The organism is Pseudoflavonifractor capillosus (genome assembly GCF_016899775.1).
GTDB lineage: Bacteria > Bacillota > Clostridia > Oscillospirales > Oscillospiraceae > Lawsonibacter.
The window spans coordinates 1-56810 of the sequence record NZ_JACJJE010000017.1; the positions used below are offsets into that span (position 1 = coordinate 1).

Sequence of the window (56810 nt, forward strand, 5' to 3'; positions counted from 1 at the left end):
CTGCCTAATTGAGAGGGGCTCCTTGCTTCCCGCACTACATGGCAGCAGTCCGCGCTTGCCGCCAGGTTCCGGAGCCGTTGGAGCGAGATCGTCCGTTTTCCTTTGGCTTCATCCATGCGCAGCAGACCTTGAAAGGCGATCCGCTGGGTATCCGACATCTCTGAAAGCCGTGCCGCCAGGTCGTTTAGCTCCATCAGGCTGAGTGAATTGGCAGACAGATGGGGCTCCAGCTCCTCGCAGTCATAGTAGGCGTCAATCTCCAGAGAGAGGTCGTCACCATTCTGATGCCGCACTTTGTCCAGCGCGTCCAACAGCGCCCAGGGCCGGGCCGGCAGGTCCAACTCGGCATATAAAGTTTCCGCCGTGTCATTCGTCTTTCCCAGGCAGACTTGAAAAATCTTCTCACCCAAACTTCATTCCTCCCATCTGTTCTTCTTTCTGGATTTCTTCCTGCTTGGGCCCGAACCGCTCCTGCTCCGTCTGGATGCTCCAGTTGTCCGAATTCCACAGGTGAACATACAGTTCACCGCCATCGGTCTCGATTTCTCTCTGTTCAAAGCCCTCGCCCCAGCCATCTGACGCCTGGCCGCTGAGGTAGTCCTTCAAAGTGGTCAATTCTGTTTGGGAGAGTTCTCCCACCACCTGGCACTCTACCACGCACCAGAGTTTCCGATTCCGAACTTCCGCTGTAAACTCCGCAGATTTTACCTTATTATTTACGCTGTCCGGTTCGCTGTACCAACGCATAACGCCCCGTTCTTTTTCTTCCGGCATTCTATTCTTGACCAGGGCCCCCAAGACCATATTGGCATACGGAACCAGATCTCTGCTGTCTAGTTCTGTGCTGTCGTAGGACATATCTCCCCATTCATCACGCTCATATAGGTCCGCGGTCATCGGCATATAGAGCTTCAGCAGAGTGGGCTCCGGAGGCTGGACAGTAAACCGGTCCTCTCCGATCACCAGAGCCAGGCTGCAGCCGTTGTCCCAAGTGATTTGGAATTGACCGTCGTCGTCAATGCAGTCCAGGGTCCCCATGGTGCCGGGTGGAATGGGGCGCGGGCCGTTCCCCATCTCGGTGAGCTTAATGCGGCTGCCCTTTGGGTACTGCTCCCGCAGGAAATCCAACCATGCTTGATCTACTTTCATAAACTCATTCCCTCCATCGTAATGGTTTGCCTTTGACTCTGCCTTTGCTGTTCTTCCTCCAGAAAGGCCTCCGGCAGCTTAATTTCATATTTCTCACAAAATTCACACAAGGTGATCGGCTCCTTATAGAGCAGATACTTTCCCCTCGGCGTCCGAAATGGATCAGATGGACGTTTGAGTGAATAGGGGGAAATGATCGCGGCAATATATCCCTGTTCCGGATATTTGTCTACAATCCTTATACTTTTTACGTCTCTGTATAGGTGATAGTAGTGCCATTCCTTTGGAACAATGCTGGGCGGAATCATATCATAAGGCAGATGTATAATAGGTTTTTTAAACATCTCACCCTCCCAGAAAGGACCATTGATCAATTGATAAAACAGAGGATACTGGGTTGTCCCCGCCCACTCCTCGTTCATTTGTTCTGCCAGGCTCATCCATTGACGCACCTGTTCCCTGTTGCCACAGGATTCGGTCAGTTCCCGCATATGGATCCCGATCCCATAAAAGATCTGTTCTTTGGTTTCCGGGGCAATACCGGGGGCATTCCCGGTGCGTTTTGCTTGTTCGACCGCTTCATCAAAAGGCCCCATGTACTGGGTCAGAAATTCGTCCCACGGTATTTCTGTCTCACTGATCGGGTCGTAGCCCTCCCAGATCCAACACATATCGATCAGCAGCTCCCGCAGCGTGCCCACTGTATCATCCTGCCCCTTGGCTGCCAGAGAGGCGGCATAACTTGTAAGTCCAGATATAGTGTTTAACATTCGTTCAGAGTATTCCTGATACCTCAAATCGTTCGTTGTCCAAGAACTGGTTTGCACAGGTCCCTCCATTTTAGAGGTTTGTTTCAGTTCCTGGTGCAGTCTCTCAACTGCACCAGAGATCACGGGGTCATTTTGGAAACTGCTCAGATTGCGGTAATCCTCAAAGAACTGCTGTTCTCCATCCAGAGAACGAACCAGGTCTACCGTGGCAATTTCGTCCTTTGTAACGCCGATCCGTTTCTCCCTGCATTCGCTGTTCTGATAGGCTCGGACAGCCTCATCCAGTGTCAGGTTCTGACAGAGCTGCTCCTCCGGTGTGCCACAGTCAGTCATTACAAACCAGGAATAAGTGTGGGGCTTGCTGAGGTCCGCGGTATCTTCCAGTGCCTGACGTCCGGCCTCGGTCAATCCGTAGTTGCAGACGCGGCGTGGGTTTTCCTCGCCGGTGAAATCCAACAGGATGTCATCTACTGCCTTCCGCACCTGGGGATTATCTGTCAGGGTCTCAAAGCGGACACCAGTCGTGTCCCGATAGGGAAGTTCCTCTCGAATGGTCTGAAGATACTGCTGGGCATCCGTAAATATCTGCTGCTCGTTGCTGGCGTAGGTCACCTGACCCACCGGACAGTTTTTTTGAGCCATTTGTTGGCGCCGCAGGTCATAGCAGTACAGATACCCCTGATATTCAAAAGGACTGGGCGTGCATCGAAGGCAGAAACGATATTGTTCTGTTTCCCAAATATACCCGTAAGTCTGCCCATCCTCTGTGATGGCCCCGCCGTGTTTCTGGCAGTAGTTTTCCATAGAGGACAGACTTTCCAGCGGGCCGTTCTCCTGCATAGCTGCCAAAAACTCCCGCAGGAGCATCTTAAATTCCAGCGTATCGAATTGGTCATCATTGTGGGGATAGCATGTAGACCTTAACGGTAGAAAGCCGTGTCCGAAGTCCAGTCGGAGATGGCCCACTGTGCCTAGAGCCTCATCCTGCTCATCGTTGGAATAGAAAAGGCCCGCCTCCTCAATAGAAGCGGGCCGCAGGGCAAAGGAATATTCCTGATCCATCTTATTTTTCATCTTCGTCACCTCCAGTTCTGTGAACACAACCAATACCACAACTTGCGAGGAAAGTCTACTGCAAATCGTGGAGAAAATTCAGCTCATCTGCATCTCTATCTCTGGCTCTGGGGACTTTTCATTCAATTTTTTCACTCTGGTTCTCATGCAATCTTCCTCGCTGCCCCAGCAGAGAAATCCGTGGGCGGGATAGGGACACCCCTCACAGCGGGAGAACTGCCGGCACACTGGCTTTTGTTCCGGCTCTGGGGCATAGCCGGGTGCAGCCATGGCCCGCACCCGGCGTAGGATGGAGACCGCCTGCATCTGTTCCACTGCGGCAGCATGGGGCAGGCAGTGATACTCACTTTTTCTGATCATGCCTGGGTTCTCCTCTCAAAACGCAAAAAAGAGGCCGTATTCTGCGCTCGGCAAAATACGGCCCCTTGGGGTTCAGCGTTGGATTTATAAATTCATTTGCAGTTCCTGATTCTGTGCTTGCTCCAATCGGCTCTGGAGATCCGGGACGGTGTATTCGATTTTCGTCCTGGCATCCTGGAGTGCTCTCACCTGCTTCTCATCCGGTTCAGGACCTTCCTCAAGCAGAAAGTCCGTGGCCCGGTATAGTTCTGCCAGCTGCTCCGGTGAGAAGAGCTGCGCCCTGGAAATTAGGCCGGACCGGACAGCGAAATCCTGTTTGGCTGCCTGATAATTTCCTTCGTAGTAGTGGCCGTGGCTGATACCCTGCCGGTTATAGTCCCAAATCCATGTGACGAATTGGTATCCCCGACTGTTTTCCCGTTCCCGCCCGGCCAGCACCGCACCGCCGAAGTCTGCCAGCAGGCGGAAGTCCTCGTTCAGTCTACTGACGTGTAGGAGAGGAGCTCTCTGAAGCACCTTCACATATTCATAGACCTCGTCTGCCACCGCAGCTACCCGGTGGTACAGCTCACTGGCCTCCTCACTTTTGCTTCCGGCAGGCAATAAGAAAACATCGCTTGTCGTGGAAACATAAAGGACCGGCTGGCCGTGGAGCAGGACCTCCAGCTTCTGTTTGTCGGCAAGGGAAGTTTCGGTTCCTTCTTCCCGCAGGCGGCGAGACAGCTCCTTGAAATATTCTCGTTCCATATTTGATTGACCTCCTTCTGGGCTGGTGCCCTTTTTGATTGATTAGATAGCAAAAAAGCCCTGGTCTGATGGTTCTGCAAAACCAACAAACCAGGGCCAGTTTTTTTGTGTAACTTTTTTCTCTGGATTGCGCCCTTTTTGAACGTTAAAAAGGGCGCTGAGGAACTGATCCCCAGAATTTTTCGGGAAAACCCTGAAAAGTTTGGGTTCAAACCCACCCGACAGCGGATTACCCCTGAAAATATCTATGAAACAAACCACAGATTTTGAGAAACAAAAAAAGCCGCTACCCCTTGATACTCTAGGCGTTCGGCCTAAAATATCTAGATTGTAGCGACTTTATGGAGGTGCCACCCAGATTTGAACTGGGGAGTGGAGCTTTTGCAGAGCTCTGCCTTACCACTTGGCTATGGCACCGAATGGAGCAAAGCTGCTCCAAAAAATGGAGCGAGTGACGAGGCTCGAACTCGCTACCTCCACCTTGGCAAGGTGGCGCTCTACCAGATGAGCTACACTCGCATGTTGCCTGGAAGGGGGGTGCCCTTCCAGGGCTTTGTTTGGTTGGTGCCTCCGGTCGGAATCGAACCAACGACACGAGGATTTTCAGTCCTCTGCTCTACCAACTGAGCTACAGAGGCAAATCTTTCTTTTTGAAAGACTGCAAGCAGGAAAACCAATCTAAAGTTTTCTTTGCTTACTTTCTTTTTCAAAAGAAAGTAAGTGGCGACTCGGAAGGGGCCTTTGCCTCATCCTTCGGATGGCGCATCAGGCAACTCCAGTCAGGAGAAATAAGTGGCGACTCGGAAGGGACTTGAACCCTCGACCTCCGGCGTGACAGGCCGGCGTTCTAACCAACTGAACTACCGAGCCAGGTAGTTAGGGGGTGGTGGGAACAACAGGGCTCGAACCTGTGACCCCATGCTTGTAAGGCATGTGCTCTACCAGCTGAGCTATGCTCCCTTGTCCGTGGCTTTCAGTGGGGCGCCGCTCTCGCGACGGCTTAGTTAGTATACTAAATCTTCGGCCGCTTGTCAACAGGAAAATCAAATTTTTTTGGAATTATTTTTTTGGAAGTTTTTACCGGAAAAAACCGGCCTTCTTCCTCCAGAAAAAGGAACTCCAGAATGAATTTCACTTGACTGGTTTTTGAAAGAGTGACATAATGAAACGGAACCAAACGGCCATCCGGTCCGGATGACAGCAGGCTCCCCCTCTGGCAGGCAGCCGGGCAAGGTGTGGTTGGATTAGGAGGTACAAGCATATGGAGAACAAGGTAAAGCGGATCGGTGTTCTGACCAGCGGCGGCGACGCCCCGGGCATGAACGCCGCAGTACGCGCGGTGGTCCGCACCGCACTGACCCAGGGGATCGAGTGCGTGGGCATCCGCCGGGGCTGGAACGGTCTGATCAACAGTGATTTCGTCCGGATGGACTCCGCCAGCGTCAGCCATATCATTGACAAGGGCGGCACCATCCTCTATACGGCCCGGAGCAAAGAGTTTATGACCGAGGAGGGCCGCGACCAGGCCCTGGCCACCTGTAAGCTGCTGGGGCTGGACGGAATCGTCGCCATCGGCGGCGACGGCACCTTCCGGGGCGCCCTGGCTCTCTCCCGACAGGCCGCCGCAGCCGGTTCCTCCCTGAGCGTGGTGGGCATCCCCGCCACCATTGACAACGACATCGGCTGCTCCCACTACACCATTGGCTTTGACACCGCCTGCAACACCGCCATCGAGTGCATCGACAAGCTGCGTGACACCATGCAGTCCCACGAGCGCTGCTCCGTGGTAGAGGTCATGGGCCGCCACGCCGGCTACCTGGCCCTGTATGTGGGCATCGCCGTAGGCGCCACCGCTGTGCTCATCCCCGAGCGTGAGGTGGACTTTGAGAACGACGTGGTTGAGAAGATCCGCCGGGCCCGGCTGGCGGGCACCACCCACTATATGGTAGTGGTGGCCGAGGGCGCGGGCAGCGCCATCGACATTGGCAAGCGCATCCACGCCGAGGTGGGCATCGATCCCCGTGTCACCGTGCTGGGCCACATCCAGCGCGGCGGCTCCCCCACCGCCCGGGACCGGGAGACCGCCAGCCGCATGGGCTATGAGGCGGTCCTGTCTCTGGTGGAGGACCGGGGCAACCGGATCATCGCCATCCGGGACGGCCACACGCTGGATCTGGACATGGAGGAGGCCCTGGCCATGACCAAGACCTTCCAGATGGACCGCTACCAGGTGCTGGAGGCCCTGACCAACAACGGAGGTCCCCGCATCCTGTGAGACTCCGCCCGCTGGTCCCAGCCCTCTGAACCGCCGCTGTGCGCTATTCTGAACAAGGAGGCCGATCCCATGATCCCGTTTCTGCGAGAACCTACCCGGGTGTACGCCCTGGACGGCAGCGGCCGTCTGGTGGCGGAGATCACCTTTCCGGAGACCGCTCCGGGTGTGTATACCATCGACCACACCTTTGTAGACAGCTCCCTGCGGGGACAGGGCGTGGCAGACCGGCTGGTGCGCGCCGCACTGGAACAGATCCAGGCCAACGGCGGGACTGCCGCCGCCACCTGTTCCTACGCAGCCGCCTGGCTGGACAAGCACCCCCAGTAATTCTAAGATGGCCGCCCCGGAAGGGGCGGCCATCTTTTATTTGCTTCCGATGATGGCAAAAAGATGGCAGGCACTTTCGTGCCTGCCATCTTTTTATGTTCACTGCTTGCTCTTGATGTACGCGTCGATGGACTTGGCGGCGGACTTGCCCGCCCCCATGGCCAGGATAACGGTGGCCGCTCCGGTGGCGGCGTCGCCGCCGGCAAACACGCCGGGCAGGTTGGTGTGTCCGCCCTCGTCGGCGGCCACACATCCCTTCCGGGTCTTCTCCAGGCCCTCGGTGCCCTTGGTGCTCATGGGGTTGGGGGAGGTGCCCAGGGCCATGATCACCGCGTCCACCTCGAACTGGAACTCGCTGCCCTCCACAGGGACGGGACGGCGGCGGCCGGAGGCGTCGGGCTCGCCCAGCTCCATGCGGATGCAGGTCATGGACTGGACATGCCCCTTCTCGTCCCCCTCAATGGACACGGGGTTGGTGAGCAGGTCGAAGATAATGCCCTCCTCCTTGGCGTGGTGGACCTCCTCCGCCCGGGCGGGGAGCTCGGCCTCGGAGCGGCGGTAGACGATGTGGACCTCGGCCCCCAGGCGCTTGGCGCACCGGGCGGCGTCCATGGCCACGTTGCCGCCGCCCACCACGGCCACCTTCTGGTTGTGGAGGATGGGGGTGGGGCTCCCCTCCTTATAGGCCTTCATCAGGTTGATGCGGGTGAGGTATTCGTTGGCGGAGTAGACGCCCACCAGTCCCTCGCCGGGGATCTTCATAAACATGGGCAGGCCGGCGCCGGAGGCGATGAACACCGCCTCATAGCCCCGCTCAAAGAGCTCGGGGATGGTCAGGATCTTGCCGATGACCATGTTCAGCTCGATGTCCACTCCCATCTTCTCCAGGTTGGCCACCTCCCGGGCCACGATGGCCTTGGGGAGACGGAACTCGGGGATGCCGTAGGTGAGCACGCCGCCGGCGGTGTGGAAGGCCTCGAACACGGTGACGTCATAGCCCATGCGGGCCAACTCCCCGGCGCAGGTGAGGCCGGCGGGGCCGGAGCCGATGATGGCCACTTTATGGCCGTTCTTGGGGGCGGTGGCCACGTTGGCGATCCCCTGCTCGGCGGCCCAGTCGGCCACAAAGCGCTCCACCCGGCCGATGGCCACGGGCTCGCCCTTCACGCCCCGGACGCACTTGCCTTCGCACTGGTTCTCCTGGGGGCACACCCGGCCGGAGATGGCGGGCAGGGCGTTGGCGTTGGACAAAATCTCATAGGCGGCGGCGATGTCCCCCTCAGCCACCTTGGCCAGGAAGTCGGGGATGGGGATGCCCACCGGGCAGCCGCTGACGCAGGCAGGGTTCTTGCAGTGGATGCACCGCTGGGCCTCGTTCATAGCCTGCTCCAGGGTGTAGCCCTGGGCCACCTCCAGGAAGTTGTGATTGCGGACCTGAGGGTCCTGCTCGGGCATGGGGGTCTTATTCATCTGCATATTAGCCATTGAGGGCACCTCCTCCCAGACGGCAGAGGTGGTCCTCTCTCGCCTTGGTCTCAAAATCTCTGTACGTAGCGTTCCGGGCGATCACCTCGTCGAAGTCCACCTGGTGGCCGTCGAAATCGGGGCCGTCCACGCAGGCGAACTTCACCTCGCCGCCCACGGTGAGGCGGCAGCCGCCGCACATGCCGGTGCCGTCGATCATAATGGGGTTCATGCTCACGGTGGTGGGGATCTCGTACTGCTTGGTCAGCTTGCAGGCAAACTTCATCATCATCAGGGGACCGATGGCGAACACGTGGTCGAACTTCACCCCGCTCTGGATGAGTTCCTCCAGCTTGCCGGTGACGAAGCCGTGATAGCCGTAGGTGCCGTCGTCGGTGCAGATGTGCAGGTCGGTGCAGGCCTGCCCCATCTCCTCCTCCAGGATCACGATATCCTTGGTCTTAAAGCCGCCGATCAGGTCCACCTGATTGCCGGCCTCGTGCAGGGCCTTGGCCACCGGCAGGGCGATGGCGCAGCCCAGGCCGCCGCCCAGGACGGCTACACGGCCGTAGCCCTCCACATGGGTGGGCTCCCCCAGAGGGCCCACAAAGTCGTGAAGACAATCCCCCTCCTGAAGCTGGTCCAGAGCCATGGTGGTGGCCCCCACCTTCTGGAAGATGACGGTGATGGTCCCGTTTTCCGTGTCGGCGCTGGAGATGGTCAGCGGAATGCGCTCTCCATCCGCGTCCACCCGCAGAATGATAAACTGACCCGCCTTGGCCTTGGCGGCCACCAGCGGCGCATGGACGGAGATCTGGCTGATCTCCGGCGTCAGCACCTTCTTGTGCACAATTTGATACTGCTGTTTCACGCTTTCTCCTCCTTATAAGTCCAATCAGACATCCCACAGGGCCCGGAATATCGGTTTCCAGCCTCCTGCGGTCCCCCTCCGTCCTTCTCGCTATATCGAAGCGCGGCAGGCCGCGCAGGGATAACTATTTGAAAAATCTTCTCCGGCGGTATCCGCCGTACCGCCCGCTGCGCTTCCGGCGCACCAGGGCCCGCACCAGCAGCACCACCACCGCGATCAGCACCGCCGCCAGCAGCAGGACACCGATGGTGAGCAGGCTGGGGCTCTTGATGAGCTCGATGGGGTTCCAGCTGCTGCTCACGTCTTTACGCCCGTCGGGCCAGGCGTAGGATGTGGGGATGCCGCCGCTCCCAAAGCTCTGGAGATAGGCCGCCAGGGCGTACCACTCCTTCAGTTCGTGCCCGGAGGAATCGTACAGGATATAGTCCTCCAGGTTGGTCACCGGCTGGCCGTTCTCATCCTTCGGCACAATGGAGAGCAGTCCGAAGGAGCGATCCCGCACTGTACTGAGCATCTGGCCGCAGTATAGACTGGTCACCACCCGGTACAGCTTTCCGCTCTCCGGAGACTGCCCCGTCTGGGAAAGGGACGCCTCCGTCACCTTATTAAAAAACATCCGGTGGGTGTTGAAGGAGTAGTCCACCCCGGACAGGTAGAGCTGGGCCTCCGGCATCAGGGTGGACACGGTGGCGTCAACCTCCAGCACCGCCCGCAGCTCCTTGCCCGTGAGGTAGCAGGAGATCAGCGGAGACCCGGCGGTCCCGTCGGCCCCGGCCCCCACATTCAGCACATCAAAGACCTGGGCCGTGGTGACATTTCCCCGGGGCAGCGGAGCCCGCAGCACCCCGTCCGCCGTGAGGGCGATCAGGGGCTCTCCCTCCGGCAGCCCGGCAATGGTCCGGGCCGCCCAGGCAAAGGAGTCCGCCGTCAGCTCTCCCAAGCCGTTTCCATCCTGAACCCCCGCCTGGGGCAGTGGGAGGAAAAAGTCGCTCCGGGTCAGCACCTGGTCATAGGAGAGGCCATAGGAGCCCAGATAGCCGATGTCCACCTGCTCCTTCCAGTCCCGGGCCAGAGCGGAAATCTCCGGGTCCTCCCCCGCCGTCCCGTCAATGGGGATCAGGCGGTACTCCTCCAGGGTCTTCTCCCCCGCCCCATTCCAGGACAGGGTGATGCTCCCCAGGTTTTCACAGTTGGACCCGGCAGAGACAATGTAGGTGTCCCCCACCACAATGGGTTCCGGCAGGGTGGTGTGGGTATGTCCCGAAACGATCAGGTCGATCTCCGGCACCGCCCGGGCCAGGTCCTCATCCTCCGAGGCGGAGGTCTGGCTGGTGCCGCTGTGGGACAGGCAGATGATAAACTCCGCCCCCTGCTCCTCCAGCCGGCTCACACAGCGCTGGGCCGCCTGGGCCGGGTCCTCCAGCACAAAGCTGGAAGTGGGCGCGCTGGCGTGGGCGTCCTGACCCATCAGCCCAAAAATGCCGTAGGTCACGCCCCCCCGCTCTAAAAGCAGGTACTCCTGCACCCCATATGCGGCCATGGCGCGCTGGAGGTCCAGGCGGTTCGGGTCGTCCTCCGCCGGGCGGTAGTTGGCCATGACCAGGGCGGGCAGGGCGCCGCCCCCTCTCCCCGCGGCGGTGAGCATCTCGCCGAAGCCCAGCGGTCCGTTGTCAAACTCATGGTTGCCCGCTGTCACCGCGTCATAGCCCATGGCCCCCAGGGTAACCAGCTCCGGGGCGCGGGTGGTGGACAGGGTCTGGACCAGGGAGCCGGAGGAGAAGTCCCCGGCGTCCACCGTCAGGGCGTCCGGATGCTCTGCCCGCTCCTCCGTCAGGGCGGCGGCCAGACGGGCAAAACCGCCCCGCTCCTCTCCGCCCTCCTGGACCCTTGGGAAAAAGCAGGAGTGGAGATCATGGGTAAAGAGCACCGTGGCTTCCCCGGCCGACTGTCCTTCCGCCGCCCAAATATTCAGCGGCAGCAGGCCCAACAAAAGTACGGCCGTCAGCAGAATCCTGAAAAAATGGTCTCTGTATCTCATGCCGCCCCTCCTTGCTCCGACGGTTCTTTGGTTCCAGGGTTTATTTTGCCACAAATCCTGCAAATGCGCAAGAGGCGATTGCCGGACGGACCAAAATACTTTCAAAATACCGGCGCGGGAGGCGGTTTTCTCCGCCCCCCGCGCCCAAAATTCACAGCTCCTTGCGGATCTGCCGCAGAGCGTTTTTCTCCAGGCGGGACACCTGGGCCTGGGAGATGCCGATCTCCTCCGACACCTCCATCTGGGTCTTGCTCTGGTAGAAGCGCATGGCCAGGATCTTCTGCTCCCGCTCCGTCAGGTGGGAGACCGCCTCTCTCAAAGCGATATGCTCCAGCCACATCTCGTCGGTGTTCTTGCTGTCCTTCACCTGGTCCATGACACACACCGTGTCCCCGCTGTCGGAGTAGATGGGCTCATACAGAGAGACCGGGTCCAAGATGGCGTCCAGGGCGAACACCACGTCCTCCCGCTTGATGCCCAGGATCTGGGCGATCTCCTCCACCGTAGGTTCCTTTTGATGCTTAGCCATATAGGCCTCTTTGGCCTGGAGCACCTTATAGGCGGTGTCCCGCATGGCCCGGGACACCCGGATGGTGCTGTTGTCCCGCAGGTAGCGGCGGATCTCCCCCACGATCATGGGGACCCCGTAGGTGGAGAAGCGCACGTCCAGGTCGGTGTTGAAGTTGTCAATGGCTTTGATAAGGCCGATGCATCCCACCTGAAACAGGTCGTCCACATTCTCTCCCCGGTTGGAAAACTTGTGGATCACCGACAGCACCAGGCGCAGATTTCCCTGGATCAGCTCCTCCCGGGCCTGCTTGTCCCCCGCCTTTGAGCGGCGGAGCAGCTCCTGGGTCTCCTCATTTTTCAGCACCTTCAGCTTCGCGGTGTTCACGCCGCACAGCTCCACCTTGTTCTGCATGACAAAAACCTCCCGCCCAGGTGATACCGATAGTTTCAGTATCTCCTGGGCGGGTGGTTTCATACTGTTCCAAGGCTTGCAATATTTTTTAACGTCAGACGGACTTCGATTGCTTTTTCACAGCGGCTGCAAGAACGGCGCTTTCCCGGCGTCCCGACGGCCGGCGTTATGCTTTACACAGTCAATGCAGCTCCTTTTCTTTGTTCCCTAATCAGACGTGAATGCCATAGAGCAGGATGAACAGCAGCGCAAAGGCCATCCCCAGGCCGGTGAGAATCAGCCCGAACGCCAAAGACTGCACAAAGCCTCCTCCCCGGCGGGGGGCGTCCTCATAGCGGGCAAAGTGCTCGTCGTCCGCCGCCTGCTCCACCGAGGGCTGGGGGGCGTAGCGGCCGCCGGTCAGCCTCCGGACCGCCCCCTCCCAGCACTCCCTCCCGTCCTGGTGAATCCGTCCGATCCACCGGGGCAGGGCCTGGAACAGCAGCCGGGGCAGCAGCCGGTCCACCAGAGTGGCCAGCACCACCGCCGTCTTGGCCAGCAGGTCCAGAAGCGGGCGGTACAGCCCGTACTCCAGATTCAGTCCCGGCGGGATGGGGTCGAAATAGCGTTTTTTCCAGACCAGCAGCAGCCGCACCACCAGCACATAGACGATGATGCCGATGGCCAGGGAGATCCCCGCCCCCTCCAGATTCACCGGGGAGAAGTAGTCCACCGGGTGGTCCGGGGCGTGGCCGTGGAGAAAGCCGCGGGTCATGGCGGCAACCGCGTCCATGGTCACGTTGGGCTCCGATCCCAGACGGACCATCACCAGCAGGTAGCAGGCGACAGCGCCCAGGGAGGCGGGGGCGATATAGTGCTCCCCCCTCCGCCACCACTTTCTATCCAGCACCTCCTGGGGCAGGGGGCTCTTCTCCACGAACAGACAGACAAACAGCTTGAGCATATAGGCCAGGGTCAGTCCGCCGCTGAACAGGAACAGCCCCTCCAGGGCGGAGAACAGCAGATCGTACTCCCCCGCCAGGGGGATGTACTCCACAATGCTCTCGTGGAGGAGGGTCTTGCTCACATAGCCGTTGAGGGCGGGCACTCCCGCCAGACTGAGCATGGGCAGCCCCATGAGCAGGGCCAGCATGGGCTTTCCCCGGCCATAGCCCCGGATCTCGTTGAGATCAAAGGAGTGGGTGGACAGGTGGATGATCCCCGCCAGGGGAAAGAGCACCATTTTAATGAGGGAGTGGTTCAGAATGTGCAGGATGGTTCCGTCCACCGCCAGGGCATTGTGCTCCCCCAGCAGGCACATCATGGCCGTCCCCACCAGAATAAAGCCGATTTGGGAGATGGAGGAGCAGGCCAAGGTGCGCTTCAGGTCGACGGAGCACACCGCCAGCACCGCCCCCAGCACCATGGTCACCGCCCCAATGGCGGCCAGCAGCAGCCCCCAGGCTCCGTCGTACAGGAAGATGGTGGTGGACAGCACCAGAATGCCGTATACTCCCGTCTTGATGATGATGCCGGAGAGCACCGCCGAGGCTGGGGCGGGGGCCGCCGGGTGGGCGGTGGGCAGCCAGATGTGCAGGGGGAAGGCCCCCGCCTTGGCCCCGAACCCCACCAGCACCAGCAGGGAGCCCGCCCACAGCAGCGTCCGGTCCTCCACCGCCGCCGCGGCCGCCCCCATCTGGTCCAGGTCCAGGGTGCCCAGCTGTCCGTAGAGGAGAAACAACCCGGCCAGCGCTGCCAAACCGCCGATCACCGCCACCGCCAGATAGGTCTCCCCCGCCTTCAGGGCCTGGTACTCCTCGGTCTGAATCACCAGGACAAAGGAGGTGAAGGACATGACCTCAAAAAATACAAAGGCGGTGAACAGGTCCGCCGACAGAAACACCCCCATGGTGGCCCCCAGGGTGAGCATCCAGAAGAAGTAGAATCGGTTCCGCTTGCGGACATGGACCATATACTCCCGGCAGAACACCGAGGCGGCCAGCCACCCCGCCGCCGTGAGCATGGCCATCAGGGTGTGAAAGCTCCCCGCCTGAAAGCGGATGCCCAGGGCGCAGAAGCCCTCCACCGACACCGAGGCCTGAGACAGTTCCGGATTGGTCCAGATAGACAGGACCAGCAGCAGCTCCATAGCTGTGGCCGACAGGACAAACATATCCCGGGCCTTCTCCTGCCAGCGGCCCAGCAGAAAGGCGAACAGGCCGGCCAGCATGGGGAAAAACACAGGGAACAGCAGAAATCGGGTCACTCTCTCCCCTCCTTTCCGGTTGATTTTCGCTTATACGCCCAACAGCAGAGAAACGGTGCGCTCCAGAACGCCCGCCCCCAGCCCCAGGACCACCGACCCCACAGACAGCACGGTCAGGGGGACGGTCATCCGCCAGCCGGGGTCCTGCCGGGCCCGCTTGGGCACCCGGACGGTGAGCTGCCGGTTCTGCCGGGGGAAGAAGGCCAGCAAAACGATCTCCATGAGGTACAGGGCGGTGAGCAGGGCGGACACGATGAGGGCCGCCGCCCCCAGATAGCCGATCCACTCCCCCATACCCACCGCCGCCGTGGCCAGCAGCCACTTGCTGGCAAAGCCCGCCAGGGGCGGCACCCCCATGAGTCCCAGGGAGGCTGTGGCAAAGGTGCCGAACACCACCGGCATGAGCACGCCGCAGCCCTCCACGTCGGGCACAAAGTCCCGGTGGAGCTTGTAGTGGACCGCGCCCACCCCGAAGAACAGGGTGATCTTCAGCACCGCGTGGACCACCATGTGAACCATGCCGGCAATGAGCCCCGCCGTGGTGAGGGTGGCGATCCCCAGGAGGATGTAGGACAGGTTGCTGACGGTGGACCAGGCCAGACGGCGCTTCAGGTGTTTGGTGCGCAGGGCCTTGGAGGAGGCGTAGACGATGGTGAACATGGCCACCCCCATGGCCAGACACTGGCACCAGCTTCCCCGGAGCAGGTCGGGGCCGAAGCCGTACCAGGTGATCCGGGCCACCGCGAACACCCCCGCCTTCACCACCGCCACCGCGTGGAGCAGGGCGGTCACCGGAGTGGGGGCCACCGAGGCCCGCAGCAGCCACTTGTGGCCAGGGAACACCGCCGCCTTGACGCCGAAGCCGAAGAAGCCCAGAATATAGGCCAGCCGCAAGGTATTTTCCTTGCTGGCCGTCACCGTCACGCTGCCTCCAAACTGGAAGAACCAGGCCCCGTGTTCGATCATCAGCACCATGGCAATGAAGCCCAGGGCGGCCCCGCACATGGAGTAGGTCAGATACACCCGCCCGGCATACCGGGCCTTGCCGTCCATGTGGTGCATCACCAGTGGCAGGGTGGCCAGGGTGAGCAGCTCATAAAAGAGGTACATAGTCAGCACGTTGGCGGAGAAGGCGATGCCCAGGGTCACACCAAAGCTGATGAGGTAAAAGACAAAGAAGCGGTTCTCGCTCCCCTCCCGGCTCATGTACTCCACCGCGTACAGGCTGGCCAGGGGCCACAGCACCGACACCAGGGCGGCAAAGATACAGGACAGGCCGTCCACCTGGAAGGCGATGGTCAGCTTCTCCCCCATGGACAGGAGCACCAGAGGTTCCTCCCCCCGGAGGGTGAACACCGCCGCCAGGGCGCACACCGCCGTCAGGCAGGCAGACCCCACCACAAAATTCTGCCGGGCCGTCCGGTCCTTGGGCCGCCAAGCGGCCAGGGCTCCCCCCGCCAGCATGGGCAGGGCGATGGCCAACAGCATCCACATGGGCTGATTTCCTCCTCTCCGGTGGATTTTTATTGGGCAGACCGCTGGTCAACCCTGGAACATGGGGCCCACGATCCCCTCCATCAGCGGGTCCAGCACCCCGGGGAACATCCCCAACAGCACCACCGCCGCCGTCAGCAGACACAGGGTGATCCACATGAGCCAGGTGTTCTGCTGGCGGACCACCGACTGCTGGTCAAAGTCTTTTCCCGGGAAAAATGCCCGGACCACGATGGGCAGCAGGTACCCCGCCGTCAGCAGGGCGGATACCATCAGCACGCCGATGCCCCAGAAGGCCATGGGACCGGTCTCCGCCGCCAGGGCCCCCTCCGCCAAAAACCACTTGCTCACAAAGCCGCCGGTGGGCGGGATGCCCACCAGGGACAGGGAGGCCAGGGTGAAGCACCACATGGTGATGCTGTACGGGCCGCCGATGCCCCGCAGCTGGGACACCTGGGTCAGGTGGGTCTGATAGATGATGGCGCCGGTGGCCATGAACAGGGCGTTCTTGGCGATGGCGTGGAACACCGCCTGATAGATGGCCCCCTCCAGGGCCAGGGGATGGAAGAGCATCAGCCCGAAGATCACATAGGACACCTGGCTCACCGTGGAGTAGGCCAGCCGTTTTTTCAGGGTATCCTCCCGCAGGGCCAGGGAGGAGCCCATGAACACCGTAATGAGGGAGAGCACCAGCACGGCGGTCTGGGCCCAGGAGCCGTCCAGGAAGGACCAGCCGAACAGGTAGTACACCACCCGGATCAGGGCCAGCACCCCCATCTTGGTGATGAGGCCGGACAGCACCGCCGAGGCGGGAGCGGGTGCCACCGGGTGGGCGATGGGCAGCCAGGCGTGGAGGGGGAACATCCCCGCCTTACATCCAAAGCCGATAGCCATGACAAAAAACACCGCCAGCAGCAGCTCCCGGTCCTCCCCCGCCCGGAGGGCGTCCAGCACCCCCCCGGGGGTAAACAGGTCGGTGGTGCAGTAGCCCTGGAGGACAAACAGCCCCAGCAAACCCAGCCCGGCTCCGGCCACCGAGAAGCCCAGATATCGGTAGGCCGCGTCCAGGGCCTTCCGGGTGCCGATGTGGAGCACCAGGGGGACGGAGAGCAGGGTCATCATCTCATAAAATAAGTACAGGGTGACCAGATTGCCCGCGAAGCACACCCCCATCATGGCCCCCAGGGTCATCAGGTAGAAGCCGAAGAATCGCTCCCGGTGGCCCTCGTGGTTCATGTACTCAAAGGCGAACACCGCCACCGCCAGCCAGACGGCGCAGATGAGCAGGGAGAACAGCCGCCCCAGGGCGTCCGCCTGGAGCACCAGGCGCACGCCCCCCGCCAGCGTCAGAATCTGGGCGGGCTCCGCTGCCCGCGCCCCCAGGACAGCCACCAGCGCCAGCTGGACAGCCAGGAGGAGAAAGATGACCCGGCGGCGGGTCTTTAACGTATGGATGCCCAGCACCCCCAGCCCGCCTAACAGCGGGAACAGGATGGGCAGCAGCAGCCAGCTTCCCGGCATCTTCTCACCTCCTCACAGTGCAATTTGCCGTTACGTTCAAAACAGGGCGATTCCCTGCTGGAGCAGCTCCCAGACCGGGCCGAAGGCGGTCCCCAGGAACACGTTGCCCGCCAGCAGGACCACCAGGGTCCCCTTCCCCGGCTTGTCGCTCCAGTCCCACACCAGGGGCTGCTCCTCCCCCGCCCGCTTCCGGCCCCAGATGGCCAGGATGGCGGGGATGTAGTACATGGCGTTGAGCACGGAGCTGGCCGCCAGCCCGAACAGGGCGGGGAAGGTCTGCCAGTCGGCCTCCAGGGCGGCCCCGGCGATGCAGTATTTGGCGGAAAAGCCCGCCAGCAGGGGCAGGCCGCACAGGGAGAGCCCTCCCACGGTAAAGGCCAGCCCCCCCAGAGGGGCCAGCCGGGCCGCACCCCGCAGCTCCCCCCAGTAGTGGCCGCCGGAGGCCCGGATCATCTCCCCAGCCCCCAGGAAAATCATGGACTTGGTCATGGCGTGGGCCAGAATCTGATAGCAGGCGGCGATCAGCCCCTCCGTGCTCCCCAGCCCTAAGGCCAGGAAGATGTAGGAGATCTGGGCGGAGGAGGAGTAGGCGATCATCCGCTTGACCTCCTCCTGCCGCAGGGCAGCCACCGAGGCGAACAGCATTCCCGCCAGTCCCAACAAAAACAGCAGGTCGTCCATGCAGATGCTCACCAGCAGGGCCGGGCTGAACACCCGCAGGACCAGCTTTAAAATAATCACCAGATAGCCCTTGAGCACCAGGCCGGACAGAATGGCGCTGGAGGCGGTGAAGGTGCTGGCGTGGGCGTCAGGCAGCCAGGCGTGGAAGGGGAACTGGGCGCTCTTGATGGACAGGCCCAGGGTCATCAGCAGAGCGGAGACCACCAGAGGGATGAAGTAGGTCCGGCTCTCCGCCAGGGCGGCCACCGCACCCTCCAGGCTGTCAAAGAGCAGGTGCCCGGTGATGCTGTACAAGATAGAGATTCCCAGCAGAATAAGTCCGGACCCCAGACAGCTGAACATCAGGTACCGGATGGCTGAGAGGATGGAGCGGCCGCTCTCCCGGGCGGCCACGGCGATGCAGGCGGTCACCGCCGCGATCTCTACAAAGACGTAGGCGGTAAACAGATCGTCGGTGTACACCATGGCCAGCAGCGCCCCGTACAGCAGCTGCATGAGCAGGCAGTACCACCCCAGCTGGTCGGAGCGCAGAGACTCCTTCAATTCCTGGGCCCCACCGGTGAGGGAGAGCACCATCACCAGGCTGAAGGTCAGGGCCAGCGCCGCCTCCAGGGGGCCGGCCCGGAGCATATTTCCCCATGGGGCGGGAAAGTGGCCCATCTGAAAGGTGAAGCTCTCCCCGGCCAGGCTCAGCTCCGCCAGAAGATAGGCCGAAGCCGCCGCCGCGGCCAGCTGCACCCCCCGGACCAGATCCAGGGCGCGGCTCCCGCTGCGGAGCAGGGGGACCAGGATGGCGCTGACCATGGCCAGAAGAATGCTGAGAAACGGGATATTATAGGACAAGGACAACGGCTTTTCCCCCCTCTCCTTGCAACAGGTCTCAGTGACCGCTCTTTTCCTCGCCCTCCCGGGCCAGCATGAGGATCACGTCCAGATTCAAACTGTGGTACTTCCGGTACAGGCGGTGGGTGAGGGCCAGAAACAGGGCCGTGGTGCTCACCGCCACCACGATGCCCGTGAGCACCAGCCCGCCGGGCACCGGGTTAATGTAGGCCTCCGCCGCCGATCCCGGCTCCACCATGGGGGCCTTCCCCCCGTCCACATAGCCCATGGCCGCCAGGAACAGGAAGACCGCCGTATCCATCAGGTTCATGCCGATAATCTTTTTGATGAGATTGGGGTGCAGGAACAGGGTGACGAAGCCGATGCTGAACAGCACCACCGCCGCCACGTAGTACCGCTGCTGCAGCAGCGTCTCTATCATTCCGTCTCCTCCTCTCCCGACAAAAACAGGGTATAAAAGGTGTACATGGTACAGGCTACGATGATCCCCACGCAGATGTTCAGGGGCAGGATCAACCCGCCGCTGAGCAGCTCCCCCGGCGTCCCCTTGGGTACGTCCCAGCCCACATGGTTACCCCCGGTGAAGAAGGAGTACCCCTTCATCACCCCATAGGCCAGCAGGCAGACCGCCGTCAGAACCGTGGTCCGGCGGCTGGGCAGCAGCTGCTCCATCCGCTCCTCCCCCAGCACCAGGGAGGCCAGGATCAATCCGGCCCCCAGCACCGCGCCCCCGGAGAAGCCTCCCCCGGGGCTCAGGTGTCCGTTGAGCACCACATAGATTCCAAAGAGGAGGATCACCGGCAGCAGGGACCGCCCCAGCAGGCTGGTGAGCTGGTCGGGCCCCCGGAAGGTGCGCAGATGCCGTCTGGGGCTGTTCAGCAGCAGAATGGTGCTGGAGGCCGCGGCAAAGAGCACCGCCGACTCCCCGAAGGTGTCGAAGGCCCGGTAGTCCAGAATCATTCCGGTGACCGCGTTCACCGCCCCGGTCTCCTCCGCCCCCCGCTCCAGGTAGCGCTCCGACACCTCATTGAGGGCGGGGGCGGACGGGTCGCCGAAGGCGGGCAGCTCCAGGGCCACCACCAGAAAGACCGCCGCCAGCACCAGCGTCACCGCCGCGCTGAGGGCCCAGTACAGTTTGATCTGCTTTTTCAGCCGGCCGGGGCGGTGTCTGAGGGGCTCCTGCCCCGTCAGATCCGGCGGGACCGGGTCCGGGCTGTGGGGCGCCGGGGCGGTGTCCGGGATCAGCCCCTTGGCCCTCCGTTCCTTCCAGCGCATGAGGCGGTAGGCCCCGAAGTCCATCTCCCCGTGGGCATCCATGTACTCCAGATACTCCTGGAACTCCTGCCGGGCCGGGTCCTCGGGCCCCTCGGGGCCGTCGGCCTCCTCCCCGCCGGCCCAGCGGAGAAAGCGCTCATACAAGCTCTCTCTGGTGGGATCAGTCTTCATCCCGCTCCATCCCCTTCAATCCGTTGATCTTCCGCAGGGTGAGGAAAAACAGCAGGGTGGTCACCCCGGCCCCCACCGCCGCCTCGGTCACCGCCAGGTCGGGGGACTCCAGCAGAAACCACAATAGGGACATCACCGCCGAATAGGCCATAAAAATGATCACCGACGACACCAGCCGCCTGCACAGGATGGCGGCGACGGCGCAGAAGATCAAAAAGGCCAGCAGCAGCACCTCCAGCAAAACCGTCACAGCTCCTGTTCCCCCTCTCCCGGCAGCTGGTCCGGGTCCAGCTCCAGCCCGGTCAGCACCTCCATGCGGGCAATCAGGTGGGCGGCCACCGGGTTTACCGTCCACAAAATCACCGCCGCCAGAATCAGCTTGGCGGAGTGGACCGTGAACCCGCACAGCACCAGCAGTCCCGCCGTAATCAGAAACAGCCCCAGGGTGTCGGCCAGGGCGCTGGCCTGGAGCAGGTCCAGGGTCCGCCGGAAGCGGAACAGCCCCACGGCGGCGATCACCACCACCAGCACGCCCAGCGACAGCAGAAGCACTCCAATTCCTGTCCGCAGCGTCACGACTTCTTCCCCCTTCTCCTCTCCCGGTGGCGGCGCACCGAGATGCGGCTGAGCACCGCCACCGCCAGCAGATTCAGCAGTCCGTACAGGATGGCCACGTCCACCAGATAGGACGCGCCCAGCACATAGGACAGGATGCACACCATCAGTACCACCACGGTGCAGATCAAATTGAGGGCCGCCAGCCGGTCGGTGTATCGGGGGCCCCGCACCGCCCGGATCAGGCAGAGAAGCATCACCGCCGTGAGGATGCACAGCAGCACAATCAGCACGTCCCGCAGGACCGGCGTACATTCCGCCATCTCACTTCTCCTCCCAACGGCGCAGTTTTTGGACGAAGCCGCACTCCGACAGCCCCGCGGCAAATTCCTGATCCATGGCATAGACGCACAGCCGCCCGTTTTTCAGAGAGACCGTGATGGTTCCCGGGGTCAGGGTGATGGAGTTGGCCAGCAGCATCTGATGCCCCGGCTCCCCCAGGCCGGACTGGAACCAGGTGAGCTTGGGCGCCCCCTTCCGCCGTTTTGGGAAGAGAATCCGGCCTATCACCTGGAGGTTGGCCCGCAGAATTTCCCAGGCCAGATAGAGGATATAAAAAACCGCCCTGGAGAAGCGGTCGATCCGGCCTGCTCCACCCAAGGGCGGCAGCTGTAATAGACGGTAGGATGCCCAGGACAAGACAGCCGAAACTACCATTCCGGCCGCAACCACCTGCAGATTCAGGCTCCCGTTGAGTACAATCCAAACCAAAAACAGCAACACAAACAAGGGCCTCGCTCCTCCTCCAGGGGGCTCCGCGCATCAGAGTCCAGAGACGCGGGCCTTTTCTTAACGAAATTATTATATCAGGCGCATTTGTAGAATGCAAGTGAAATGCAATTTTTTCATCCCAATGATTCTTTTTCTGACTGACAAAAATATTTTGTGGAGGCGCTCTCCGGCCCAATGAAAAGCGGACCGCGCCCCCTGCTTTGAGCGGCGCGGTCCGTGTTTATGATTATGTCTGTTTCTGCTGCTCCGCCTGGCGCAGCAGCTCCTCGGCGCTCTCCAGCAGGGAGGGCGTGATGGAGGCCCCTCCGATGAGGCGGGCCAGCTCCTCCCGCCGCTGGGAGCGGTCCAGCCGCTCCAGCCGGGTGTAGGTGCGCCCCTCCCGCTCCCCCTTCTGGACGGAGAAGTGGGTGTCCGCCATGGCGGCGATCTGGGGCAGGTGGGTGACGCACAGCACCTGCTTGCCCCGGGCCACCTGGGCCATCTTCTCGGCCACCTTCTGGGCGGCCCGGCCGGACACGCCGGTGTCCACCTCGTCAAAGACCAGGGTGCCGATCTGGTCCCCCTCGGCCAGCACATTTTTCAGGGCCAGCATGATCCGGGCCAGCTCGCCGCCGGAGGCCACCTTCTGGATGGGCTTCAGGGCCTCCCCCAGGTTGGCGGACATGAGGAACTGCACCTCGTCCAGGCCGGTCTCGTCCATCCCGGCCTCGCCTCCCTTGGGGGTGAACTCCGTCTGGAACTGGACCTTGGGCATGTCCAGCTGGCGCAGCTCCTCCTGGACCCGCGCCTGGAGGGCCCCGGCGGCCTCCCGCCGGGCCTGGGACAGGACCTCGCCCCGGCGCGCGGCCTCCTTTTGGGCCTTCTTTAAATCCTTCTCCAGCCGGGCCAGGGTGTCGTCGGCGTACTGGATCTGGTCCAGCTCCTTCCGGCACCGGTCCAGATAGGAGAGCATGTCCTCCACTGTGGGGCCGTACTTCTTCCGCAGGCGGTAGAGCAGGTCCAGCCGCTCCTCCACCTGATCCAGCTCCCCGGGGGAGAAGTCGAAGGAGCGGCTCAGATCCCGCAGGGTGTCCGCCGCGTCGTCGGCGGCGCACCGCAGGGCGGTGAGCTTTTCGGACAGCTCAGAGAGCTCCGGGCTGATGGAGGACACCCCCTGGACCTCCCCCTCCGCCTGGGCAATGAGGGAGCAGGCCCCGTCCCGGTCCTCGTCCCCGGACAGGGCAAACTCCGCACTCTGGACCGCCTCCATGAGCCTGCCCGCGCTGCGCAGCAGGGTCCGCCGGGCGGAGAGCTCCTCGTCCTCCCCGGCCTTCAGCTGTGCCCGCTCCAGCTCCTGAATCTGATAGTTCAGGGTGTCCACCCGGCGGGAGCGCTCCGCCTCGTCCATCTGGAGCTTGTCCATCTCCCGGCGGATGCCGTGCCACTTGCGGTAGGCCTCCTGGTAGGACTCCAGCAGCGGCTGGCACCCGCCGAACTGGTCCAGATAGCCCAGGTGACTGGCCGGGTCCAGAAGCTGCTGGCCGTCATGCTGGCCGTGGATGTTCAGCAGCTGCCGCCCCAGCTCCCGCAGCTGGGCCACCGTCACCAGCTTTCCGTCGATGCGGCACACGTTCCGGCCGTCCCCCTGGAGCTCCCGCTGGAGGAGCAGCTCCTCCTCCCCGGTGGGGAAGCCGTTCTCCTCCAGCCAGGGCAGGGGGGGCACCTGGGTGAACACCGCCGTCACCAGGGCGGACTTGGCCCCGGTGCGGATGAGTTCCCGGCTGGTGCGCTCCCCCAGCACTGCGCCGATGGAGTCGATGACGATGGATTTGCCCGCCCCCGTCTCGCCGGTGAGCACGTTGAAGCCCGGCTCGAACCGGATGTCCGCCGACTGAATGAGGGCGATATTTTCAATGTGAAGCAGGGAAAGCAAAGCTGTACTCCTCCTCTCTCCCGGTCACTTCAGAAGCTTGTGGACCTCCTGGTTGAAGCGCTCCGCCGCGTCGTTGTCCCGCATGATGAGGATGCCCGTGTCGTCTCCGGCCAGGCTGCCCACCATGCCGGGGATCTCCATGCTGTCCAGGGCGGAGCAGGCCGCCGAGGCCAGTCCGGGCATGGTCCGCACCACCACGATGTTCTGGGCCCGGTCCACCGAGGTGACGCCCTCCTTGAAGATGTTCCGCAGCCGGGCGTCCGAGTCGGCCAGCCCCTTCCGCTCAGAGGAGGCGTAGCGGTAGCCGCCGCCGGAGAGCTCCTTCACCAGCCGCAGCTCCTTAATGTCCCGGGAAATGGTGGCCTGGGTGGCGGAAAAGCCCCGGGCCTTCAGCTCGTCCAGCAGCTGCTCCTGGGTCTCCACATCCACCGCCTGAATGATGTTTAAGATCTCCGCTTGACGCGCGCGCTTCATGGGGTGTATCCTCCTAACTTCTGGTTGATGATCTCATAAAAGCTCCGGCCGGACAGCTGCACCAGCTGGGTCTTGTACTGGGACCGGGTGATCTCTACCCGCTCACCGCCTGTCAAGCGGATCGCCTTGCCGCCATCCACCGACAGATACAGGTGCTTCCGGTTCCCTCGGGGCAGCTGCACCACCACCCGGCGGTTCGGTTCCAGCACCAGAGCCCGGGCGGCCAGCTGGTGGGCGCACACCGGCGTGACGATCAGACACTGGGAGGAGGGCTCCACAATGGGCCCCCCCGCCGACATGGAGTAGGCGGTGGAGCCGGTGGGGGTGGCCACGATCACCCCATCCCCCATGATCCGCTGGACCAGGGTCTGGTCGGCCCAGACCTCCACCTCGGCCACCCGGGCCATGGACCCCTTGGAGAACACCGCGTCGTTGAGGGCCAGGTCCTGGCTCACCGGCCGCCCGCCCCGGAACACCCGCACGTCCAGCATCATCCGCTCCTCGGTGACGAAGTGCCCCTGAGCCAGGGGGACCAGCAGGGAGAGCTCAGTGCGCTCCAGCTCGGCCATAAAGCCCACGCTGCCCATGTTCACCCCCAGGATGGGCACCCCGTGGAGGGTGGCGTCCCGGGCGGCGTGGAGGATGGTCCCGTCCCCGCCGAAGCAAACCAACAGGTCAGCCCGGGGCAGCTCCTCCTCCAGCTGGTGGAGGGAGAGGTTCCGGGGCAGGTCCAGCCGGTCCCCCTTTTTGGGAACGAAGGGGAGGCACAGCACTGTCTCCGCCCCCGCCTTCCGCAAAATCCGGTCGGCCTCCAGGGCGGTGCGCAGGCCCTTGTCCCGGTATGGATTGGAGCTTAAAATGATCCTCATGCCCTGTCCCCCTTGTCCAGCTCGTGGGAGGCCTCCACCAGCGCCTTCAGGTCGCCGCCGTAGGCCGGCCCCGGCTGGGTGGACAGGTAGCCCAGGTACTCAATATTGCCCTCCGGCCCGCGGATAGGGGAAAAGGTAATATCCTTTACAGTAAATCCACCGTGGGCGGCGTGTTCCAGGAAGTGCTCCAACACCTCCAGGTGGACCGACGCATCCCGGACCACGCCCTTCTTGCCCACCTTGTCCTTTCCGGCCTCGAACTGGGGCTTGATGAGACAGACCCCCTCGCCCCCTTCCCTCATCAGGGGGCGCACCGCCGGGAAGATCAGGTTCAGGGAGATGAAGGACACGTCCACCGAAAAGAAGTCCAGGGGCTCCGGGATCTGCTCCCGGGTGAGGTAGCGGGCGTTGGTGCGCTCCATGCACACCACCTTGGGGTGGGTGCGCAGGCGGTAGTCCAGCTGGTTGTAGCCCACATCCACCGCATACACCTTCTCCGCCCCGTTCTGGAGCATACAGTCGGTGAAGCCGCCGGTGGAGGCCCCGATGTCGGCGCACACCGCCCCCTCCAGCCGGATGGGCCACAGCTCCATGGCCTTCTCCAGCTTCAGGCCCCCCCGGCTCACATAGGCCAGGGTCTTGCCCCGGACCTCAATGGCCGCGTCCTCCGCCACAGGGGCGCCCGCCTTGTCCACCTTCTGTCCGTTCACATAGACCTGTCCCGCCATAATGACGGCCTGGGCCTTCTGGCGGCTCTCCGCGAGCCCCCGCTCCACCATGGCCACATCCAGCCTCTTTTTACTGCTCACGGCCCAGCACCTCCATGGCCCGGCGGAACAGGCTGTCCCGGTCCAGGCCCAAACTTTTTTTCAGCAGATCCACCGCCCCGTGGGTCACATAGCCCCGTCCGCAGCTGACCAGAGCGGTCCGGGCCTGGACGCCCGCCGCCTCCAGAGCGGCCAGCGTCCGCACGCCCACACTCCCCTGTTCCACGCACTCCTCGGCCACCAGGAGATGGCCGGTCCTGCGGACAGACTTCAAAACAGCAGATGTGTCAAGGGGGGTAATGACATTCCACTTGACGACTTCGGCCTGGATTCCCGCCTGGGCCAGCCGGTCGGCCGCCCCCAGCAGTTCGTTGATCTCCGTGCCGTAGCCCGCCAGCGTAATGTCGGTTCCGGCACGGAGGACCACCACCGGCTCCGGCCCCGAGTCCTCCCGGAACTCCCCCTGGCCGCCCCGGGGGTAGCGCACCGCCACAGGCCCGGAGACCTGGCACACCGCCTCCTCCAGCATCCGGTCCAGCTCCGCGAAGCTGGCCGGGGCGTAGACGGTGATGCCAGGGATACTGTCCAGATAGGCCACGTCGAACACCCCGTGATGGGTCTCTCCGTCCTCCCCCACCAGACCGGCCCGGTCCACCGCCAGCACCACATGGAGGCGGTCGATGGCCATGTCGTGGAGGAGCATGTCGTAGCTGCGCTGCAAAAAGGTGGAGTACACCGCAAAGACGGGCACCGCCCCCTGCTTGGCCATGCCGGCGGCCATAGAGACGGCGCAGCCCTCGGCGATCCCCACATCGAAGAACCGCCCGGGATAGGCCTGAGCGAAGCTGTCCAGTCCGGTCCCCCCCACCATGGCCGCAGTGAGGGCGCAGATGCGGGGATCATTCCGGGCCAGCCGCACCATGGTCCGGCCAAAGACGCTGGAGAAGTTCTCCCCAGATGCTTTTTTCGGCTTCCCTGTCTCGGGATGGAAGGGGGACACGCCATGGAAGGCGTCCGGGTTTCGCTCCGCAGGCGCAAAGTCCTTTCCCTTTACAGTTCTTACATGGAGCAGAACCGGTTCCTTCAGACTGACGGCGTAGCGGAGAATTTTGGTCAAATAGGCCACGTCGTGACCGTCCACCGGCCCCAGGTAGGTGAAGCCCATGTTTTCAAACATGCTGCAGGGCAGAATACTCTGCTTCAGGGCCTTCTTTACGCTGTGGGTCACCCGGTAGAGCTTCCGCCCCAGCCAGAAGGAGCCCATCACCTTCCGGTAGCCCTGCTTGAAGCTCAGGTACTGGGGCTTGAGCCGCTGGCTGGCCAGATGCTGGGCCACCGCCCCCACGTTCTGGGCGATGGACATGCCGTTGTCATTGAGGATGACCAGCAGCTGCCCCCGGTACTGTCCCCCGTTGGACAGGCCCTCATAGGCCAGGCCGCCGGTGAGGGCCCCGTCCCCGATGAGGGCGGCCACGGTGTTGTCCTCCCCCATCACATCCCGGGCCTGGGCCATTCCCAGGGCCACCGCCACCGAGTTGGAGGCGTGTCCGGCAATAAAGGCGTCATGGATGCTCTCGCTGGGCTTCGGGAATCCGGCGATTCCTCCGAACTGCCGCAGAGTGGTCATCTGCTCCCGCCGCCCGGTGAGCATTTTGTGGAGGTAGCACTGGTGGCCCACATCGAATACCAGCCGGTCACGGCTGGTGTCCAGCACCCGGTGCAGGGCCACCGTCAGCTCCACCGCCCCCAGGTTGGAGGCCAGATGTCCCCCTGTCTGGGATACGTCCCGGATCAACTCCTCCCGAAGCGTCCGGCACAGCTCCGCCGCCTCCTGGTCACTGACCGCCCCCAAAATGGGACTGCGTTTTGTTTTCTCCAACTGTTCCTGCAAGAAAATCCCTCACATCTCTAAAGGCTCCCGGTCCCCCAGCCGGTTCACCAGATCATCGGCCCAACCAGTCCAATGGCGGTGCCCAGCAGGGCCCCCATAATCACCTGAGGCAGGGTGTGCCCCAGGTGCTCATTGAGCTTCTTCCCCTGAAATTCCTCCGGGAGGTCAGCCCAGTGCTCCCGGACATAGTTGAGCACCTTGGCCTGCTCTCCCGCCGCCCTTCGCACATTGCAGGCGTCGTACATCACCACCAGGGCCACCGCCGCAGACAGGGAAAACAGAGGGTCCCGCCAGCCGCAGATCTGGCCGATAGAGGCGGTGGCCGCACAGATGAAGGCGGAGTGGGAGGAGGGCATGTTGCCGCTTCCCACCATACGCTTCAGGTCCAGACTGCGGTTGACCACCAGATTGATCAGGGTCTTCAGCAGCTGAGCGATGAACCAGGCAAAAATAGCCAGATCCAAGGTCAGATTTCCTGTTAAAAAGCCGGCGTGATCCATTGTGTCCTCCCTTCGGCGCGCTGTCTCATTTTCTTCGCTGGGCCAGGCTCTGTGCCAGCTGGATCAGAAACTCCGGCTGGTCAAACCCTTCCAAAGCCGCCTCCGCCTGATCGGTGAGCCTGTGCACCAAAGCATGGCTCTCCTCCAGGCCCAGAGCGGTGACAAAGGTGCTCTTTTCGTTGACCCGGTCCGAACCTGTGGGCTTTCCCAGCTCCTCCGCCGTCCCCGTCACATCCAGAATGTCGTCCTGGATCTGAAAGGCCCGGCCCAGGCACTGGGCATAGGTCCGCACCGCTGCCCGCTGTTCCGCCGTTCCGCCGGCGGCGATGCAGCCCAGCTCCGCCGCTGCGGAGATGAGCGCTCCGGTTTTCAGGCTCTGGAGGCGCTCCAGCTCCTTTCGGGTGAGGGCTCGGCCCTCTCCGGCCATGTCCAGGGCCTGCCCCCCTACCATGCCCTCGGGTCCCGCCTCCTTGGCCAGGCAGGCGACCGCCTCCACCACCCGCTCCGCCGGGAGCTTGGCCCCGGCCAGGGTCTGGAAGGCGGCGGTGAGCAGTCCATCCCCCGCCAGGATGGCGGTGGCCTCTCCGTAAACTTTATGGTTGGTGGGCCGCCCCCGGCGCAGGTCGTCATCGTCCATAGCGGGCAGGTCGTCATGAATCAGGGAGTAGGTGTGGACCATCTCCACTCCGCAGGCAAAGTCCAGGGCGGCCTCCGGGTCTCCGCCGCACAGGCGGCAGCACTCCAGGGTGAGCACCGGCCGAATGCGCTTCCCTCCCGCCAGGAGGGAGTACTCCATGGCCTCAGTCAAATCGGCATACCGGGCGCTGTCCTGAAACCGGGCGTGGAGGGCGGCCTCTACCCTGCTCTGATCCTGCTTCAGCTGTGTCTCAAACTGTTCCCAGTCCATCGGTCACTCCTCCCCCTGGAAGGGCTGTTCCTGGGGCTGGCCGTCGGGGCCGGCGGTGAGCAGCTTCACCTTCTGCTCCGCCTCGTCCAGCTGGGCCGAGCAGGTCCGCAGGATGGCAGCCCCCTCCTCAAAGAGGGCCATGGCCTGCTCCAGGGGGGCGTCGCCCCGCTCCAGCAGGCCAACGATCTCCTCCAGGCGGGCCATGGACTGTTCAAAGGTCAGTTTCTTCTTGGTGGGCATGGGGGCCACATCCTTTCTTGGGTTCTTCTCGTTTCTGAGGGGGATTTCGCCGCCTGCGGGCGGCGACCTACTTTGCCCATGGCGGCAAAGTAGGCAAAACGCCACCGGTGACGGCTCCGATGAGCACTTCGTGCTCATAGTCGCCTTTCCCCGGACCCCATTACGGGGGACGCGTACCTGCTGGCTTTTACAGCATTTCCGGCGCGCAAAATCTGAGCGGCTGGTCTGAATTCCCGCCGGGCCACTGGGCCCTGGGTTTGTAAAAATTAGAACTGGTGTGGTTTAAGAACTGCGCCTGACTCTGTCGAGCCAACGCTTCAGGTCTGTTTCCCGCCGTAGGGGCGGGTAAGGGGCGCGGCCTCGCTCATGCTGCTGTTTCGTTCTTTCCGTAAAGGCGGCACACCTAGGCCGTCCTACGGTCTGTTCACCCCTTGCTGGTCTCCCCTTCTGTTCCCTCTACCCGGCAGGTCAGACTTCCGTCGGAGAGGCGCAGGGAAAACCTCTCCCCACTCTGAACGCTCCGGACGGAGGAGATCACCCCTCCATCCTCCTTCTGGGCGATGGAGTACCCCCGCCCCAGCACTTTCAGAGGGCTCATGGCGTCCAGGGCGGCGGCCAGGCGGGCAAACCGCTCCTGCTTCCCGGAGAGACACTTCTCCAGCCCCCGGCGTAAATCCTTGTCCAGGGCGGCAGAGCGGACTCTCAGCTGGAACAAACGGCTGACCATGCTGCTCCCCAGGCGCTGGGACAGATGGTCCAGTACAAGGCTCTTATCTTGAAAATAAACCTGGGGCTCGGTCATCACCCGGCTCTGGGCCAGACGCTCCAGTCCTTGCCGCTCCCGCAGGAGCCGGTGGCGCACCGCCTGCTCCAGCCGCTGACCCGCCCCCAGCAGTGAGGCGTACACCTCGTTCTGGTCGGGCACCGCCAGTTCGGCGGCATTGGAGGGAGTGGCCGCCCGCAAATCGGCGGCAAAGTCGGCGATGGTCACATCGGGCTCGTGGCCCACGGCGGAGATCACGGGGATGTCAGAGTCATAAATGGCCCGGGCCACGATCTCCTCGTTGAAGGCCCACAGGTCCTCCATAGAGCCGCCCCCGCGGCCAGTGATAATCAGGTCGGCCGCCTGGTGGAGGTTGGCCCAGCCGATGGCGGCGGCGATCTCCTCCGCCGCCCCCTCCCCCTGGACCCGCACCGGGAGGACATAGACCTGGGCCATGGGCCACCGGGCCCCTAAAATTCGGAGCATGTCCCGCACCGCCGCTCCGGCGGGGGAGGTCACCAGGGCGATCCGTCCCGGTATTCTGGGAATGGGCTTCTTGTGGGCCGGGTCGAAAATCCCCTCCTGGAGCAGGCGGGCCTTCAGCTGTTCAAAGGCCACCGCCAGGTCCCCCGCCCCCTCCGGAGTCAGGCGGACGCAGTAGAGCTGGTACTGCCCATCCCGGGGAAAGACGGTCACCCGCCCGGCGGCGATGACCTGCATGCCGTTCTGGGGCTGAAAACGCAGGGAGGCCGCGTCGCTGCGGAACATGACGCACCGCAGGGCCCCCTCCCCGTCCTTCAGGGTAAAGTAGTGGTGGCCCGAGGGGTAGCGCTTGTAGTTGGACAGCTCCCCCCGCACCAAAAGGCCGGACAGCAGCCTGTCCCGGTCCATAAAACTCTTGATATACTGCCCCACCTGACTGGGGGTGAGGATGGTCTGCCCGCCTCTTGCGTTCACAGCCTCTTCCCCCTCTCCAGGGCCCGCCAGGTGAGGACGGCCGTCCCCATGGCGTTGTCGGTGGAGAACTGGGGCTGGGCAAACAGGGCTCCGCAGTTCTGCCGCAATAGCTCCTTCAGCCGTCCGTTGGAGGCCACCCCCCCGGAGCACAGCACCGGCAGGCCGGGGTACGCCTCCATGGCGGCCTTGGTACAGGCCTGGACCACCCGGCAGACGGTCTCCTGGGCAAACCAGGCGATCTCCGCCGGTTCTTCCCCTCTCTGGACCATCTGCCTCACCTTGTTCTCCATGCCGGACAGGGAAAAGGTGAGACCGTTTACCTTCACCTTATAATATTCCCGCTTTTGCGCCTGGCGGCTGAGCTTCTCCACTCCTTTCCCTGCGGGGAAGGGCAGGCCCAGCAGCACACCAGTGCGGTCGATGAGCTGCCCGGCGGAGATATCGCTGGTCCCCCCCAGGATCTCCGCCCGGACGGCCACCCCGTCCTCCTCCGGCTCCACCCGGAGCAGCTCGGTGGTGCCCCCGGACAGGTGCCAGGCCAGGAAGGGCCGGTCCAGCAGGTCCAGCCGGCCGGCGGACCAGGCCGCCGCCGCCAAATGCCCCTGCTGATGGGAGAAGGCGTAAAAGGGCACCCCCAGCACCTGGGAGAGCACCTGGCCCTGGGAGGCTCCCGCCAGGAAGCAGGGCATATAGGAGCCCTCCACCGCCCGGGGGCGGGTGCTGGCCCCCACGGCCTGGACGGTCCCCAGGCCCCCCTCTCCCAGCAGCGCTTCCACCACCTCCGGCAGGTGCTTCACATGCTGAAAGAGGGCGTCGCTCTGGCGCAGGCCCAGCTCCCCCGGGCGCACCTCCAGCAGCCGTCCCTGGTTTCGCCCCCCCTCCCCGTCAAACACGGCGGCGGAGGTGGTGTAGTTGCTGGTGTCCAGCCCCAATACCGGCATGGGTCAGGCCTCCCCGCCGGGGGCTTCCTCCCCGCCGTTCTCCGGCTCCGCCTGCTCCCTAGCGGACTCGTCCGGCAGCTCGTTGCGAACAAAGGTGCCCAAAATCCCGTTGACGAAAGAGGCCACCTCCTGGGGCTCGTACTGCTTGGTCAGCTCCACGGCGGCGTCAATGGCCGAGGCGTTGGGCACATCGGGCATATACAGCACCTCATACATGGCGGTGCGCAGGATGGCTCGGGCCATGCGTGGAATCCGGCTCAGGGACCAGCCCACCGCATAGCGGCTGATGTAGGCGTCCAACTCCTCTCCGTGGGCGTAGACCCCCTCCACCAGGGCCCGGATGTATTCCCGCTGCTTTTCATTGGGGTACTGGGCGTACAGGGGGGATTCCTGCCCCAGGGTCTCAAAGCGCTCCCGGCTGAGCTCACTTTTCAGCACCTCTTCCGCGCTTCTGGCCCCAAACTCCAGCCCAAATACCAGATGTACCGCGATCTCGCGGGCATTGTTTCTTGTCATGTTTTTTCCTCCGTCCACCGGATCCTGTGGTAGTCTTGTCTCTGTCATTATACAGCCTGCGCGGTAAATCCGCAAGCCTCGGCCGGCTTCCGCTCCGGCCTCTCGCCCAGCGCCCGCGGGAAATTCCCCCCGGCACCGCAGATTCAGCAGAGATTATTATATACATGAATATACAAAAAAGAAACCCCTAAAATCCACAGTCCGTGAATTTTAGGAGTTTCTCTCTTCGTACCTTATGCCGTCGGAACGGCTCTCGGTCAGGCGTAGAACCGGTGTCCGCCAATGACGGCCACACAGGTCCGATTTCGGGAGGCCCAGCTGTTGGTTGCGGAATCAAAGTAGAGGGCATTTTTTACTTCCTCCACCACGCCGCCGTCCAAAACCAGCTTGGCCGCGATCACACTCTCAGCGTTGGGGGTGCTGCGGGCGATGTGGCCGCTCCAGTAGGTGGTAAACTGGTTCTTCTGTGCCAGGACCCCCTCAATAGTGCCGGGGAAAGAGGGATGCTTCACACGGTTCATGACCACGTTGCCCACCGCCATTTTTCCCTCCAGGGGCTGGTTCCCGCTCTCGGTATAGATGACCCGGGAGAGCCAGAACAGGTCGTCGGCGTTGTAATACTGATCCCCGGACTTGGCCGCGCCGCTCCCGCGGGTCACCGCGGTCACGCCGGTGGTGCCGTTCCAGGTCAAAGACCCGTCAAAGGCTTTCACCAGGGCGGAGAGGGGAACCATGATCTTGCCGTTCTCGATCTGGATCCCCTCCGGGGTGTAGAAGTACCGGCCGTTGACAGTGAGATACAGGTCCCCCGCCTTTGCAGTCAGGACCAGCTTGTCATTGTGCACCGTCGCCGTGCGGGTACCGGCGTCCCACTTGCTCTGGACCGTAGAGTCCAGACACTTGGACATGGGAACCAACGCCACATAAGTCGTATCGCCGCGATAAGTCTTTGCCACATCGGCAGTGACCGGCTGACCGTCCACCGTCAGGGTGGGGTCCACTTCCTCCACCTGGGACAACACACTCTCCCCAGATACGGCGGCCACAGGCTCGGCCTGTTCCTCCGTCTCCACCTGGGTGGCTGCTGTCTGTACGGCCTCGGAACCGCTCTCGTCTACCAGAGCAACGGAGTCCTCCTCCACACCAGCTCCCATGAGCAGGAGCACAGCAAAGGAGCTGATCAGCAGCGAACACAGCTTTCGTGTCATTGTCTTCACTCCTATGGTTACAAAATTATGTCAACAAAAGTGACAGCAAAAGCAACTGTTTGTTACTTTTGTTACCACATTGTAACTAATTCGCCCGGGCAATACAAGGGCAATTTTCACTATACTTTCTGTGAATTTCTTGTGTATTTTTTCTGACATGTATGAAAATATCCTGTTTATCTCCAAAACTATAACTTTTTCGTGAAGTTTTTGCCATTAAAACTGTACAAAGCATTTTTGCCCCAGAGGCCTCTCCTCCCGTCCTCCCGCTGCGGGAAAAACCGCGCCCTGTGACGAAAAGTTTTTCTTGCATTACCTTGGCATTTATGCTATATTAGATAGGCAATCGACGTGCAGGTGTAGTTCAATGGCAGAATGTCAGCTTCCCAAGCTGAACACGAGGGTTCGATTCCCTTCACCTGCTCCAAAAAGAAAGACATGATCTTTGATCATGTCTTTCTTTTTGGGTTCCAGCCGCCAAAGGCGGCTTCCACCCTTTGATTTAAAATGCTCGGCGGAAATGAATTCCGCCTGCGCCGAGGTTTTGCCTGCGGCAAAACGCTCGTACGGCGCAAAAGCGCCGCCGGCCAGAAGGCCGGTTGGGTGATCTTCAAGATAGCCGATTGAAAATTTGAAATATCTATATTGTGGCACCTTGTCACAAAAAAGGACACGACGTAAGTCGTGTCCTTTTTTGTGGGTTCCGCCGCCCAGATGTTCTTTCATTTTTCTCCGTTTGGTTCTGGTCAGCCCGCGTTTTTCTCTGCCTCCAGTTTCAACTGGAGGCGCTGACGGATATAGTCCGGCACAGCTTCCACCGGAATTTCCAGCGCGGCGGCCAGTTCGCCATGTAGCAGGGACTCGGCACGCCTCTGATAGTCCTGGTCCACCTTGCTGGGCTTTTTCCCTGACCGGCTTTTGTGCTGATTTTTGGTATAAACCAGCTTGATCAGCTGGACCAGATCCTCACAGCGGTGGGTCTCTAAAAATCCCCGGTACTGCTGCGCCAGAGCCCGATAATCCCGGTTGTCCACCTGGGCCTGCTGGATCTCCGGCAGGCGGTCGATCAACTCCTCCGCCGCCTCCCGGCTCAAGATCGGCCTCATAAACACCTGCGTGTCCACCGGAACATAGATGGTCTCCCGGCAATTCATAGGGGACAGGGTATAATATTCCCGCTTCGCCTTCGGATCAAAGGGGGGCGGCCCGATCTGCTCCACACGGCACACCCCAGTCTCGCTGTACACAATCAGATCTCCCACCGAAAACACGGCGCTTTCCCTCCTCCTCAAAATAAAAAAGCGGTTCTGACAACGTGACGAACGTGATCAGAACCGCGCGCTGTGATTTTATTTTAGCACATTTTTAGACGGAATGTAAGGAAAAAATCAAAATCCACCTCTCAGGCCACCTGTTCCAGCTCCTCCAGGGCCTCCCGCTCGCTGTCCGCCGAGAAGCAGAACCGGCCTGCCCAGTCAAAAACCTCTACATGTCCTCTTACCCAAACAATGCTGTAATCCATACGATTCTGCTCCTTTCCTCCTTGGGATGGTACAAGAATATCACAGTTCAAGTCCTATAAATCGGACTATTCATATTGTGTAAAACCTTTGCAGGCCTTCTGAATATAAGGAGAGCGGAGCCCGGCCGGGCTCCGCTCCAGGCTGTCGAAAAAGTCTAGAAACTTTTTCGACAGCCTGAAAAATGCCGTTACTTTTGCACCGCACAGCGGCGCAAAAGTCCTCGCTTCGCTTGCCGGAATCCTTGCACAGCAAGGATTCCGAGGCATTTGATCCCATTCGAGGCGGGCGGCTGCCCCCTCGAACTCCCCCGCCCAACTTGAGCGGATTCATCTCAACAGAGGTTTTTGGCAAGTAGAGAGCGGAGCCCGGCCGGGCTCCGCTCTCTGCATCTGTTGCTTTGTTTTGGTCCCTCACTGGCCGGGCTCAGGCCACAGTCTGGCAGAAGTTGGCCAGCACCTGGGCCACCTGGGCGCGGGTCGCGGTCCCGGCGGGAGTCAGCAGATTGTCCCCGGTGCCGGACATCAGCTTGGCGCTTACCGCCCAGGCCATGGCCTCCACCGCCCAGTCGGAGATCTTCTCCACGTCCTGGAAGCCCTCCAGAGGCTCGCCGTCCACCTGCACATCATAGCTCTTGTGCTGGGCGTAGCGGTACAGGATCAGGGCCATCTGCTCCCGGGTCAGGGCATCGTTGGGGGCGAAGCGGTCCCCGCCCACACCGGACACCAGGCCGTTCTCCGCGGCCCAGGCCACGGCGGCAGCGTACCAGTCGCCCTCCTCCACGTCGGAGAAGTCCTCCCCGCCGGATACCTGGGGCTTGCCCTCCATGGCGTACAGGGTCTGGGCCAGCATGGCGCGGGTCAGCGTGGTGCCGGGCTCAAAGCGGCCCTCCTCCACACCGGACATGATGCCCTGCTCATAGACATACTGCACGGCGGCATAGAACCAGTCGCTCTCGGCCACATCTTGGAAGATGGTCCCAAAGACCGCGGAGACCGTCACAGGGCTCTCCGGCATGGTAAAGGTGTAGGTCCCGTCCTCCTCCCGGGTGAGTTTTACCACCTGGTCCTGGCCGTCCCGGACCTCTAGCTTCTCCAGCCGGTACCCCTTCTCGGGGGTGACGGTGAGGGTGACCACTTTGCCGGACTGGACCTGGGTGCGGTCGGCGGATAGACTGCCGTTCTCGCCGGCCTCCAGGGTGACGGCGTGGCGGACAGGGGCGGGGGCGGACGCGCTGCCGCTGTCCTCGTCATAGGTCAGGTCTACCCGGTCAGAGCCGCCGATGGAGGCCCGAACCTGTTCCATAATTTCCTCCATGTCCTCGGTGCTGCCCAAGGTCCCGATCTGCTCTAAAGTTTCCGGGCTGATATACAGCAGATTGGTCTCCGGGCTGGCCTCCACGTTGTTCAAGGTCAGACTGGGCAGCTTGCTGTCCGCCTGGTAGGTGATGCTGGCCCCGGCCCCCTCCTGAGGCTTCAAGGCGCTGTTCTCCAGGGTGACGGAGGCGCCGTTCACCAGAATGGCGGCCGTCTGACCGCCCTGGACGGTGACGCCCTCTAAGCGGGCGTTCTCCGCCCCGGAGAAGGTCAGCACATGCTGGGCCTTGCCCCCGTCGGCAAAACAGGCGTTCCGGATGGCGCTGTCCGCCCCGTCCACCGCCAGCAGGCTGTCAATCTCCGCCTCTCCGGCGTAGGACACCGTGTGGCCCTGGCCGTTCAGGGTGACGCCGGCGGGCAGGGTCAGCACCGTGCCGGAGGCCTGGGACTCCGCCTGCTCGCCGGAGTCGACGGCTACGTCCTTCAATAGGGTGACGGTCTTGTCCCCCTCGGACAGCCCGGCGGCCTCCAGGGCCTGGGCCAGCGTCTCATAGGAGGCGCCGTCTACCTGGGCCTCCACTCCCAGGTTGTCCTGGTCCAGGTAGATGTGGTCCTTGCCGGAGGCGTACTCGGTCCAGATGTACAGGGACTGGCTCTCATTGGCCTGAATGGTTCCCTTTCCGCTGTCGCTCCACAGGGTGGGCCGCTCCTTGGTCTCGCTCTCGTTCACCAGAGCGGCCTGAGTCAGATCCAGCTGGGCCTCCCGGCACACCTCAATGCCGCCGAACTCATTGTTCGACACGTCAATGGTGCCGCTCAAGGTCACGGAGCCGCCGCTGACCTGAATTCCGGCGTTGGCCTGCTCCACGGTGACGTTCTGGAGCTGGGCCCCCTGGGCCTCGTAGAGCTTGATGCCGAACTCGCCGTTGTCCCAGCCCTCGGTGTTGGTGTTGGGGCCCTCAATCGTCAGGTCCCGCAGAGTGGCGCCGGCGGTCACCAGAATCCCGGCGTTGTTGGGGAACACATCCTCCCCCTCCCCTTTAGTAATGGTATAGCCGTTTCCGTCCAGAACGATCTCTTTTTCAATGACAAGCTGGCTGGTGAGCGTCACACTCCCGGACAGCTCCACGGTGCCGCCGGCCTGGGCCTGTTCCAGAGCGGCAATCAGGTCCTCCTCCGTCATGGAAGCCCCCTGGGCGTAAGACGTCATAGGCACCTGCGCGGCCATCAGAGACAGAGCCATCGCGGCAGAAAGGATTCTCTTGTTCATTCGAATACACTCCTTGTTACAGTGGCTTCCCACACTTGGACAGGTATTTTTTCTTTACACCTCTTGTACTGCAAAGTCTTGTTTAACCTATTTCCAAGGTGGGCAATACGGATTTTAGCCCATCCTCCCTCCTTTCGTCAACCGGGAGTGGCTGGAAGTTTCCCTTTCTGACCCTGGCAGTTTTTCCTTTCGGAAAATTTTTTCAAATTTTTTTGAAAAACCCGTTGACAACCTGTCCAACTTCTGCTAGAATAACACCCGTCGCCGCGAGTGTAGCTCATCTGGTAGAGCGCCACCTTGCCAAGGTGGAGGTAGCGAGTTCGAGCCTCGTCACTCGCTCCAAAAAGAAAGGACTTCCTATCGGAAGTCCTTTCTTTTTGGGTTTCAGCCGCCAAAGGCGGCTTTCACCCATTGGATTAAAATGCTCGGCGGAAGTGAATTCCGCCTGCGCCGAGGTTTTGCCTGCGGCAAAACGCTCGTACGGCGCAAAGGCGCCGCCGGCCAGAAGGCCGGTGGGGTGGTTTCCCCTATACCTTTTTGATATTTCAAAACATCGATTTTAACCGCCCCTTCTGGATTTGAATGCTCGGAGCGGCGGAGCCGCCCCTGCGCCGTCAGCCGCCTGGTTCAGAGAAAACCCACAGAAATATAAGGAGGCCTCTGTTATGACCCAAGTTGTCGCCGCCCTGATCTGGTCGGGAAACAAGTTTATGATCTGCCAGCGTCCGGCCCACAAGGCCCGGGGCCTGCTGTGGGAGTTTGTGGGCGGCAAGGTGGAGCCCGGCGAGACCAAGGAGGCCGCCCTCATCCGGGAGTGCCGGGAGGAGCTGGCCGTCACGGTGTCTGTGGGCGGCGTCTTTCTGGAGGTCACCCACTCCTACCCCGATCTCACCATCCACCTGACTCTGTTCCACGCCTCTATCGCGGAGGGCACGCCCCAGAAGCTGGAGCACAACGACATCCGCTGGATCACCGTGGACGAGATCCCCCAGTACGAGTTCTGTCCGGCGGACCAGGTCATCCTGGCCAAGCTGATGGAGTTGGGAGGACAGCGCTGATACGGCCTTCTTCGGAGTTCCATGCGCTTTTTCGGCAGATTATCCCCCAAGGATAAAAAAGGGCCGCATCCGGGAGGAGGCCGCGCAAGCGGCCCGCCATCTCACCGGATGCGGCCCAACATATTTGGAGCTTTTGAACGGGTCCCCTGCCGGCGGGGAGTGTTTTACAGGCGCGGCCCAGTTCTGCTCAAACTGCGCTTAAAAAAACCGAATCCGTCCCCCGGTCTGATCGGGGATCAGGTCCATCCGGTGCAGGATAGGGAGCAGAGCCTGAAACAAGATGTACAGCGCCGCCGCCTTGGGGAGAATGGTAATCAGGTTCTTGGCCAGGCTGGGGATGAACCAGCCCAGGTATCCCCCGCCCCGGACCATGGTGCTCCACACCGAGCCCATGGCCGCATTCACCAGCAGATTGACCACCGCGTTGGCCAGCACCAGGTTCACCACGGTGATCCGCCGGCGGAAGAAGAACAGGGCGTACACCAGCACTCCCGCCATGGTAGACAGGGTGTAGCCGGGGAAAAAGTCCCCGGTGGGCTGGAGCACAAACCCCAGAATATCCTCCACAAAGCCAAAGACCAGCCCCAGCACCGGCCCGCACACCAGGGCGCACACCGACCGGGCCAGGAAGCCCCAGGTGAGCTTGGTGTGCCAGATGGGGATGCCGGGGATCAGGGACAGGGCCCTGGTCACCGCAATCATCAGCGCCGCGAAGACCAGCAGCTTGAGGCACTTCATGGCCAGATTGGCCTCGTGCCAATAGGTGGGGGAACAGGGTGTTCGGTACAGGTTCATAGGCATTCGGATTTGCCGCATGATAAAAAAACCTCCTTCTGTGTTCGGCAGCCCGTTTTGCGGGAATGCCGCACAGAAGGAGGGAACTTTATCTCCGCTCGGCCCATGCGGCAGCGGGATGCGGACCACCCACTGCCGCGTTTTGGAAACGCTGTTCGTCCGGCGGACAACTCCCCGTCCCGCCGGCACTGAAGGTCCGGCCCATTCCAGGCCGGGACCAGCACGTGTGGCCCTACTCTGCCAACGGGCAGTATACTCTACTTTTCTGAAAAAAGCAAGGAAATTCTGGAGTACCCTCCCCCGCCGCCTCCCTCCCTTGTATTTCTCTGCCAAATATGCTATGATGGCATAACCGTTTTCCACTCCAATTTCATGCTATAACGAGGATCAATATGGATTATTTTCATCTAAACGCCAGCCGGGAGGAGCTGCTGAACATGAGCTCCCTGGGGCTGGCCCATCTGGGGGACGGGGTGTTTGAGCTGATGGTCCGCGCCTGGCTGTGCCTCCACGGGAAAGTCAAGGTAAAGGACCTGCACCGGGCCACTGTCCGCTATGTGGCCGCCCCCGCCCAGGCCGCCGCCATGGAGCGGCTGCTCCCCCTCCTCACCGACGAGGAGGCCGACGTGTACCGCCGGGGCCGGAACACCGCCCCCCACTCGGTGCCCCGGGCGGCCACCCGGGCCCAGTACCAGTCGGCCACCGGCCTGGAGGCTCTGTTCGGCTGGCTCTACCTCCAGGGCCGCACCGACCGCCTCAATGAGCTCTTTGAAGCCATTATGGATACCCCCGCCTAAACCATTCTGCATTTCTGCATTCTGCACTCTGCATTTCTATTGAGGTGATCCCATGCCGTTAGACGCCCTCTGCCTGTCCGGTCTGGTCCACGAGCTGGACCAGACGGTCACCGGCGGAAAAATTGATAAGATCTATCAGCCCGGCCGGGACGAGATCCTGCTGGCGGTGCGCACCCCCGCCCACGGGAACGTGCGCCTGCTGCTGTCAGCCAACCCCAACCACCCCCGGCCCCAGCTCACCCAGATCTCCCGGGAGAACCCGGACACGCCCCCTATGTTCTGCATGCTGCTGCGCAAGCACCTGTCCGGTGCCCGGCTGCTGGCGGTGGAACAGCCCCCGCTGGAGCGGGTGGTGATGTTCACCCTAGAGGCCCTCAACGAGCTGGGGGACCGGGTGGAGCGCAGGCTGGTGCTGGAGGCCATTGGCCGCCGGTCCAACCTGATCCTGCTGGACGAGTCCGGCCGTATCCTGGACTGCATGCGCCGGGTGGAGTCCAGCCTGGGGACCGGAAACGCCAATCAGCGCTCCCTGCTGCCCGGCATGTTCTACCACCTTCCCCCCGCCCAGGAGAAGCTGGACCCCGCCGCCCAGAGCCGGGAGGAGCTGGAGCGCCTGCTCTCCGACGCCCCGGAGGAGGCCCAGGCGGACAAGTGGCTGCTGGACACCTTCAGCGGCCTGTCCCCCCTGGTGTGCCGGGAGCTGGCCTTCCAGGCGGGGGGCGCCACCGACGTGCGCCTGAACGTGCTGGGCCCTGCCGGCCGGGCGCGGCTCCTGGACAGCCTGGAGGCCCTTCTGTCCCAGGTCCGGGAGTACCACCTCTCCCCCACCCTGCTCAGCCGGGACGGGGCCCCCTGGGACTTCACCTTCTTCCCGGTGGCCCAGTACGGCCCCCTGGTGGAGTGCACCCCCTTTTCCTCCTTTTCGGAGCTGCTGGACCGGTTCTATGAGCAGCGGGAGCACCTGGAGCGGGTGAAGCAGCGGGGGCAGGACCTGATCCGCTCGGTGACCACCGCAAGGGACCGCACCGCCCGCAAGATCGCCCACCAGGAGCAGGAGCTCGCCGCCACCCAGGACCGGGAGCGGCTGCGGGAGCTGGGGGACATCCTTACCTCCAACCTCTACCAGATGGAGCGGGGGATGGCCAGGCTTCGCACCGTGGACTTCTACGACCCGGAGGAAAAAGAGGTGGACATCCAGCTGGACCCCCTCCTCACCCCCCAGCAGAACGCCGCCAAGTATTATAAGGAGTACAACAAGGCCAAGACCGCCGAGGTGATGCTCACCCAGCAGCTGGAGAAAAACCGCCGGGAACTGGACTACCTCAACAGCGTCCTGGACACCATTCCCCTGGCCGAGGGGGAGAAGGATCTGGGGGAGATCCGCCAGGAGCTCACCGACACCGGCTATCTCCGCCGCCCCTCCAAGGCCAAGGGCCGGGAAAAGCGGGTGGTCTCCAAACCCATGGAGTTCCGCTCCTCCTCCGGCCTGCGCATCTCGGTGGGCAAGAACAACACCCAGAACGACCTGCTCACCTGTAAACAGGCCTTCAAGAGCGACATCTGGTTTCACACCCAGAAGATCCACGGCTCCCACGTGATCCTGTGGACCGAGGGACGAGAACCCGACCTGCAGAGCGTCCAGGAGGCCGCCTGTCTGGCCGCCTGGTTCTCCCAGGCCCGGGACAGCAGCAAGGTGCCGGTGGACTACACCCCGGTGAAGTATGTAAAAAAGCCCGGCGGGGCCCGGCCGGGTATGGTGATCTACACCACCTATGAGACCGCCTGGGTCACTCCGGACGGGGAGCTGGCCAAGCGGCTCCGGGTCTGCTGAACAATCTCACATTTTTCCATTTTGAAGCTGTGGGAGCATCCGAAAACTGGATGTTTCCACAGCTTTTTCCACAGAAAAGAATTTTATGCATGAAAATTTCCCCGATAATTCTCAGAGATTCGACGGGGTATGACGAAAAAACCGTCTCCCTCCCTCGAAACTAGGCGAAATGTGAGATATTTTTTCGACCAGTTTTTCTTCCTCTTTCCACAGGCACACTATATAATGTGGTCATGTGTTATAAAGGAGAGGAGAAAACGCTACATGATGGAAATTAAAATTGCATCCCGTACCTGCCCGGACGAGCTGGGCCGCTCCCGAACCTTTCACTATTCCCTTACGGTGGACACCGTGGAGTCGGGAGCTTTTTCCTGCGAAAACTACGGCGTAAAGATCTCCGAAGATGACGGGGACACCGCTGCCGTCCCTGGAATCACCACCAGCGCTCTTCGGATCGACGAGCTGATGACCCTTCTGGTGGAGCACGGCGTGGGTCCCGCCTCTCTGCGGGATGTGGTGGACGACTGGCTGTAATGTTTCTCTGGCCGCTTGGTTTTTCCCGCATGTGCCGGTCTCTCAGTTTTTCAGGCTGTCGAAAATGTCCTTGAACTTTTTCGACAGCCTGAAAAATGCCGTTACTTTTGTGCCGCACAGCGGCGCAAAAGTCCTCGCTCCGCTCGCCGGGAGCCTTGCACAGCAGGGCCCCCGAGGCATTCAATCCCATTCGAGGCGGGCGGCTGCCCCCTCGAGCTCCCCCGCCCAAACCCAGACAGATTTTATCCCACAGAGCCTTTTCAGCAAGCTGAAAAAAGCTGACCCATCCCAACGGGACGGGTCAGCTTTTTTATTCTTTCTCTTATCTCAGCGCGGTTCAGGACGATACTCAGCCCAGAACCACCAGCAGATCATCGGTGTTGACGGTGGCTCCAGTGGCCACAGCGATGGACTTGACCGTGCCGTCCACAGGGGCAGACACCTCGATCTCCATCTTCATGGCCTCCAGCACGATGAGCACGTCGCCCGCCTTCACGGACTGGCCCACAGAGCACTCCACCTTGAAGATGCTGCCGGGCATGGGGCTGTTCACCGCAGTCTCACCGGCGGCGGGAGCCGCAGCCGCAGGAGCGGGAGCGGGCGCAGCGGCGGGAGCCGGCGCGGGGGCGGGAGCAGCCGGGGCCGCAGCGGGCGCGGGTGCAGGGGCGGGAGCCGGTGCGGGGGCCGCGACGGGAGCGGCCACAGGAGCGGCAGCCACGGGGGCGGCGGGGCCGTCCGCCTTAGCCACAGAGACCTGGAAGGGCTTGCCGTCAATGGTCACGGTGAAGGAGCCGGTCAGGTCCTCACGCTTGCCCATCTTCAGGTAGGCAGGCTGATAAGAGGCGGCGAACTGGGGAATGGGACGGCTGGTGTAGCCGGGCACCGCGGGGGCGGGCACCTCGGTGTAGTACACGTGGCCCTGCCAGGCGGGGATGGGAGCCATATCCTCCAGCTTGGGGGCGGGAGCAGCTTCCTTCTTGGGCTCCGCCTTCTTGGCCTCCTCCTTGGGCGGGAAGCCGGCCTCGCGGTCCTTGAAGAAGGCCATGGCCACCTGGGGGAAGGCGATGTAGCTCAGCACGTCCTCGTCGCTCTTGGCGGTGGCGCCCAGCTCCTTCTTGGTCTTCTCAAACTCGGGCTCCAGGGAGTCGGCATAGCGGCCCTTCACCACGGGGGTGTCGCCCAGGATCTTCTTCTGAATGTCGGGGTCGATGGGGGCGGGAGTACGGCCGTACTCGCCGCGGCAGTAGGCTTTGATCTCCTTGCCCACCACCTTGTAGCGCTCGCCGGCCAGCACATTCTGCACGGCCTGAGAGCCCACCATCTGGCTGGTGGGGGTGACCAGAGGAGGATAGCCCAGGTCGGCGCGGACCTTGGGGGTCTCGGCCAGGGCATCGTCCAGCTTGTCCATGGCGTTCATCATCTTCAGCTGGGAGATCAGGTTGGACAGCATGCCGCCGGGGATCTGATAGTTCAGGCACTGGGTGTCGGTGGACATGGAGATGGGGTCCAGGGTGCCGTCGGCTAGGAAGTCGGCCCGGACGCCCTTGAAGAAGTCGGCCATCTCCACCAGCACCTTGTCGTCCAGATCCACCTGGTAGCCCAGCTGGCGCAGGGCGTAGGCCAGGGTCTCGGTGGCGGGCTGGGAGGTGCCGCCGGAGAAGGGGGAGATGGCGGTGTCGATCACGTCGGCGCCGGCCTCCACCGCCTTCAGGTCAGTCATGAAGGCCAGACCGGTGGTGCAGTGGGTGTGGATGACCAGAGGCAGCTCGGGCACCGCGTCCTTGATGGCGGAGACCAGATCATAGGCGTCCTTGGGCCCCATGATGCCGGCCATATCCTTGATGCAGATGGACTGCACGCCCATGCTCTTCAGGTCCTTGACCATCTGGACGTTCTTCTCCAGGGTGTGGACCGGGCTGGTGGTGAAGCAGATGGTGCCGGAGGCGTGGGCGCCCTGCTTGTTGGCCTCGTCAATGGCCACCTCCAGATTGCGCACATCGTTGAGGGCGTCAAAAATCCGGATGATGTCGATGCCGTTCTTCACGGAGTACTCCACAAACTTGCGCACCACGTCGTCGGGATAGTGCTTATAGCCCAGGATGTTCTGGCCGCGGAGCAGCATCTGCAGCTTGGTGTTGGGCATCTTGGCGCGGATCTTGCGCAGCCGCTCCCAGGGGTCCTCCCGCAGATAGCGCAGGCATACGTCAAAGGTGGCGCCGCCCCACACCTCGGCGGAGTAGAAGCCGGCCTTATCCATGGTCTCCAGGATGGGCTCAAACTTGCTGTAGGGGAGGCGGGTTGCGATCAGCGACTGGTTCGCGTCGCGCAGCACCGTCTCCGTAAACTGTACCTTTCTCATGTTGAATCGACCTCCAAATACTCTTTGGTATTCTCAATTCGGATCTGCCTTCTCACTCAGCATTCCGCTCTGTGGCGCCGGCCCCAAGCTCGCCGGAAAACTCACTGGTATCTATTTTAGTATATCTTCCGCCGCAACGCAACCCCTTAAGTGGAAAACCTTACAATTTTCCCGGGGCAAAATAGAAAAACACCGCGGTCAGCCGGGAAGAAAGCTGCCGCGGTGTCTATATGTCCAGAACTGCAGTGCCGGGACTGTTCGTCACCGCTCGCTGCATGTATGGTCCTCCATGTAGCCGTAGTAGGACTCCTCGCCGAAGATCAGATCGTCGATGTCCCGGTCCTCCCGAACACGGCTCCAGATATTGTTGGGCTCACGCTTCACCATTGTCATGCTTCTCACCTCCTCCTTTCTGTCTTTTGGGTATAAAAATACCACCGCCGCCTACCGCAAACGATGGAACAAAGTTTTGAGTTCGTATGAGCCTGTGGGAATTCACTCTTACGCACACACCAATGCTCCAGCACGTCCGCTCTGGTCCTTCTGGGCCGCCTGCTTCTCCATCTGCTGAGCCATTGGTCTTCACTCCATTCTCTCGTGGTAGCGTTTTTCGCCCGCACGCCGGGGCGCGTCCATTTCCTGTTTGGACATTCGTTATTGTAAACCCAAACCTGTCATTTTGTCAAGCGCTTTTTCGAAATTTTGCAAAACATTTTTCTTATTCCTGCAAAACGCCACATCTTGCGCTCAAAAAGGCGGGGACCAGGCATCTAAAAATACGCCTGGTCCTTCCGCATCCGTCATCAGGTTTTTTTTGTGGCGGAACCCTCCAGCAGCTGGAGCAGCAGTTCCTCGTTTCTCAGCGCCGCCTGGGCCAGGGCCTGGGACTTGTCCCGGAGGCGGGAGAGAACCACGTCGTAGTCCGCCATCAGGCGGTCGGCGCAGGCAATGGCCTCCCGGGCGTCAAAGCGCTCCACATGGCCGGCGGAGGGCAGCTCCAGTTCCTGGAGGTAGCTCTCCACCTTGGGGTCGTACACCAGCCCCAGGCAGGGCACCGCCATCCGGGCAGCAAAAATCAGGGTGTGCAGGCGCATGGCCACACACAGCCGGGCCTGTCCCAGCACCGCCATCAGCTCCTGAGGGGTGCAGGACTCCTCCAACAGATAGGAGGGCTCCTCCATGGCCTGGCGCACCTGCTGGGTGGCAGCCCGGTCGTGGCCGGGCTGCATCATCAGAAACAGAATCTCCATGCCGTAGGCCCGGCGCAGGTGGTCGCACAGGGCGGCCAGTTGCCGGGGAAACTCCCCCGTCCCCGGCCAGTCCCGCACGGAAACCGCCGCGAAGGGGACCCCCTGGAGCAGCCGGGCTGTCTCCAGCAGCTCCTGTCCCCGCTTCTCTGGGGCGGGAGGCAGATTGAACACCGGGTCCGCCGTCACATACAGGTCGGAGCGGCCCACCCCCATATCCTGGAGTTCTTTGGCAGAACTGCGGTCCCGGAGGGTGACCAGAGCCGCCCGCTCCACCGCCTTTTTCACCCGGCGGCGGTTGGCCGGCTTGCTCACCGGACCGATGCCGTTGGCGTAGAGCATCACCGGCTTGTGGAACCGCTCCGCCAGCCGGATGATGGACAGATAGTACAGAAGGGACCGGGTGGAGGTCCGGTCCTGCAGGAGGCTCCCCCCTCCGGACAGGAGCGCGTCACACCGGCGCAGGGCCCGCAGAACCTTCCACACCTGGAACCGTGGCACCGCATCCAGGCCGTACAGCCGCTCGGTCAGCGCCGGGTCGTTGGACAGGACGGTGATGGAGATATCCTCGCTGGCGGCCACAATTCCCTCCTGAATGGACTGGAGGATGGCGTCGTCTCCCGCGTTGGAGAAGCCGTAGTAGCCGCTCATCACCACATTATAGCGGCGCCGGCGCACCTGGTCGTACACCTTCAGGCAGTCCCCCGCCATCCGGCGCACCGAGTAGAAATCAAAGATCACCTGGCGGCCGTACTCCCCCAGCTCCGCCTTCTTCTCCGGCGGGAGGGCCAGGGCGGCCAGCACATCCTCCCGCAGCCGCTCCGGGGTGGACATGGGCAGACCCCGGCAGCAGAAATTGCCCGCCTGGGCCTCCTCCAGCTTGTCCGGGCCGAAGAGCCCCTGATAGCCCTCATTGCCCGCCACAATGACCGGCTTGGCCGCCGACATGGCCTCCAGGGCGGACCGGGACACCCCCACAAACAGGTCCCCCGCCGCCACAATCTCGTTGATGTCGGTGCGGGGGCCGGTCATCACCACGCAGGTGCGGCCCAGGTCGGCGTTCACCTGGTCGGCCTGGGCCTTGATCTCGTCAAAGACATTGCCCCCGCCGGTGATGATGAGCTGGATGCCGGGCACAGCCCGGTCCAGATCCTTGGCAATCTGCACCAGCTGGCGGGCCACCAGGGCCCGGTCCTCGTCCATCCGGCTCACATAGGAGATCACCGGCTTTTGGGGATCCAGACCCAGCTCGGCCATCACCCTGTCCCGGGATATCTCCGGGGAGAACTTGTTGGTGTCGATGCCGTTGACGGTGACGGTGATGTGCTCCTCCGGCACCCCGTACTCCCGCATCAGATAGGCCTTGATATCTTCGGACACAGCCACCGTCCGCTGCCCCCAGTTGGTGAGGTAGCGGAGCATCCCCCGGGTCTCAAAGACCCAGTGGGCGGTGGTGACAAATGGGAAATGCATGGTGGCGTGAAGCGTGCCGCACAGAAAGGCGGGGATGCGGGCGTGGGCGTGGACCACATCCGGCTTCTCCTTTTGGATGATCTCCTTGAGGAGCTTCCGGGAGCGGCGCATATACCTTACGTTCCGCCGGTGCATGGGGACCGAGTAGTGGCGGATGCCCGCCGCCTTGATCTCGGGCACGTACACTCCCCCGTTGGAGGCGATGGCCACGTCATGGCCCTCCGCTTTCAGCTCCTTGGCCAGCTCCACGATGTGGGTCTCCGCTCCGCCGATATCCAGGCCCATGGTGGCCATTAAAATCTTCACGGATGCTTCCCCCTCACTGGGCCGAATCCGCTCCCTGGACCTGGATGTCCGTCACCATCCCCAGGAAGTAGGCGTACTTGGTGTTGAAGTTCCGGTGGGAGTTGACGCCCAGGTCGTAGATCCGGTTCAGGGCCACCGAGCCGTCCGAACCGATCAGAGCGTCCCCCTCAATGGTCAGCAGGATATCATAGTATCCCTCCGCCGGCACATAGGCCACGGTGCCGTCGTCCAGCTCCCCCTGCTCCGTACCGGAGCTGACCTCAATGTCTACAATCGTTCCCAGGGAGCCGCCGGTGCTGCGCTCCTTGTCGAACAACTCATCCCCGATCTGAATGGCGGAGAGCATGTACTCCGGCTGGTTGTTCAGCTTCATCTGATAAACTACCTTGGTGGTGGTCACGCTGGTACCCGTCTGGGGCATCTGAGTCTTTACATAGATGGCCAGAGCCAGTACGGCCACCACCAGAATTACGATCACATCAATAATGCTGATCTTGCCGAACAGGCGGCCGTCACGATCCAGAATTTTCATCCTTCCGCCTCCCTCACAATCTCCGTCACCGGGCCGCTGCCCATGTAGCCGGGCCCGCGGACATAGGTGGTCTGTCCCACCCGGAAATCATAGCCCCCGTCCAGCAGGAGGGCCTCTCCGCTGTCGGTACAGGTGCTCTCCACGGTGACATATACATCCTCAAAGCCCTCCAGCACCGCGTCCACATAGGTGCGGGACTCCTGATCCAGCACCTGAACCACGGCGGGCTCCGCCCGCACGGACACCACGCTGCCCATCTGATAGTTTTTCACCGTGTCTACCAGGGGGTCGCCGGGCTGGATCAGCTCGCTGCTCCCCTCAGTCATACTTTGAAACATTATGGTGTACTGCACCGTCTGGGAGGTGGAGGCCGTCTCCCCTCCCCCGGACCGAAGGCCAAACCAGGCCACCGCTGCGCCCACCGCCAGAACCACCACCAGTATGATGGCATCGAACAGGTTCAGGCGCAGGCGGAATTTATGGTTATTTTGTTCCATGGGGCACTCCTTTCAGCACGTCAAGATATACTTGCTCCACATTTTTGGCAAAAATTTCTCCGGTAAACCGGCTCTGGAAAATCTCTCTAGCCCGGCAGCCCATCTGTTTCCGCTCTTCCGGGTGGTCCATCAGGCGGGCTATGCACCCGGCCAGAGCCTCGCTGTCCCGGCTGGGAAAGATCAGGCCGTTGTCCCCATCTTTCACCAGCCACGGATTTCCTCCGTAGTCGCTGACGATGGAGGGCAGCGCCAGACTCATGCCCTCCAGAAGGGCCATGCTGGTGGCCTCAGTACCATAGGAGGCGTTAAGCTGCACGTCCAGAATTGACAGCAGTCCAGCCACATCCGACCGGAACCCCAGCAGGGTCATCTCGTCCTCCACCCCCTGCTCCACCACGATCTCCCGCAGCCGCGCCTCAAAAGCGCCGGTGCCGGCCACCAGGATTCGGAACTTCCGACCCTGACTCTTTAAAATGTGGGCGGCCTGGGCCAGGTAGACGTGGCCCTTATACTCCTCCACCCGGGCTAGGATACCCAAAGTGAAGGTGTCCTCTCCCAGCCCCAGCGAGGCGCGCAGGGCGGCCTGTTCCTCCGGGGAAGTGGGTTTCAGGGGAGCCACTCCATTCATTACAATGGTAATCTTTTTGGGTGAAATTCCCCCATCCGTCAAATTCTCTGCCGTAGCGGGGCTGACGGCGATGATTCGGTCGGCGTAGTGCTCGTTGACCAGCTTGTTCACCCACCGGCCTGGGGGATAGCGCAGCTTGGCGGGCACTGGGAACGCGGAGTGGCGGCTGTACACCACCGGCACATGGCACCTCCGGGCCGCGATGCGCCCGGAGAGGGCCCCATGGGTGTGGACCAGGTCCGGTTTCTCCCGGCGGATGAGCTCCTCCAACACCCGCACGTCGGCACGACTGTAGGAGCGGTCGGCAATTCCGTCCACCTGGAACACCTTGGCCCCCGCCTCCTCCAAGGGGGGCACCAGCAAACTGCCCCGAGGCACAGCCACCCAAGTCTCAAACCGGCTGCGGTCTGTATAGCGGAGATAATTGAGAATGACCCGCCCGGCTCCGCCGATGTTTGTATCGCTGATGATGTTCATTACTCGGATCACATGTTCCGCCCCCTCTCCGGCAGCTGGCCGCGCCGGGCCAGCAGGCCGCCCAGGGCGATGAACACCCAGAACAGGAACATGACCCGGTAATTATAAAAGGAGTAGTCCGTCATGGCCTGGACCAGAAAACCCGCCATGCCGGCGGCGACCGCCGTCTGGTGGAAGCGGCTGAAGGAGTCCCTCTCCCGGCAGAAGGCGGAACACACGTCCCGGAAGAAGTGGAACAGCAGCAGCACGAAAATCACCAGGGCAATGACCCCCGCGTCACACATGATCTGCAAAAACAGGTTGTGGGAGTGGGGCGCGGTGATGCCGCTGTAACTGTACCGGGGATAGACCAGGTTGAAGGCCGCGTCCCCGGGCCCGATGCCGCACAGCCAGTAGTCCTTCAGCATGGCCAGGGTGCCCATCCAGATATACACCCGGTAGGAGGTGGACTGGTCCTCCAGGTTTCCAATGCTGGTAAAACGGGTGATGACCGAATCAGGCATGACAAAATACAAAGCCACCAGCAGCAGCGGGGCAAGCAGCAGAATCCGGGGCTGTAAAAACAGCACAAAGACAAATCCCGCAAACAGCAGTCCCAGCCAGGCCCCCCGGGACATCGTAAGCAGCATGCAGACGCACATAATGCCGCAGCAGCAAAAGTAAAAGACCCGCTTGCCCCAGCTCTTGGCAGACAGCAGTCCGGCCCCGCCCAGAGGAATGGCCAGGATCAGGTATTGCCCCAGCATGTTGGGGTTCTCCAAGGTAGAGGGTACCCGGAAAACATCGCCGAACATATCGCTGTCCACCCAGGCCTCCGACTGGTAGCCCCAGCCGAACAGATACTGGCACACCCCGTACAGGGCCACCGCCGTACCGGCAATTACCATGAGCATCAGCAGATTGTCCAGCTGCCGCTGGGTGGTGATGGAGTTCTCCAGCACCAGGGCAAATAGGATGAAGGCCACCGTCAGGCACCCGCCCAGCAGGCTGCCCGAACGGGTGACAGAGAACCAGGTCCCCACCAGATAGATGGCCGCGTACATCCAGATATAGCGGTTATAGGGGGTGTAGAACAGCTCCAGCTCCCGCCGCTCCATCACCAGAAGCAGCAGGGAGAAGCAGCTCACCAGCATCAGCCCCAGCACCGCCATAGTGGGCAGGATAGGGGCCAGCACCGCCGCCGCTCCCGCCCAGATCCAGCACTTCTGAAATACGCTCCCCGCGAACAGCTTCCGCAGGTGAAGGACCTCATAGATTTCGCTCAATCCCCGGTGGAGCCGCCGCCAAAGGCGGGTGAAGATGCTGCTCTCCGACTCCGCCCGCTCCAGGCGGAGGGGCGGGTGGATGAACCACTGGATGATCCCACTCCCCTGCCACTGCCGTCCAAACCACAGGCACAGGGCGAAAAGCGCCCGGTACAGGACGCTCGCTTTCACGATCCGCTGCATTCGTTCCATCGCTCAACCTCGTTTTCTCAGTTTGTTCCAAATACCTCTGGCCAGCTCCATCTCCTCCAGCCGCATCAGACCGGCCAGCAGAAAGTAGACCGCCGCACCCAGAACGGCGCAGAGGCCCAGCAGGACCACCTCGCCCAGCTTGCCCTCGGGCAGCAGGGACTCCAGCCAGGTCCGGGCCAGCCACACCGCCGCGGACATGCCCACAGCGGCCAGGAGCATCTTCCCAAAATCCCCCAAAAAGGCCCGGGACAGCACCCCCTCCCCCCGCAGCTCCAGGGGAACCAGCAGAAGAATGGCGTACAGGGTGGAGGACACCGTGGAGGAGATGGCCAGTCCCGCCACCCCCAGGGGCTCGGTGAGCACCATGCACAGCCCCAGGTTGGCTAAAATGGAAATAGCTCCGGCCACCAGGGGGGTGCGGCCATCCTGCCTGGCAAAGTAGGACCGGCTCAGAATATTCTGAAGGGCGTAGCCCACCATCCCCAGAGAGACCCAAACCAGGGCCTGGGAGGTGATAGACACGGAAAATTCGTCAAACTCCCCGCCTCCGTACAGGAAGGACACCAGGGGCCGGGCCAGGAGCATCAGGCCCGCCGCCATGGGGAGGACAAAAAACAAGCTCCCATGGACCGTCTGACGCAGGGTGTCCCGGAAGGCCGCCTCCTGGTGCTGGGCGGTGAGCCGGGACAGCTTGGGAAAGATCACGTTGGTGATGGACAGGATGAACACCCCGGCGATCACCAGGTACAAATTGGTGGAGTACTCCATGGCGGACACCCCCGCCCCGTCGTACAGGTGGGAGCCGAACCGGGAGTTGATGGTCAGGTTGATGGGCTGCACCCAAGTGGACACCATCACCGGCCCCATCAGGGCGAAGGCCCGGCGCATCCCGTCGGTGCGGAAGGAGAAGTTGGGGTGGTACCGGAAGCCGATCTGTTTTAAGGAAGGCACCTGTACCAGGGCCTGGAGCAGCCAGCCCGCCAGATAGGCGGCGGCCAGGCCGTATACCCCGTAATTCTCGTCCAGAAAGTAGAAGTAGCCGATGATGACCAGGTTGGACACCGTGCTGATCAGGGCGGGGATGTTGAACCGGTCCATGGCCTGCAGAATCCCCACAAAGGAGAAGGCCACTCCGGTAAAGAGCACCGTGGGGAACATCACCCGGGTGAGGGAGGCCGCCAGGGCGGCGGTCTGGGCGTCATAGCCGTCGGCAAACAGAGTCACCAGGGGCTCCGCAAAGAGAATGCCCAGCCCCGTCAAAAGGGCGGTGAGCAGGGTCATGACAGACAAAAAGTTGCCTCCAAACCGGAAGGCCTCCTGCTTTCCCTTCTGAGTCAGGTACTCGCTGAACACGGGGATGAAGCAGGCCGCAATGGCCGAGGCAAACACCACATCAAAAAAGACTCTCGGAATCCGGCTGGCCACATAAAAGGCCTTAGCCTCCATCCCGGCGGTGCCGTAGTGGACCGCCATGAGATGATCCCGATACAACCCCAGCACCTTTCCTATCAAAGTAATGACCATCACGATACTGATGGTCCGAGTGGCATGATCGTTTTCTTTTGCCAAACTGTTCGCTCCTCTCCCGCTCCGGTCTGGATTGAGCCGCGCTTTATTGTACACCAACCCCCTCCCTTTTTCAACCATTCTCCGCCAGATTCACGGCTTGTTCATACTTTTCCCATCTCCTTCGCCGGGCCGGAGTTTTTTCCACCTCCCCTCACATTGATTTTATGTAAATTCCCTGCTATAATGAAGGCGATTGTATCCCGCCCCGGCGGCGCGGTCCGCCGGAGCACGCCCGAATTCTATCTCAAGTTACAAGGAGTGTATCATGAATCGTTCCACCATTCCGAACCTGCCCAAGCGCGTTCTGGCTCTGGTGCTGGCGGCGGCTCTGCTGACTCCCTCCGCCTTCGCCTCCGCCGGGACTGCACAGATCAACACTGCCCAGACCCTGGCCGACGGTCTGGTCTACCGAAACACCGTCTCCAACCACTCCAGCGCCGGACGGATGGAGAGCTTCGCCCTGGAGTTGGAGCCCGACAGCGAGGTCTATCCCATTATGATCCAGGCCGCCGGCACCGTCTATGGGGCGGCCACCATCAACCGGGCCATCCGCACGGCGGAGGAGCTGGGCTATACCGTAGTGGGCGGCATCAACAGCGATTTTTTCACCCTGGGAAGCGGCGTTCCCAACGGAATCTCTATTGAAGACGGCGTCTACAAATCCAGCCCCGAGGAGGAGCACGCCATCTCCATGGTGGACGGCGAGCTGCGCCTGTCCGCCTCCCCCCAGGTGGAAATCACAGTCACCAACGAGCGCACCGGCGAGTCGGTCTCTCTCACCCACTTCAACAAGTGGCGCAGCTCCTCCGGTGGGCTCTACCTGTTCAATGAGGACTTCTCCACCGTCTCCACCCACACCGAATCCGCCGGAGGGCGGATGATCCGCATGGTGGTCTCGGATGAGGATCAGGACACTCCTCTCACCGTCAACAGCACCCTCACCCTGGAGGTGACCGACGTCTTTGAGACCGAGGACGCCCAGCCCATCGGGGAGGACAACTACATACTCACCGCCGCCTATGAGTCCGGCTACTGGGAACTGTTCAACAGCTATCAGGCAGGAGACGAGGTCACGCTGACCACCACCTGCTCTGACGCCAACCTGTCTCAGGCCCAGTGGGCCGGCGGCTGCGGCGACATCATTGTCTCCAACGGCTCCATCACCAACAGCGCCACCTGGAACTACGCCTCGGGCCGGGCTCCCCGCACCGCGGTGGGCGTTCAGGAGGACGGCACCATGATCTTCTACACCGCAGACGGCCGGCAGTCCGGCTACTCCGGCGGCCTGACCGAGATGGACCTGGCTGAAGAACTCCAGCGCCAGGGCTGCGTCTGGGCGGTCAATCTGGATGGAGGCGGCTCCACCACCTTTGCCCTCCGCGTCCCCGGCTCCAGCGGCCTCACCGTGGTCAACTCCCCCTCGGAGGGGAGCCTGCGCTCCTGCGCCGCCTTTATTCTGCTGGTCACTGACTCGGATACCGCCGACGGCGAGGCGGAGCGTCTGGCCCTGAAGGAGGACGGCCTGGTGGTGCTGGCCGGCTCCTCCGTCACTTTGGGCGACGTGGCCGCCCTGGACGGAAGCGCCTCCACGGTCTCCAGCCGGGTGTCCGACGCGGTCTTTACCTCGGAGGACGGACTGGGCTCCTTCAACGGCGGCGTCTACACCGCGGGGACCCGGGCCGGTACGGACACCATCTCCATCGACTCTCCCTCCCTGGGCATCTCCGGCACCGCCCAGATCCACGTGGTCACCGCCCTGTCCGACCTGACGGTCACCCGGGCGGGGAGCAGCTCCGCCGTGTCCTCCCTGTCTCTGGAGCCCGGTGAGACGGTCTCCCTGGCCGCCACAGGCACCTATTGGTCCCGCAGCGCCCTGCGCACTGGCTCCGCCGGCGTGACCTGGGCCGTCACCGGGAACGTGGGCACCATCACCCAGAACGGCGTGTTCACCGCCTCCAGCGGCGGCACCAGCGGAACCATCACTGCCACCGCCGGCGGCGTCACCAAGACTATCTCGGTGAGCCTGAACAACGTCCACACCGACGTCCCCGCCGACCACTGGGCCTATACAGCGGTGGAGTACTGCTATGACAACGGCATCGTCAGCGGCATCTCCGCCACTGAGTTCGGCACCAACTACTCCATCTCCCGCAAGGACTTCGTCCTGATGCTCTACGGGGCCCTGGACCGTCCCGCCGTGTCCGGCTCCTCCGGCTTCTCCGACGTGGCGGACGACGCCTACTACGCCGACGCCGTCACCTGGGCCAGCTCCAATGGCCTGGTGTCCGGCGTGTCTGAGGGCCGCTTCGCCCCCGACGACCTGGTCACCCGGGAGCAGGCCGCCACCATCCTCCACCAGGCCATGCCCCTGCTGGGCCTGAGCAGCGCGGAGGCCGACCTGTCCGTTTTGGATCAGTTCGCCGACCAGGGGCAGATCGCCGACTACGCCCGGCCCCACATGGCCGCTCTGGTGTCCCAGGGGCTGATGAGCGGCACGGGCTCCGGTCTGAACCCCAAGGGCAATCTGACCCGTGCGGAGATGGCTACCCTCCTCTACCGGCTTCTCACCACCTCTCCGGACAGCACGCCGGAGGAGCCCGACTCGGAGCCGGAAGTTAATCTGGACCCGGATGCCACACTGACTCTGGATGTGACGGAGTACACCCTGGCCTCCACCCAGACCCTGCAGCTCAACGCCTCCCTCACCGGCGGCACCGGGACCATCACCTGGAGCACCAGTGACGCCACCGTGGCTACCGTCTCCTCGGACGGCACCGTCACCAACGTGTACGCCGGGGTAGGCACTCCCTCGGTGACCATCACCGCCTCCTGCGGCTCTCTGACCGCCAGCGCGGTGATCCAGTGCTCCCCCGCCGACGTAGTGGGGCAGGTCACCGCCACCACCCTGAACGTCCGCTCCGGCCCCGGCACCGACTATACCGCCATCTCCAGCCTGAAATCCGGTGCTCAGGTGGTGGTGCTGGACACCTCCACCCCCGGCTGGTATCAGGTCCTCTTCTCCAGCGGCGGCGCCGCTGTCACCGGCTGGGTGTCCGCCGACTATCTCGCGCTTCTGTAACCGGTCTCCTCTTTCCGCAGCACAAGGGCGGAGAACTGCCAGTCAGTTCTCCGCCCACTTTTCTTTTATCCGCCTCCCCGGAAGGGGGCAGTTGCCGCTGCAGCGCCGGGAAATGAATTCCTTTGCCTGGCAGTCTGCCGCTCCCGAACCGCCGGTCTTCTCGGAATAAAAGACGGGGTCTGGAACCTTTGGTTCCAGACCCCGTCAGGCTGTCGAAAAAGTCCAAGGACTTTTCCGACAGCCTGAAAAATACCGTTACTTTCCCGCCGTTCAACGGCGGAAAAGTCCTCGCTGCGCTCGCTGAACGCCTTGCCAAGCAAGGCATTCAGGGCATTTGATCCCACTCGAGGCGGGCTGCCGCCCCCTCGAGCTCCCCCGCCAATACTCGGGCGGATTCATCTAAACAGAGGTTTTTCGACAAGCTGACGGGGTCTGGAACCTTTGGTTCCAGACCCCGCGTAGTGTTTCGATTGGAAAACAGGCTCAGCCTTTCTTCTTGCCGCCTGTCTTGCCCATGAGCAGCACCAGGAGGGCGATGATGCCCAG

At 62.3% G+C, this 56810-nt stretch carries 50 protein-coding genes, 7 tRNA genes, 1 pseudogene and 1 riboswitch (1 of these 59 running past the window's edge); of the genes and pseudogenes, 10 read left to right on the forward strand and 48 right to left on the reverse strand.

The window, feature by feature from the left end:
- From H6B31_RS07095 to H6B31_RS07140, 10 genes and pseudogenes are all read right to left on the reverse strand, one after another.
- Positions 1–410: pseudogene (locus tag H6B31_RS07095) on the reverse strand (antirestriction protein ArdA); the annotation flags it as partial.
- Positions 403–1149, reverse strand: coding sequence for a DUF4314 domain-containing protein (locus H6B31_RS07100; protein WP_204897921.1), 747 nt, complete (start codon positions 1147–1149; stop codon positions 403–405). The pseudogene H6B31_RS07095 and the gene H6B31_RS07100, both read right to left, overlap by 8 nt.
- Positions 1146–2993: a hypothetical protein gene (locus tag H6B31_RS07105; protein WP_204897922.1), complete on the reverse strand. Its 1848-nt coding sequence runs from the start codon at positions 2991–2993 to the stop codon at positions 1146–1148. The genes H6B31_RS07100 and H6B31_RS07105 overlap by 4 nt, the downstream gene beginning before the upstream one ends.
- Before the next feature lie 78 nt (positions 2994–3071).
- Positions 3072–3353: a hypothetical protein gene (locus H6B31_RS07110; RefSeq protein WP_204897923.1), complete on the reverse strand. Its 282-nt coding sequence runs from the start codon at positions 3351–3353 to the stop codon at positions 3072–3074.
- 84 nt (positions 3354–3437) lie between these two features.
- Positions 3438–4100: a hypothetical protein gene (locus tag H6B31_RS07115; protein ID WP_204897924.1), complete on the reverse strand. Its 663-nt coding sequence runs from the start codon at positions 4098–4100 to the stop codon at positions 3438–3440.
- 342 nt (positions 4101–4442) lie between these two features.
- Positions 4443–4517: transfer RNA gene (locus H6B31_RS07120), tRNA-Cys, on the reverse strand.
- Between the two features lie 26 nt (positions 4518–4543).
- A tRNA-Gly gene (locus tag H6B31_RS07125) sits at positions 4544–4619 on the reverse strand.
- Positions 4620–4662: 43 nt separating this feature from the next.
- Positions 4663–4738, reverse strand: a tRNA-Phe gene (locus H6B31_RS07130).
- A gap of 155 nt (positions 4739–4893) precedes the next feature.
- A tRNA-Asp gene (locus H6B31_RS07135) sits at positions 4894–4970 on the reverse strand.
- Positions 4971–4984: 14 nt separating this feature from the next.
- A tRNA-Val gene (locus H6B31_RS07140) sits at positions 4985–5060 on the reverse strand.
- A gap of 301 nt (positions 5061–5361) precedes the next feature.
- Between H6B31_RS07140 and H6B31_RS07145 the strand changes: the two genes are divergently transcribed.
- Positions 5362–6375 (forward strand): ATP-dependent 6-phosphofructokinase, encoded by a 1014-nt coding sequence (locus tag H6B31_RS07145; protein WP_204897925.1) that lies wholly within the window; start codon positions 5362–5364, stop codon positions 6373–6375.
- A 69-nt stretch (positions 6376–6444) separates the two neighbouring features.
- Positions 6445–6702, forward strand: a complete 258-nt coding sequence (locus H6B31_RS07150) for a GNAT family N-acetyltransferase (RefSeq protein WP_204897926.1) — start codon at positions 6445–6447, stop codon at positions 6700–6702.
- Between the two features lie 99 nt (positions 6703–6801).
- Here H6B31_RS07150 and gltA read toward each other — a convergent pair whose 3' ends face one another.
- The 26 genes from gltA to H6B31_RS07280 all read right to left on the reverse strand — a co-directional run bounded on the left by gltA (position 6802) and on the right by H6B31_RS07280 (position 33519).
- Entirely contained in the window at positions 6802–8187 is a 1386-nt protein-coding gene (gene gltA / locus H6B31_RS07155) for an NADPH-dependent glutamate synthase (protein ID WP_204897927.1), read from the reverse strand.
- Positions 8180–9037, reverse strand: a complete 858-nt coding sequence (locus H6B31_RS07160; protein WP_204897928.1) for a sulfide/dihydroorotate dehydrogenase-like FAD/NAD-binding protein — start codon at positions 9035–9037, stop codon at positions 8180–8182. The genes gltA and H6B31_RS07160 overlap by 8 nt, the downstream gene beginning before the upstream one ends.
- A gap of 124 nt (positions 9038–9161) precedes the next feature.
- Entirely contained in the window at positions 9162–11075 is a 1914-nt protein-coding gene (locus H6B31_RS07165; RefSeq protein WP_204897929.1) for a bifunctional metallophosphatase/5'-nucleotidase, read from the reverse strand.
- Between the two features lie 151 nt (positions 11076–11226).
- Entirely contained in the window at positions 11227–11997 is a 771-nt protein-coding gene (gene sigG, locus H6B31_RS07170; RefSeq protein ID WP_204897930.1) for an RNA polymerase sporulation sigma factor SigG, read from the reverse strand.
- Positions 11998–12208: 211 nt separating this feature from the next.
- Positions 12209–14242: a proton-conducting transporter transmembrane domain-containing protein gene (locus tag H6B31_RS07175; protein ID WP_204897931.1), complete on the reverse strand. Its 2034-nt coding sequence runs from the start codon at positions 14240–14242 to the stop codon at positions 12209–12211.
- A gap of 30 nt (positions 14243–14272) precedes the next feature.
- On the reverse strand, positions 14273–15736 hold the full coding sequence (locus tag H6B31_RS07180) for a complex I subunit 5 family protein (protein ID WP_204897932.1): 1464 nt from the start codon (positions 15734–15736) through the stop codon (positions 14273–14275).
- Between the two features lie 48 nt (positions 15737–15784).
- Positions 15785–17257, reverse strand: a complete 1473-nt coding sequence (locus tag H6B31_RS07185; RefSeq protein WP_204897933.1) for a complex I subunit 5 family protein — start codon at positions 17255–17257, stop codon at positions 15785–15787.
- A 36-nt stretch (positions 17258–17293) separates the two neighbouring features.
- Entirely contained in the window at positions 17294–18781 is a 1488-nt protein-coding gene (locus H6B31_RS07190) for a complex I subunit 5 family protein (protein WP_204897934.1), read from the reverse strand.
- A 37-nt stretch (positions 18782–18818) separates the two neighbouring features.
- Positions 18819–19202 carry a sodium:proton antiporter gene (locus H6B31_RS07195; protein WP_204897935.1) on the reverse strand — a complete coding sequence of 128 codons (384 nt, stop codon included), beginning with the start codon at positions 19200–19202 and terminating at the stop codon, positions 18819–18821.
- Positions 19199–20227 carry a hydrogen gas-evolving membrane-bound hydrogenase subunit E gene (mbhE, locus tag H6B31_RS07200; RefSeq protein ID WP_204897936.1) on the reverse strand — a complete coding sequence of 343 codons (1029 nt, stop codon included), beginning with the start codon at positions 20225–20227 and terminating at the stop codon, positions 19199–19201. Before mbhE ends, H6B31_RS07195 begins: the two co-directional genes overlap by 4 nt.
- A complete protein-coding gene (locus tag H6B31_RS07205; protein ID WP_087287086.1) occupies positions 20217–20477 on the reverse strand; it encodes a hydrogenase subunit MbhD domain-containing protein in 261 nt (86 codons plus the stop codon). The genes mbhE and H6B31_RS07205 overlap by 11 nt, the downstream gene beginning before the upstream one ends.
- Positions 20474–20803, reverse strand: a complete 330-nt coding sequence (locus tag H6B31_RS07210; RefSeq protein ID WP_204897937.1) for a monovalent cation/H(+) antiporter subunit G — start codon at positions 20801–20803, stop codon at positions 20474–20476. The genes H6B31_RS07205 and H6B31_RS07210 overlap by 4 nt, the downstream gene beginning before the upstream one ends.
- On the reverse strand, positions 20800–21105 hold the full coding sequence (locus tag H6B31_RS07215) for an MrpF/PhaF family protein (protein WP_087287092.1): 306 nt from the start codon (positions 21103–21105) through the stop codon (positions 20800–20802). Before H6B31_RS07215 ends, H6B31_RS07210 begins: the two co-directional genes overlap by 4 nt.
- Position 21106: 1 nt before the next feature.
- The gene (locus H6B31_RS07220) at positions 21107–21565 is read right to left on the reverse strand and encodes a Na+/H+ antiporter subunit E (protein ID WP_346014051.1); all 459 of its coding nucleotides are present in this window, start codon (positions 21563–21565) and stop codon (positions 21107–21109) included.
- Positions 21566–21800: 235 nt separating this feature from the next.
- On the reverse strand, positions 21801–23486 hold the full coding sequence (gene recN, locus H6B31_RS07225) for a DNA repair protein RecN (protein ID WP_204897939.1): 1686 nt from the start codon (positions 23484–23486) through the stop codon (positions 21801–21803).
- Between the two features lie 24 nt (positions 23487–23510).
- Positions 23511–23960, reverse strand: a complete 450-nt coding sequence (locus tag H6B31_RS07230; RefSeq protein ID WP_087287101.1) for an arginine repressor — start codon at positions 23958–23960, stop codon at positions 23511–23513.
- A complete protein-coding gene (locus H6B31_RS07235; RefSeq protein ID WP_204897940.1) occupies positions 23957–24829 on the reverse strand; it encodes an NAD(+)/NADH kinase in 873 nt (290 codons plus the stop codon). Before H6B31_RS07235 ends, H6B31_RS07230 begins: the two co-directional genes overlap by 4 nt.
- On the reverse strand, positions 24826–25638 hold the full coding sequence (locus H6B31_RS07240) for a TlyA family RNA methyltransferase (protein ID WP_346014049.1): 813 nt from the start codon (positions 25636–25638) through the stop codon (positions 24826–24828). Before H6B31_RS07240 ends, H6B31_RS07235 begins: the two co-directional genes overlap by 4 nt.
- Positions 25628–27487 (reverse strand): 1-deoxy-D-xylulose-5-phosphate synthase, encoded by a 1860-nt coding sequence (dxs, locus tag H6B31_RS07245; RefSeq protein ID WP_204897941.1) that lies wholly within the window; start codon positions 27485–27487, stop codon positions 25628–25630. Before dxs ends, H6B31_RS07240 begins: the two co-directional genes overlap by 11 nt.
- Before the next feature lie 44 nt (positions 27488–27531).
- Positions 27532–27987, reverse strand: coding sequence for a divergent PAP2 family protein (locus H6B31_RS07250; RefSeq protein WP_204897942.1), 456 nt, complete (start codon positions 27985–27987; stop codon positions 27532–27534).
- Positions 27988–28012: 25 nt separating this feature from the next.
- Complete coding sequence (locus H6B31_RS07255) at positions 28013–28894, reverse strand: polyprenyl synthetase family protein (RefSeq protein WP_204897943.1); 882 nt, start codon at positions 28892–28894, stop codon at positions 28013–28015.
- A gap of 3 nt (positions 28895–28897) precedes the next feature.
- Positions 28898–29134, reverse strand: coding sequence for an exodeoxyribonuclease VII small subunit (xseB, locus tag H6B31_RS07260; protein WP_087287116.1), 237 nt, complete (start codon positions 29132–29134; stop codon positions 28898–28900).
- Positions 29135–29558: 424 nt separating this feature from the next.
- A complete protein-coding gene (gene xseA, locus H6B31_RS07265; RefSeq protein WP_204897968.1) occupies positions 29559–30788 on the reverse strand; it encodes an exodeoxyribonuclease VII large subunit in 1230 nt (409 codons plus the stop codon).
- Positions 30789–30850: 62 nt separating this feature from the next.
- Complete coding sequence (locus tag H6B31_RS07270; protein WP_204897944.1) at positions 30851–31795, reverse strand: Kae1-like domain-containing protein; 945 nt, start codon at positions 31793–31795, stop codon at positions 30851–30853.
- Between the two features lie 3 nt (positions 31796–31798).
- Entirely contained in the window at positions 31799–32311 is a 513-nt protein-coding gene (gene nusB / locus H6B31_RS07275) for a transcription antitermination factor NusB (RefSeq protein WP_204897945.1), read from the reverse strand.
- Between the two features lie 257 nt (positions 32312–32568).
- Complete coding sequence (locus H6B31_RS07280) at positions 32569–33519, reverse strand: cell wall hydrolase (RefSeq protein WP_204897946.1); 951 nt, start codon at positions 33517–33519, stop codon at positions 32569–32571.
- Between the two features lie 353 nt (positions 33520–33872).
- Here H6B31_RS07280 and H6B31_RS07285 point away from each other — a divergent pair.
- A tRNA-Gly gene (locus tag H6B31_RS07285) sits at positions 33873–33946 on the forward strand.
- A 319-nt stretch (positions 33947–34265) separates the two neighbouring features.
- On the opposite strand, the gene H6B31_RS07290 is transcribed toward H6B31_RS07285, so the two are convergent.
- Both H6B31_RS07290 and H6B31_RS07295 read right to left on the reverse strand, forming a co-directional pair.
- On the reverse strand, positions 34266–34790 hold the full coding sequence (locus tag H6B31_RS07290; protein ID WP_204897947.1) for a CarD family transcriptional regulator: 525 nt from the start codon (positions 34788–34790) through the stop codon (positions 34266–34268).
- A 675-nt stretch (positions 34791–35465) separates the two neighbouring features.
- The gene (locus tag H6B31_RS07295) at positions 35466–37625 is read right to left on the reverse strand and encodes an S-layer homology domain-containing protein (protein WP_204897948.1); all 2160 of its coding nucleotides are present in this window, start codon (positions 37623–37625) and stop codon (positions 35466–35468) included.
- A gap of 266 nt (positions 37626–37891) precedes the next feature.
- On the opposite strand from H6B31_RS07295, the gene H6B31_RS07300 reads away from it, so the two are divergent.
- Both H6B31_RS07300 and H6B31_RS07305 read left to right on the forward strand, forming a co-directional pair.
- Positions 37892–37967, forward strand: a tRNA-Gly gene (locus H6B31_RS07300).
- 323 nt (positions 37968–38290) lie between these two features.
- Positions 38291–38683: a (deoxy)nucleoside triphosphate pyrophosphohydrolase gene (locus H6B31_RS07305; protein ID WP_204897949.1), complete on the forward strand. Its 393-nt coding sequence runs from the start codon at positions 38291–38293 to the stop codon at positions 38681–38683.
- 198 nt (positions 38684–38881) lie between these two features.
- Here the strand turns inward: H6B31_RS07305 and H6B31_RS07310 are convergent, their stop codons facing one another.
- Positions 38882–39499 carry a folate family ECF transporter S component gene (locus tag H6B31_RS07310; RefSeq protein WP_204897950.1) on the reverse strand — a complete coding sequence of 206 codons (618 nt, stop codon included), beginning with the start codon at positions 39497–39499 and terminating at the stop codon, positions 38882–38884.
- Between the two features lie 88 nt (positions 39500–39587).
- A riboswitch (THF riboswitch) is annotated at positions 39588–39720 on the reverse strand.
- Between the two features lie 150 nt (positions 39721–39870).
- On the opposite strand from H6B31_RS07310, the gene H6B31_RS07315 reads away from it, so the two are divergent.
- The 3 genes from H6B31_RS07315 (at position 39871) to H6B31_RS07325 (ending at position 42640) form a co-directional block, all read left to right on the forward strand.
- Positions 39871–40275, forward strand: a complete 405-nt coding sequence (locus H6B31_RS07315; RefSeq protein ID WP_204897951.1) for a Mini-ribonuclease 3 — start codon at positions 39871–39873, stop codon at positions 40273–40275.
- Positions 40276–40327: 52 nt separating this feature from the next.
- The gene (locus tag H6B31_RS07320) at positions 40328–42106 is read left to right on the forward strand and encodes an Rqc2 family fibronectin-binding protein (RefSeq protein ID WP_204897952.1); all 1779 of its coding nucleotides are present in this window, start codon (positions 40328–40330) and stop codon (positions 42104–42106) included.
- Positions 42107–42370: 264 nt separating this feature from the next.
- On the forward strand, positions 42371–42640 hold the full coding sequence (locus H6B31_RS07325) for a DUF6514 family protein (RefSeq protein ID WP_087286791.1): 270 nt from the start codon (positions 42371–42373) through the stop codon (positions 42638–42640).
- Positions 42641–42989: 349 nt separating this feature from the next.
- Here H6B31_RS07325 and H6B31_RS07330 read toward each other — a convergent pair whose 3' ends face one another.
- The 8 genes from H6B31_RS07330 to murJ all read right to left on the reverse strand — a co-directional run bounded on the left by H6B31_RS07330 (position 42990) and on the right by murJ (position 53185).
- On the reverse strand, positions 42990–44999 hold the full coding sequence (locus H6B31_RS07330; RefSeq protein ID WP_204897953.1) for a pyruvate carboxylase subunit B: 2010 nt from the start codon (positions 44997–44999) through the stop codon (positions 42990–42992).
- A gap of 261 nt (positions 45000–45260) precedes the next feature.
- The gene (locus H6B31_RS17515; RefSeq protein WP_275960078.1) at positions 45261–45392 is read right to left on the reverse strand and encodes a hypothetical protein; all 132 of its coding nucleotides are present in this window, start codon (positions 45390–45392) and stop codon (positions 45261–45263) included.
- 410 nt (positions 45393–45802) lie between these two features.
- Entirely contained in the window at positions 45803–48025 is a 2223-nt protein-coding gene (csaB, locus tag H6B31_RS07335; RefSeq protein WP_204897954.1) for a polysaccharide pyruvyl transferase CsaB, read from the reverse strand.
- A 13-nt stretch (positions 48026–48038) separates the two neighbouring features.
- Positions 48039–48557: a DUF4330 domain-containing protein gene (locus H6B31_RS07340; RefSeq protein ID WP_204897955.1), complete on the reverse strand. Its 519-nt coding sequence runs from the start codon at positions 48555–48557 to the stop codon at positions 48039–48041.
- Positions 48554–49054 carry a DUF4330 family protein gene (locus tag H6B31_RS07345; RefSeq protein WP_204897956.1) on the reverse strand — a complete coding sequence of 167 codons (501 nt, stop codon included), beginning with the start codon at positions 49052–49054 and terminating at the stop codon, positions 48554–48556. Before H6B31_RS07345 ends, H6B31_RS07340 begins: the two co-directional genes overlap by 4 nt.
- A complete protein-coding gene (locus H6B31_RS07350; protein WP_204897957.1) occupies positions 49041–50171 on the reverse strand; it encodes a glycosyltransferase in 1131 nt (376 codons plus the stop codon). Before H6B31_RS07350 ends, H6B31_RS07345 begins: the two co-directional genes overlap by 14 nt.
- On the reverse strand, positions 50168–51616 hold the full coding sequence (locus H6B31_RS07355) for an O-antigen ligase family protein (protein WP_204897958.1): 1449 nt from the start codon (positions 51614–51616) through the stop codon (positions 50168–50170). Before H6B31_RS07355 ends, H6B31_RS07350 begins: the two co-directional genes overlap by 4 nt.
- 3 nt (positions 51617–51619) lie before the next feature.
- On the reverse strand, positions 51620–53185 hold the full coding sequence (gene murJ, locus H6B31_RS07360; RefSeq protein WP_204897959.1) for a murein biosynthesis integral membrane protein MurJ: 1566 nt from the start codon (positions 53183–53185) through the stop codon (positions 51620–51622).
- Between the two features lie 265 nt (positions 53186–53450).
- Here murJ and H6B31_RS07365 point away from each other — a divergent pair, with 265 nt between their 5' ends.
- Positions 53451–56264, forward strand: coding sequence for an S-layer homology domain-containing protein (locus tag H6B31_RS07365; RefSeq protein ID WP_204897960.1), 2814 nt, complete (start codon positions 53451–53453; stop codon positions 56262–56264).
- A 188-nt stretch (positions 56265–56452) separates the two neighbouring features.
- The gene (locus H6B31_RS07370; protein WP_204897961.1) at positions 56453–56602 is read left to right on the forward strand and encodes a hypothetical protein; all 150 of its coding nucleotides are present in this window, start codon (positions 56453–56455) and stop codon (positions 56600–56602) included.
- Positions 56603–56747: 145 nt separating this feature from the next.
- Here H6B31_RS07370 and H6B31_RS17520 read toward each other — a convergent pair whose 3' ends face one another.
- Positions 56748–56810, reverse strand: partial view of a hypothetical protein gene (locus H6B31_RS17520; RefSeq protein WP_255378364.1) — the final stretch only. 66 nt of this gene lie beyond the right edge of the window; the window shows 63 of its 129 coding nt (coding positions 67–129); the start codon falls outside the window, past its right edge — the gene reads right to left on this strand; it ends in the stop codon at positions 56748–56750.

What these genes read in the sequence shown, in the direction of transcription:
- H6B31_RS07100 (WP_204897921.1), bottom strand. Translation starts at nt 1,149, where the DNA reads ATGAAAGTAGATCAAGCATGGTTGGATTTCCTGCGGGAGCAGTACCCA.
- H6B31_RS07105 (WP_204897922.1), bottom strand. Translation starts at nt 2,993, where the DNA reads ATGAAAAATAAGATGGATCAGGAATATTCCTTTGCCCTGCGGCCCGCT.
- H6B31_RS07110 (WP_204897923.1), bottom strand. Translation starts at nt 3,353, where the DNA reads ATGATCAGAAAAAGTGAGTATCACTGCCTGCCCCATGCTGCCGCAGTG.
- H6B31_RS07115 (WP_204897924.1), bottom strand. Translation starts at nt 4,100, where the DNA reads ATGGAACGAGAATATTTCAAGGAGCTGTCTCGCCGCCTGCGGGAAGAA.
- H6B31_RS07145 (WP_204897925.1), top strand. Translation starts at nt 5,362, where the DNA reads ATGGAGAACAAGGTAAAGCGGATCGGTGTTCTGACCAGCGGCGGCGAC.
- H6B31_RS07150 (WP_204897926.1), top strand. Translation starts at nt 6,445, where the DNA reads ATGATCCCGTTTCTGCGAGAACCTACCCGGGTGTACGCCCTGGACGGC.
- gltA (WP_204897927.1), bottom strand. Translation starts at nt 8,187, where the DNA reads ATGGCTAATATGCAGATGAATAAGACCCCCATGCCCGAGCAGGACCCT.
- H6B31_RS07165 (WP_204897929.1), bottom strand. Translation starts at nt 11,075, where the DNA reads ATGAGATACAGAGACCATTTTTTCAGGATTCTGCTGACGGCCGTACTT.
- sigG (WP_204897930.1), bottom strand. Translation starts at nt 11,997, where the DNA reads ATGCAGAACAAGGTGGAGCTGTGCGGCGTGAACACCGCGAAGCTGAAG.
- H6B31_RS07180 (WP_204897932.1), bottom strand. Translation starts at nt 15,736, where the DNA reads ATGTGGATGCTGTTGGCCATCGCCCTGCCCATGCTGGCGGGGGGAGCC.
- H6B31_RS07185 (WP_204897933.1), bottom strand. Translation starts at nt 17,257, where the DNA reads ATGCCGGGAAGCTGGCTGCTGCTGCCCATCCTGTTCCCGCTGTTAGGC.
- H6B31_RS07195 (WP_204897935.1), bottom strand. Translation starts at nt 19,202, where the DNA reads ATGATAGAGACGCTGCTGCAGCAGCGGTACTACGTGGCGGCGGTGGTG.
- mbhE (WP_204897936.1), bottom strand. Translation starts at nt 20,227, where the DNA reads ATGAAGACTGATCCCACCAGAGAGAGCTTGTATGAGCGCTTTCTCCGC.
- H6B31_RS07215 (WP_087287092.1), bottom strand. Translation starts at nt 21,105, where the DNA reads ATGGCGGAATGTACGCCGGTCCTGCGGGACGTGCTGATTGTGCTGCTG.
- H6B31_RS07230 (WP_087287101.1), bottom strand. Translation starts at nt 23,960, where the DNA reads ATGAAGCGCGCGCGTCAAGCGGAGATCTTAAACATCATTCAGGCGGTG.
- H6B31_RS07235 (WP_204897940.1), bottom strand. Translation starts at nt 24,829, where the DNA reads ATGAGGATCATTTTAAGCTCCAATCCATACCGGGACAAGGGCCTGCGC.
- H6B31_RS07250 (WP_204897942.1), bottom strand. Translation starts at nt 27,987, where the DNA reads ATGGATCACGCCGGCTTTTTAACAGGAAATCTGACCTTGGATCTGGCT.
- H6B31_RS07255 (WP_204897943.1), bottom strand. Translation starts at nt 28,894, where the DNA reads ATGGACTGGGAACAGTTTGAGACACAGCTGAAGCAGGATCAGAGCAGG.
- xseB (WP_087287116.1), bottom strand. Translation starts at nt 29,134, where the DNA reads ATGCCCACCAAGAAGAAACTGACCTTTGAACAGTCCATGGCCCGCCTG.
- xseA (WP_204897968.1), bottom strand. Translation starts at nt 30,788, where the DNA reads ATGGACCGGGACAGGCTGCTGTCCGGCCTTTTGGTGCGGGGGGAGCTG.
- H6B31_RS07270 (WP_204897944.1), bottom strand. Translation starts at nt 31,795, where the DNA reads ATGCCGGTATTGGGGCTGGACACCAGCAACTACACCACCTCCGCCGCC.
- nusB (WP_204897945.1), bottom strand. Translation starts at nt 32,311, where the DNA reads ATGACAAGAAACAATGCCCGCGAGATCGCGGTACATCTGGTATTTGGG.
- H6B31_RS07280 (WP_204897946.1), bottom strand. Translation starts at nt 33,519, where the DNA reads ATGACACGAAAGCTGTGTTCGCTGCTGATCAGCTCCTTTGCTGTGCTC.
- H6B31_RS07295 (WP_204897948.1), bottom strand. Translation starts at nt 37,625, where the DNA reads ATGAACAAGAGAATCCTTTCTGCCGCGATGGCTCTGTCTCTGATGGCC.
- H6B31_RS07305 (WP_204897949.1), top strand. Translation starts at nt 38,291, where the DNA reads ATGACCCAAGTTGTCGCCGCCCTGATCTGGTCGGGAAACAAGTTTATG.
- H6B31_RS07310 (WP_204897950.1), bottom strand. Translation starts at nt 39,499, where the DNA reads ATGCGGCAAATCCGAATGCCTATGAACCTGTACCGAACACCCTGTTCC.
- H6B31_RS07315 (WP_204897951.1), top strand. Translation starts at nt 39,871, where the DNA reads ATGGATTATTTTCATCTAAACGCCAGCCGGGAGGAGCTGCTGAACATG.
- H6B31_RS07320 (WP_204897952.1), top strand. Translation starts at nt 40,328, where the DNA reads ATGCCGTTAGACGCCCTCTGCCTGTCCGGTCTGGTCCACGAGCTGGAC.
- H6B31_RS07325 (WP_087286791.1), top strand. Translation starts at nt 42,371, where the DNA reads ATGATGGAAATTAAAATTGCATCCCGTACCTGCCCGGACGAGCTGGGC.
- H6B31_RS07330 (WP_204897953.1), bottom strand. Translation starts at nt 44,999, where the DNA reads ATGAGAAAGGTACAGTTTACGGAGACGGTGCTGCGCGACGCGAACCAG.
- H6B31_RS17515 (WP_275960078.1), bottom strand. Translation starts at nt 45,392, where the DNA reads ATGACAATGGTGAAGCGTGAGCCCAACAATATCTGGAGCCGTGTTCGG.
- H6B31_RS07340 (WP_204897955.1), bottom strand. Translation starts at nt 48,557, where the DNA reads ATGAAAATTCTGGATCGTGACGGCCGCCTGTTCGGCAAGATCAGCATT.
- H6B31_RS07345 (WP_204897956.1), bottom strand. Translation starts at nt 49,054, where the DNA reads ATGGAACAAAATAACCATAAATTCCGCCTGCGCCTGAACCTGTTCGAT.
- H6B31_RS07355 (WP_204897958.1), bottom strand. Translation starts at nt 51,616, where the DNA reads ATGGAACGAATGCAGCGGATCGTGAAAGCGAGCGTCCTGTACCGGGCG.
- H6B31_RS07365 (WP_204897960.1), top strand. Translation starts at nt 53,451, where the DNA reads ATGAATCGTTCCACCATTCCGAACCTGCCCAAGCGCGTTCTGGCTCTG.